The 57,671-nt window shown below is 44.8% G+C and carries 54 protein-coding genes and 3 tRNA genes (1 of these 57 running past the window's edge); 26 read left to right on the top strand and 31 right to left on the bottom strand.

The features are described 5' to 3' along the window. From B2248_RS01995 to B2248_RS01960, 8 genes are all read right to left on the bottom strand, one after another. A protein-coding gene (locus B2248_RS01995; RefSeq protein ID WP_273183006.1) for an HD domain-containing phosphohydrolase crosses the window boundary here: on the bottom strand, positions 1-176 show its 5' portion. Its footprint begins 874 nt before the window's first position; only the first 176 of its 1,050 coding nucleotides appear in the window; the start codon lies at positions 174-176; the stop codon falls past the left edge of the window. Between the two features lie 139 nt (positions 177-315). After that, the gene (gene dapB / locus B2248_RS01990; protein WP_273183004.1) at positions 316-1,122 is read right to left on the bottom strand and encodes a 4-hydroxy-tetrahydrodipicolinate reductase; all 807 of its coding nucleotides are present in this window, start codon (positions 1,120-1,122) and stop codon (positions 316-318) included. A gap of 44 nt (positions 1,123-1,166) precedes the next feature. After that, positions 1,167-2,279, bottom strand: a complete 1,113-nt coding sequence (dnaJ, locus tag B2248_RS01985) for a molecular chaperone DnaJ (RefSeq protein ID WP_007144425.1) — start codon at positions 2,277-2,279, stop codon at positions 1,167-1,169. A gap of 90 nt (positions 2,280-2,369) precedes the next feature. Beyond that, positions 2,370-4,289 carry a molecular chaperone DnaK gene (gene dnaK / locus B2248_RS01980; protein ID WP_273183001.1) on the bottom strand — a complete coding sequence of 640 codons (1,920 nt, stop codon included), beginning with the start codon at positions 4,287-4,289 and terminating at the stop codon, positions 2,370-2,372. Between the two features lie 99 nt (positions 4,290-4,388). Further along, complete coding sequence (gene grpE / locus B2248_RS01975) at positions 4,389-4,928, bottom strand: nucleotide exchange factor GrpE (RefSeq protein WP_007144423.1); 540 nt, start codon at positions 4,926-4,928, stop codon at positions 4,389-4,391. Positions 4,929-5,712: 784 nt separating this feature from the next. Further along, complete coding sequence (gene dnaQ, locus B2248_RS01970) at positions 5,713-6,456, bottom strand: DNA polymerase III subunit epsilon (RefSeq protein WP_273183000.1); 744 nt, start codon at positions 6,454-6,456, stop codon at positions 5,713-5,715. A 9-nt stretch (positions 6,457-6,465) separates the two neighbouring features. Next, the gene (gene rnhA / locus B2248_RS01965) at positions 6,466-6,909 is read right to left on the bottom strand and encodes a ribonuclease HI (RefSeq protein ID WP_273182999.1); all 444 of its coding nucleotides are present in this window, start codon (positions 6,907-6,909) and stop codon (positions 6,466-6,468) included. After that, on the bottom strand, positions 6,896-7,627 hold the full coding sequence (locus B2248_RS01960; protein WP_273182998.1) for a class I SAM-dependent methyltransferase: 732 nt from the start codon (positions 7,625-7,627) through the stop codon (positions 6,896-6,898). Before B2248_RS01960 ends, rnhA begins: the two co-directional genes overlap by 14 nt. A gap of 26 nt (positions 7,628-7,653) precedes the next feature. Between B2248_RS01960 and gloB the strand changes: the two genes are divergently transcribed. Beyond that, positions 7,654-8,424, top strand: a complete 771-nt coding sequence (gloB, locus tag B2248_RS01955; RefSeq protein WP_273182996.1) for a hydroxyacylglutathione hydrolase — start codon at positions 7,654-7,656, stop codon at positions 8,422-8,424. Here the strand turns inward: gloB and B2248_RS01950 are convergent. The 5 genes from B2248_RS01950 to B2248_RS01930 form a co-directional block, all read right to left on the bottom strand. Next, positions 8,421-9,242, bottom strand: a complete 822-nt coding sequence (locus tag B2248_RS01950) for a mechanosensitive ion channel family protein (RefSeq protein WP_273182995.1) — start codon at positions 9,240-9,242, stop codon at positions 8,421-8,423. The two genes, gloB and B2248_RS01950, sit on opposite strands and share 4 nt — an antisense overlap. A gap of 1 nt (position 9,243) precedes the next feature. After that, a complete protein-coding gene (locus B2248_RS01945) occupies positions 9,244-10,266 on the bottom strand; it encodes a quinone-dependent dihydroorotate dehydrogenase (RefSeq protein ID WP_273182994.1) in 1,023 nt (340 codons plus the stop codon). Next, entirely contained in the window at positions 10,267-11,067 is an 801-nt protein-coding gene (locus B2248_RS01940; protein ID WP_414673462.1) for a DUF2797 domain-containing protein, read from the bottom strand. A gap of 95 nt (positions 11,068-11,162) precedes the next feature. Continuing rightward, positions 11,163-12,023, bottom strand: a complete 861-nt coding sequence (locus B2248_RS01935; protein WP_273182991.1) for a mechanosensitive ion channel family protein — start codon at positions 12,021-12,023, stop codon at positions 11,163-11,165. 18 nt (positions 12,024-12,041) lie between these two features. Continuing rightward, positions 12,042-12,839 carry a hypothetical protein gene (locus B2248_RS01930; RefSeq protein ID WP_273182990.1) on the bottom strand — a complete coding sequence of 266 codons (798 nt, stop codon included), beginning with the start codon at positions 12,837-12,839 and terminating at the stop codon, positions 12,042-12,044. Positions 12,840-12,919: 80 nt separating this feature from the next. Between B2248_RS01930 and B2248_RS01925 the strand changes: the two genes are divergently transcribed. From B2248_RS01925 to B2248_RS01915, 3 genes are all read left to right on the top strand, one after another. Further along, positions 12,920-14,500, top strand: coding sequence for a lytic transglycosylase (locus tag B2248_RS01925; RefSeq protein ID WP_273182988.1), 1,581 nt, complete (start codon positions 12,920-12,922; stop codon positions 14,498-14,500). 6 nt (positions 14,501-14,506) lie between these two features. Next, the gene (gene trmL / locus B2248_RS01920) at positions 14,507-14,986 is read left to right on the top strand and encodes a tRNA (uridine(34)/cytosine(34)/5-carboxymethylaminomethyluridine(34)-2'-O)-methyltransferase TrmL (RefSeq protein ID WP_007144410.1); all 480 of its coding nucleotides are present in this window, start codon (positions 14,507-14,509) and stop codon (positions 14,984-14,986) included. A gap of 294 nt (positions 14,987-15,280) precedes the next feature. Further along, positions 15,281-19,492: an EAL domain-containing protein gene (locus B2248_RS01915; protein ID WP_273271347.1), complete on the top strand. Its 4,212-nt coding sequence runs from the start codon at positions 15,281-15,283 to the stop codon at positions 19,490-19,492. Here B2248_RS01915 and B2248_RS01910 read toward each other — a convergent pair whose 3' ends face one another. Genes B2248_RS01910 through B2248_RS01900 form a run of 3 tightly spaced genes read right to left on the bottom strand, consistent with a single transcriptional unit; the run spans position 19,493 to position 21,322 of the window. Next, on the bottom strand, positions 19,493-20,440 hold the full coding sequence (locus B2248_RS01910) for a YncE family protein (RefSeq protein ID WP_273182984.1): 948 nt from the start codon (positions 20,438-20,440) through the stop codon (positions 19,493-19,495). Next, positions 20,441-20,962, bottom strand: coding sequence for an SRPBCC family protein (locus tag B2248_RS01905; protein ID WP_273182981.1), 522 nt, complete (start codon positions 20,960-20,962; stop codon positions 20,441-20,443). A gap of 39 nt (positions 20,963-21,001) precedes the next feature. Beyond that, positions 21,002-21,322 (bottom strand): hypothetical protein, encoded by a 321-nt coding sequence (locus B2248_RS01900; protein WP_273182980.1) that lies wholly within the window; start codon positions 21,320-21,322, stop codon positions 21,002-21,004. 197 nt (positions 21,323-21,519) lie between these two features. Between B2248_RS01900 and B2248_RS01895 the strand changes: the two genes are divergently transcribed. The 12 genes from B2248_RS01895 to B2248_RS01840 all read left to right on the top strand — a co-directional run bounded on the left by B2248_RS01895 (position 21,520) and on the right by B2248_RS01840 (position 32,610). Continuing rightward, positions 21,520-22,506, top strand: coding sequence for a sensor histidine kinase (locus tag B2248_RS01895; RefSeq protein ID WP_273182978.1), 987 nt, complete (start codon positions 21,520-21,522; stop codon positions 22,504-22,506). Between the two features lie 10 nt (positions 22,507-22,516). Next, a complete protein-coding gene (locus tag B2248_RS01890) occupies positions 22,517-23,161 on the top strand; it encodes a response regulator transcription factor (RefSeq protein WP_007144404.1) in 645 nt (214 codons plus the stop codon). Positions 23,162-23,435: 274 nt separating this feature from the next. Beyond that, on the top strand, positions 23,436-25,319 hold the full coding sequence (locus tag B2248_RS01885; RefSeq protein WP_007144403.1) for a methanol/ethanol family PQQ-dependent dehydrogenase: 1,884 nt from the start codon (positions 23,436-23,438) through the stop codon (positions 25,317-25,319). 95 nt (positions 25,320-25,414) lie between these two features. Then, positions 25,415-26,260 carry a methanol oxidation system protein MoxJ gene (gene moxJ / locus B2248_RS01880; protein WP_273182971.1) on the top strand — a complete coding sequence of 282 codons (846 nt, stop codon included), beginning with the start codon at positions 25,415-25,417 and terminating at the stop codon, positions 26,258-26,260. A 46-nt stretch (positions 26,261-26,306) separates the two neighbouring features. Next, positions 26,307-26,891: a cytochrome c(L), periplasmic gene (moxG, locus tag B2248_RS01875; protein ID WP_273182969.1), complete on the top strand. Its 585-nt coding sequence runs from the start codon at positions 26,307-26,309 to the stop codon at positions 26,889-26,891. A gap of 72 nt (positions 26,892-26,963) precedes the next feature. Next, positions 26,964-27,236 (top strand): methanol dehydrogenase, encoded by a 273-nt coding sequence (locus tag B2248_RS01870; RefSeq protein WP_273182967.1) that lies wholly within the window; start codon positions 26,964-26,966, stop codon positions 27,234-27,236. 68 nt (positions 27,237-27,304) lie between these two features. Continuing rightward, positions 27,305-28,339, top strand: a complete 1,035-nt coding sequence (locus tag B2248_RS01865) for an AAA family ATPase (protein ID WP_007144399.1) — start codon at positions 27,305-27,307, stop codon at positions 28,337-28,339. Continuing rightward, the gene (locus B2248_RS01860) at positions 28,336-29,142 is read left to right on the top strand and encodes a hypothetical protein (RefSeq protein ID WP_007144398.1); all 807 of its coding nucleotides are present in this window, start codon (positions 28,336-28,338) and stop codon (positions 29,140-29,142) included. The genes B2248_RS01865 and B2248_RS01860 overlap by 4 nt, the downstream gene beginning before the upstream one ends. Before the next feature lie 8 nt (positions 29,143-29,150). Further along, a complete protein-coding gene (locus B2248_RS01855; RefSeq protein ID WP_273182965.1) occupies positions 29,151-30,092 on the top strand; it encodes a hypothetical protein in 942 nt (313 codons plus the stop codon). Next, on the top strand, positions 30,089-31,069 hold the full coding sequence (locus tag B2248_RS01850; protein WP_273182963.1) for a vWA domain-containing protein: 981 nt from the start codon (positions 30,089-30,091) through the stop codon (positions 31,067-31,069). Before B2248_RS01855 ends, B2248_RS01850 begins: the two co-directional genes overlap by 4 nt. Next, positions 31,066-31,638, top strand: coding sequence for an MxaK protein (locus B2248_RS01845; RefSeq protein ID WP_273182960.1), 573 nt, complete (start codon positions 31,066-31,068; stop codon positions 31,636-31,638). Before B2248_RS01850 ends, B2248_RS01845 begins: the two co-directional genes overlap by 4 nt. Positions 31,639-31,647: 9 nt before the next feature. Then, positions 31,648-32,610 carry a vWA domain-containing protein gene (locus tag B2248_RS01840; protein WP_273182958.1) on the top strand — a complete coding sequence of 321 codons (963 nt, stop codon included), beginning with the start codon at positions 31,648-31,650 and terminating at the stop codon, positions 32,608-32,610. A 64-nt stretch (positions 32,611-32,674) separates the two neighbouring features. Here B2248_RS01840 and B2248_RS01835 read toward each other — a convergent pair whose 3' ends face one another. Beyond that, positions 32,675-33,070 (bottom strand): winged helix-turn-helix transcriptional regulator, encoded by a 396-nt coding sequence (locus B2248_RS01835; RefSeq protein ID WP_273182956.1) that lies wholly within the window; start codon positions 33,068-33,070, stop codon positions 32,675-32,677. Positions 33,071-33,197: 127 nt separating this feature from the next. Between B2248_RS01835 and B2248_RS01830 the strand changes: the two genes are divergently transcribed. Both B2248_RS01830 and B2248_RS01825 read left to right on the top strand, forming a co-directional pair. Beyond that, the gene (locus B2248_RS01830; protein ID WP_273182954.1) at positions 33,198-33,809 is read left to right on the top strand and encodes an NAD(P)-dependent oxidoreductase; all 612 of its coding nucleotides are present in this window, start codon (positions 33,198-33,200) and stop codon (positions 33,807-33,809) included. 20 nt (positions 33,810-33,829) lie between these two features. Beyond that, entirely contained in the window at positions 33,830-34,309 is a 480-nt protein-coding gene (locus tag B2248_RS01825) for a nuclear transport factor 2 family protein (protein WP_273182953.1), read from the top strand. Positions 34,310-34,441: 132 nt separating this feature from the next. Here B2248_RS01825 and B2248_RS01820 read toward each other — a convergent pair. The 10 genes from B2248_RS01820 to B2248_RS01775 form a co-directional block, all read right to left on the bottom strand. Further along, positions 34,442-34,518 (bottom strand) — tRNA-Met (locus tag B2248_RS01820). A 58-nt stretch (positions 34,519-34,576) separates the two neighbouring features. Continuing rightward, the gene (locus B2248_RS01815; protein WP_007144390.1) at positions 34,577-35,626 is read right to left on the bottom strand and encodes a phospholipase A; all 1,050 of its coding nucleotides are present in this window, start codon (positions 35,624-35,626) and stop codon (positions 34,577-34,579) included. Between the two features lie 53 nt (positions 35,627-35,679). Further along, entirely contained in the window at positions 35,680-36,771 is a 1,092-nt protein-coding gene (gene ychF, locus B2248_RS01810) for a redox-regulated ATPase YchF (protein WP_007144389.1), read from the bottom strand. Positions 36,772-36,779: 8 nt separating this feature from the next. Further along, positions 36,780-37,352, bottom strand: coding sequence for an aminoacyl-tRNA hydrolase (gene pth / locus B2248_RS01805; RefSeq protein ID WP_007144388.1), 573 nt, complete (start codon positions 37,350-37,352; stop codon positions 36,780-36,782). A 7-nt stretch (positions 37,353-37,359) separates the two neighbouring features. After that, entirely contained in the window at positions 37,360-38,031 is a 672-nt protein-coding gene (locus tag B2248_RS01800) for a 50S ribosomal protein L25/general stress protein Ctc (RefSeq protein ID WP_040576141.1), read from the bottom strand. 108 nt (positions 38,032-38,139) lie between these two features. After that, positions 38,140-39,075, bottom strand: a complete 936-nt coding sequence (locus B2248_RS01795) for a ribose-phosphate diphosphokinase (protein WP_177207333.1) — start codon at positions 39,073-39,075, stop codon at positions 38,140-38,142. A gap of 90 nt (positions 39,076-39,165) precedes the next feature. After that, a tRNA-Gln gene (locus tag B2248_RS01790) sits at positions 39,166-39,240 on the bottom strand. Between the two features lie 41 nt (positions 39,241-39,281). Further along, positions 39,282-40,121 carry a 4-(cytidine 5'-diphospho)-2-C-methyl-D-erythritol kinase gene (ispE, locus tag B2248_RS01785; protein WP_273182951.1) on the bottom strand — a complete coding sequence of 280 codons (840 nt, stop codon included), beginning with the start codon at positions 40,119-40,121 and terminating at the stop codon, positions 39,282-39,284. Next, a complete protein-coding gene (gene lolB / locus B2248_RS01780) occupies positions 40,118-40,717 on the bottom strand; it encodes a lipoprotein insertase outer membrane protein LolB (protein ID WP_007144384.1) in 600 nt (199 codons plus the stop codon). Before lolB ends, ispE begins: the two co-directional genes overlap by 4 nt. Continuing rightward, complete coding sequence (locus B2248_RS01775; protein WP_273182949.1) at positions 40,714-42,618, bottom strand: tetratricopeptide repeat protein; 1,905 nt, start codon at positions 42,616-42,618, stop codon at positions 40,714-40,716. Before B2248_RS01775 ends, lolB begins: the two co-directional genes overlap by 4 nt. On the opposite strand from B2248_RS01775, the gene hemA reads away from it, so the two are divergent. After that, on the top strand, positions 42,613-43,872 hold the full coding sequence (gene hemA, locus B2248_RS01770; RefSeq protein ID WP_273182947.1) for a glutamyl-tRNA reductase: 1,260 nt from the start codon (positions 42,613-42,615) through the stop codon (positions 43,870-43,872). The genes B2248_RS01775 and hemA overlap by 6 nt on opposite strands. Continuing rightward, positions 43,869-44,957, top strand: a complete 1,089-nt coding sequence (gene prfA, locus B2248_RS01765; RefSeq protein WP_273182944.1) for a peptide chain release factor 1 — start codon at positions 43,869-43,871, stop codon at positions 44,955-44,957. The genes hemA and prfA overlap by 4 nt, the downstream gene beginning before the upstream one ends. Here the strand turns inward: prfA and hemF are convergent. The 3 genes from hemF to purD form a co-directional block, all read right to left on the bottom strand. Beyond that, positions 44,954-45,862, bottom strand: coding sequence for an oxygen-dependent coproporphyrinogen oxidase (hemF, locus tag B2248_RS01760; protein WP_273182942.1), 909 nt, complete (start codon positions 45,860-45,862; stop codon positions 44,954-44,956). The genes prfA and hemF overlap by 4 nt on opposite strands. Next, the gene (locus B2248_RS01755) at positions 45,859-46,410 is read right to left on the bottom strand and encodes a Sua5/YciO/YrdC/YwlC family protein (protein WP_007144379.1); all 552 of its coding nucleotides are present in this window, start codon (positions 46,408-46,410) and stop codon (positions 45,859-45,861) included. Before B2248_RS01755 ends, hemF begins: the two co-directional genes overlap by 4 nt. A 102-nt stretch (positions 46,411-46,512) precedes the next feature. Further along, positions 46,513-47,799, bottom strand: a complete 1,287-nt coding sequence (gene purD / locus B2248_RS01750; protein WP_273182941.1) for a phosphoribosylamine--glycine ligase — start codon at positions 47,797-47,799, stop codon at positions 46,513-46,515. A 223-nt stretch (positions 47,800-48,022) separates the two neighbouring features. On the opposite strand from purD, the gene hemN reads away from it, so the two are divergent. From hemN to B2248_RS01735, 3 genes are all read left to right on the top strand, one after another. Next, on the top strand, positions 48,023-49,402 hold the full coding sequence (hemN, locus tag B2248_RS01745) for an oxygen-independent coproporphyrinogen III oxidase (protein WP_273182940.1): 1,380 nt from the start codon (positions 48,023-48,025) through the stop codon (positions 49,400-49,402). Between the two features lie 5 nt (positions 49,403-49,407). After that, on the top strand, positions 49,408-51,141 hold the full coding sequence (locus B2248_RS01740) for a chloride channel protein (protein WP_273182938.1): 1,734 nt from the start codon (positions 49,408-49,410) through the stop codon (positions 51,139-51,141). A 52-nt stretch (positions 51,142-51,193) separates the two neighbouring features. Beyond that, positions 51,194-51,281, top strand: a tRNA-Leu gene (locus B2248_RS01735). Between the two features lie 93 nt (positions 51,282-51,374). On the opposite strand, the gene B2248_RS01730 is transcribed toward B2248_RS01735, so the two are convergent. Further along, positions 51,375-53,006: a methyl-accepting chemotaxis protein gene (locus tag B2248_RS01730; protein ID WP_273182937.1), complete on the bottom strand. Its 1,632-nt coding sequence runs from the start codon at positions 53,004-53,006 to the stop codon at positions 51,375-51,377. Positions 53,007-53,263: 257 nt separating this feature from the next. Here B2248_RS01730 and B2248_RS01725 point away from each other — a divergent pair, with 257 nt between their 5' ends. The 3 genes from B2248_RS01725 to B2248_RS01715 all read left to right on the top strand — a co-directional run bounded on the left by B2248_RS01725 (position 53,264) and on the right by B2248_RS01715 (position 57,180). Continuing rightward, a complete protein-coding gene (locus tag B2248_RS01725; RefSeq protein ID WP_273182935.1) occupies positions 53,264-54,682 on the top strand; it encodes a hypothetical protein in 1,419 nt (472 codons plus the stop codon). Between the two features lie 109 nt (positions 54,683-54,791). Then, positions 54,792-55,193, top strand: a complete 402-nt coding sequence (locus B2248_RS01720) for an SH3 domain-containing protein (protein ID WP_273182934.1) — start codon at positions 54,792-54,794, stop codon at positions 55,191-55,193. Between the two features lie 244 nt (positions 55,194-55,437). Continuing rightward, positions 55,438-57,180 (top strand): protein adenylyltransferase SelO, encoded by a 1,743-nt coding sequence (locus B2248_RS01715; protein WP_273182933.1) that lies wholly within the window; start codon positions 55,438-55,440, stop codon positions 57,178-57,180. The last annotated feature ends 491 nt before the right edge of the window (positions 57,181-57,671 follow it).

Genomic DNA, 57,671 nt, shown 5'->3' with positions numbered 1-57,671 from the left:
ATTATATCGAGCAGAATAAGGTCAAAATCAGCATCATCACTATTGAGAATTGATAATGCTTTTTCGCCACTATTGGCAAAAGAAAACTCATAACTGTCTTCTCTCAGCAAATTCATAGCGACCTGAATATTGTCAGGGACATCGTCAACTATGAGAATCTGAGCATGTGGTGCCATCAATCCAACCTGTTAATGCGTTGGTTCGATTATATAAGTAAGTTAAGAGAAAAGTACAATACCCTGCATGAAGCAGGGTATTGGTAAAGAAATTTAGAGATCAGAAGCAGAGCTCTAACAGAAAGTTGTCAGTCGGAATTTAAGATAAACCTAAGACATCCTGCATATCAAATAACCCATTTTGCTTCTGCATCAACCAGCTAGATGCACGCATGGCACCGAATGCAAAAGTCATACGACTAGAGGCTTTATGAGTAATCTCTACACGTTCACCTTCGGCGGCAAACATAACTGTATGGTCACCCACAATATCGCCTGCGCGAACCGTGGCAAACCCAATCGTATTTCTATCACGTTCTCCGGTACGTCCTTCACGACCATAAACAGCACACTGTTTAAGATCACGACCTAAAGCATCGGCAACCACTTCACCCATACGCAATGCGGTGCCCGATGGCGCATCAACTTTATGGCGGTGGTGTGCTTCAACAATTTCAATATCGACATCATCACCTAATACACGCGCGGCAATATCCAACAATTTTAATGACAGGTTCACCCCAACACTCATATTTGGCGCCAAAATCGTCGCTACTTGCTTTGCCGCATCTTCTATCGCTTGTTTTTGGTCTGCATCAAAGCCCGTTGTACCAATAACTGGTCGACATTGGTTAGCAACACAAGCAGGTAATAAAGCCATAGTCACTTCAGGCAGGGTGAAATCAATAATAATGTCAGAGTCTTTTGTGGCTTGTTCGATATCGGAGCTAATCGCAATACCCAGTTTACCAACGCCAGCTACTTCACCGGCATCTGCACCTATCAACGAAGAATCGGCGCGATCAATGGCTGCGCTGAGTGCTAATCCCTCAGTCTGTTCTACAGCCTGAATCAGACAACGCCCCATTCTGCCAGCAGCGCCATTAATCGCAATCTTAGTTGCCATAATTATTCCTTTTTCATTTCGCTTAATGATGTCAGCACATCATATTATTCAAAAAAACGTTTTACCGCATCCAGCCAGGAGCTATGTTTCGGGTTGTGCTTTTCACCACCCCCTTTCAGATCGCCCTCAAACTCTTGCAATAATTCTTTCTGTTTTTTTGATAACTTCACTGGTGTTTCGATAATAACCCGACATAAAAGATCGCCGGTTGCGCCACCACGAACTGACTGCACACCTTTCCCTTTAAGGCGGAATTGCTGGCCGGTTTGCGTGCCTTCTGGAATCTTCAGATTGGCTTTGCCTTCCAAGGTCGGTACTTCCACTTCACCGCCCAATGCGGCAGTGACGAAACTCAATGGCACATCGCAAAATAAATTTGTACCATCACGAGTGAAGACATCATGTCGGCTGACTGATACTTCAACATATAAATCACCAGCAGGGGCACCATGTGTACCCGCTTCACCTTCACCCGCCAGACGGATACGGTCGCCTGTATCGACACCAGCAGGGACTTTCACTTGCAGTGTTTTTTCTTCCTGAACCAGCCCCTCACCATGACAGTCTGGGCAAGGCTCTTTAATCATTTTACCTGTGCCCCGACAATGAGGACACGGCTGTTGCATGGTGAAGAATCCTTGCTGAATACGTACCTGACCATGACCACCACAGGTGGTACAGGTAACAGGCTGTGTGCCTTTCTTGGCACCACTGCCATCACAGGTGTTACATTCAACATTGACCGGAATACGTATCTTCGCCGTGGTTCCGGCAACGGCATCTTCCAATGACAAATCAAGACGGTATCTTAAATCAGCACCGCGATAAGCCTGCTGTCGGCCACCGCCACCACCGCCGAAAATATCATTAAATACATCACCAAAAATATCGCTGAAGCCGCCACTACTTCTGAATCCTCCACCCATGGATTGATCCACACCCTCATGACCAAACTGATCATAGGCAGCACGTTTTTGACTATCAGATAAAATTTCGTAGGCTTCTTTGGCTTCCTTAAACTTGGACTCAGCTTCAGCATCATCGGGATTTCTGTCCGGATGATATTTCATCGCCATGCGACGATAGGCTTTTTTGATTTCAGCTTCAGTCGCCGTGCGTGATAATTCTAAAACTTCGTAATAGTCTCTTTTGGCCATTATTCTTTTTCCCAACTACCTAAAACGACAAAACAGGCGCCGGAAATTCCTGACGCCTGTTTGCCATGCTCAACATAATCTCGTTAAAGATTATTTTTTGTTGTCGTCGTCAACTTCTTCAAACTCAGCGTCAACGACGTCATCACCTGCTTTTGCATTGTCAGCTTGACCTGCATCAGCACCGGCTTCTGCATTTTCTGCATAAGCACGTTCTGCTAACTTGCCAGCGACTTCACTTAAAGCGGTTGTTTTTGCTTCAATGTCGTCTTTGTCTTCGCCTTTAATCGCTTCTTGTAAAGCGGCGATCGCTGATTCAATTTTTGCTTTTTCATCAGCTTCAACTTTATCACCTAAATCTTTAAGTGATTTTTCTGTGCCGTGAATTAATGCATCAGCTTGGTTACGTGCAGTCACTAGCTCATGGAATTTACGATCTTCATCCGCATGCGCTTCTGCATCTTTCACCATTTTCTCAACTTCTTCATCAGATAAGCCACTAGACGCTTTAATCACGATAGATTGTTTTTTGCCTGTCGCTTTATCTGCTGCTGATACGTTAAGAATACCGTTAGCATCAATATCAAATGTCACTTCGATTTGCGGTGTACCACGTGGAGCAGGAGGAATATCTGCCAAGTCAAAACGACCCAGTGATTTATTCGCTGATGCCATTTCACGCTCACCTTGAAGCACATGAATGGTTACCGCGGGTTGATTGTCCTCTGCTGTTGAGAACACTTGATTCGCTTTTGTTGGAATCGTGGTGTTTTTCTCAACCAGTTTAGTCATCACACCACCCATGGTTTCAATACCCAGGCTCAGTGGCGTGACGTCAAGTAACAATACGTCTTTAACATCACCTGAAAGCACCGCTGCCTGGATAGCAGCACCCACTGCAACCGCTTCGTCAGGGTTCACATCACGACGAGGCTCTTTACCAAACATTTCTTTAACCGCTTCCTGCACTTTAGGCATGCGGGTTTGACCACCGACTAAAATCACATCGTTGATTTCAGATGTAGATAGGCCAGCATCTTTCAGTGCCATTTTACATGGCTCCATGCTGCGTGAAATCAGGTCTTCAACCAATGATTCCAACTTAGCACGAGTTAAACGCATTTCCATGTGTTTAGGACCTGATGCATCAGCCGTGATGTAAGGCAGGTTAATATCTGTTTGCTGGCTTGAAGACAGTTCGATCTTCGCTTTTTCAGCCGCATCTTTCAGACGTTGCAGAGCGAGTGGATCTTTTGCCAGGTCAACACCTTGATCTTTCTTGAACTCAGCCACTAAATAATCAATGATGCGTTGGTCGAAATCTTCACCACCTAAGAAGGTATCACCATTAGTCGCTAATACTTCAAATTGATGTTCGCCTTCAATATCCGCAATCTCAATGATTGATACGTCGAATGTACCACCACCTAGGTCATAAACAACAACGGTAGAATCGCCGCGTTTTTTGTCCATGCCGTATGCCAGTGCAGCAGCGGTTGGTTCGTTGATAATACGTTTAACTTCCAGACCGGCAATTTTACCCGCGTCTTTGGTTGCCTGACGTTGTGAGTCGTTGAAGTAAGCAGGTACAGTGACCACCGCTTCTGTGACAGGTTCACCCAGGAATTCTTCAGCGGTTTTCTTCATTTTCATCAGAACACGTGCTGAAATTTCAGGTGGCGCCATTTTTTTATCGTTAACAGACACCCAGGCATCGCCATTGTCTGCTTCAACGATTTTGTAGGGCACCATATCGATGTCACGCTGAACGACATCTTCTTTAAACTTACGGCCGATCAAACGTTTGATACCGTACAGTGTATTGTTTGGATTAGTGACCGCCTGACGTTTTGCAGACTGACCAACTAAGACTTCGTCATCTTTTGTAAAAGCAATGATTGATGGCGTAGTGCGATCGCCTTCGCTGTTTTCGATAACGCGTGCTTTGCCATCTTCCATCACTGCGACACAGGAATTTGTTGTTCCTAAGTCAATACCAATAATTTTTCCCATTTTTATACTCCATCAATCTTGTATCTTGCTGGCTATTTAAGCCGCCTTCGGATAAGTAATTGGGGGATAAAATTAAAATTTCAAGCCCCGAATGTATTTTTATTGAGAGACCACAACCATTGCCGGTCGAAGTAAACGGCCATTGAAGCTATAGCCTTTCTGCATCACGCTAATAACATGATTGGCTTCAATGCCATCGGCAGGTTGCATAGACACAGCTTGGTGTAATTCAGGGTCAAACGGTTGGCCCACGGGATCAACCTGTTCCAAGCCAAGCTTGCCAATATTGTCGAGTAACATTTTCATGGTCATACTCATACCATCGCGAACAGCATCTAGCGTCGCTGACTCTGATTTAGCCGCATTTAAGCCAAGTTCAAGGCTGTCACAAATGGGTAAAAGCTCATTCACAAACTTATCTAAAGCGTGTTTATGGGCATTTTCCAGGTCCCGAGCATGACGGCGACGAACATTTTCCAGATCAGCACGAGCTAATAACACCTGGTTCCAGTTTTCTTCTGCTTGTTTTTGTGCTTCTTCCAACAACTGTTCTGTTGTTTTTTCTGTTTCTGATGATGCCTCAGTTTCAGCTTGCTCACTCGCTTCTACTTCTGGCTTTTCAATTTCTTCATTGCTCATGATGATGTATTCCGCTTTGCTTCTAACAGAACGTCAATCTGGGGGTAAAAAATTTGATTTCAAGGAAAACTTTGGAATTTATTGATTTTTTTGTGATTACTTGTATTCAAAGCGTTATTTGATTATTTAAGCTTCGAAGTTTCCGGCTAAGTCCGAGTTCATTTATTTTGCTTGTCCAAAAATAAATGCACGCCTCAATGGCAACGTAAAAAAACAAACCATCATCAATACACGAAGGTTTATTTTAGATTTATAAGTCTTTAGTTTCGCCTTGCTGGCGAGTCAGGGAAATATTCGCCACTTCCCTGTGACTCATCTGCAAGCAGGTTGCTTCGCAATTCAAAATCGTTCCCGACGATGTTTGTGCTTGCCCATTTCCCTAACAACCCTAGGGCACCCCACCGTGCTGGCCTGCGGCTCCACTCGTCATAACATTGATTCAGGCGGTCGGCTAAAACTCGCTACGCTCAAACACTAGCCTCCCTAAGACCTGAATAAATGCTATTCCTCATCAGCACAAACGGGGATTAAAAAAGCTCCCAACCTTCCCGTCTATTGCCGCTAAAAATTCACTGCATTTTGTGGATTAAGTGGACACATGTTTGAGCGTAGCGACAAATTTGTCCGGAACGAATTTGGACGCCGGAAGCGCCCAAAGGGTGAGTGACATGGATGTCACGAATCCAATTAAATGAACGCCCCGCGGCAGCTTCGATACTTTAATTCAACGAGCGTGTTGTGTTTCGTTCCTCAACCCAACCTACAACCCTAAAAGTCTTAAAGACTATGATTCTCTCAACCAAACACATTCCCCACCACTGCTTTTCTGCACTTTTTCTAACATCGCCTCATGCGCAGCAAGTTCTTCCTCCGAGGCTCGGATGACTTTGAGTTTTCTGGACTTTACAGTCGCAATCACTTCTTCAGCTTCGCTTCCTGATGTGGTTGAGGTTGCCGTTTCCTCTTCGTTAGCGGCCAGCAACATACTAACCTGGCCACCGGTCATTGCTAAATAAACGTCCGCTAAAATCTCAGCATCCAGTAAGGCTCCATGTAACTCACGGTTGGAGTTATCCACGTCATAACGTTTACATAAGGCATCGAGATTGTTTTTCTGGCCCGGATGTTTGTCCCTGGCCATTTTTAAAGTATCTAATACTGTGCAAAGCGAATTAACACGGCGCTTTTCGCCGCTCAATTTTTTGAGCTCGTGATCAATAAAGCCAACATCGAACGGGGCGTTATGAATAATTAACTCGGCACCTTCAATGAATTGCAAAAAATCTTCAGCAATATCTTCAAAGCTGGGTTTATCCGCTAAAAATTCATTAGTGATACCGTGAACCTCAATCGCACCAGCATCAATCTCACGATGAGGATTGATATATTGATGAAATGTTTGTCCGGTCAGGCGGCGATTAACCATTTCCACACAGCCAATCTCAATAATACGATGATCTTCAGCGGTGCTGATACCGGTGGTTTCGGTATCCAGAATCACTTGTCGTTTAACAACATTTTCTGCCATGGTGTCCTCTTATTTCTTAGCGGCTATTTGTTCTCTGGCGGCAACAGCTAATTGATCTGCGCGTTCGTTTTCAACATGTCCCTGATGACCTCTCACCCATTCCCATTTTACCTGATGAGGCGCTACTGCTTTATCAAGGCGCTGCCAGAGTTCAACATTCTTCACTGGTTTTTTTGCTGCTGTTTTCCAGTTTTTGGCTTTCCAGCCTGTTAACCATTCGGTCATGCCTTTAATGACATACTGTGAATCCGTGGTAATGGTGACCTGACATGGGCGCTTTAATGCTTCAAGTCCGGCGATTACAGCCATCATTTCCATTTGATTATTCGTGGTATTTTTTTCGGCACCGGACAGTTCTTTTTCTTGTCCCTTTGCTCGTAATATCACTCCCCAACCACCTGGGCCGGGATTGCCACTACAGGCACCATCAGTAAATAACTCAACGTGGTCCATCTGTTCCTTCTCTTGTTATCGGCTTATTCACTAAACCGGCTGACGGAAATAAATTCGGTTGACGCCAGCGTTGTTTAAGCGGGTTGAGCGGGATAGTTCTTTTGCATGCCACTACAATCGTCACGCCACCAAAACACGGCCATAAACGTTTACCCCAGCGCTCTAAAAAACGGCACCTATTTAACCAACTCGCTCGGCTAAATGGCGGTCTGAACATGACTTTATGGTGTTCAACCACTTCAAAGTTTAATAGTGCCAACCAATCCCTGATACGGGTTTGGGTAAAAAAATGACCATGCCAAGGCGCATTGTCCTGCCATGAAAACAAGCGGCGCAACCCCCACAAACTCCAGGGATTGAAACTGCATAAAATGACTCGACCGTCGGCGCCAAGAACTCTTTCTGTTTCCCGCAATACCTGATGCGGGTCATGGGCATACTCCAACACATGCAAAAGTAATAAATTATCTATACTGTGAGACTTGAAAGGCAGCGACTCAGCGCTGGCATTTAAATCACCCGTTGGGCCTACAATACTTGTTTTAATCGCTCGATTAGAGGGTGGAAACAAAGAATAATGACCACCTAATTGAACATAAAAATACCCGACTAGAGGATGATTGAGAGATGTCAGGGTATCCTGCTCATGTTGGACGAGCATCTCTCCCAGTGGACTATGCCACCATTGATTCAGTCGTCGTTGTTTGTTCTCATTCATACTGTGAGCCCATTAAAGGAGAAATCATGCTGAGTGTGCACAGAATTCCCGCATTTGAAGACAATTATATCTGGCTTATTCAAGCGCAAGGCACGAATAAAGTCATTGCCGTTGATCCAGGTGATGCGACGCCCGTTCTGAACACCTTAAGAGCCAAATATCTGGACCTTATTGCTATATTGATTACTCACCACCATGCCGATCATACTGCGGGCATTGTTGAGTTAACAAAAGACGTCGCCATTCCCGTTTATGGTCCTGCCAATGAAAACATAAATGGGGTGACTCATCCACAAACTGGCAGAGACACCATTGCTATCGACCCCGCATTTCCTGAATTTACTGTTTTAAATACACCAGGCCATACTCCCGGTCACATTAGCTATTTGGCTGAAGGAAAACTGTTCTGCGGTGATACGCTATTTGCAGCCGGCTGCGGACGCTTATTAGGTGGAACCGCAGAGCAATTACATTCCTCACTCAGCCATCTGGCAACCTTGCCTGCCACAACAGAAATCTATTGTGCTCATGAATACACATTAGCCAATTTACGTTTTGCTAAAGCAGTTGAGCCAGATAATACCTTGCTGATACAACGCTTTGAACAAACAGAAAAAGCTCGCCAGCAGCAGCAAGCTACCGTTCCTTCATTGATGCAAGATGAGCTGGCCACCAACCCTTTCCTGCGTTGTGAGTTAGACAGTATAAAAAAGGCGGCCGAATCCTTTTCCGGTCGCCCACTGGCAGATAGTCAGGCTGTTTTTACAGCATTAAGAGCTTGGAAAGATGCGTTTTAAGCGGCCTTTTCATCTTCTTTATCAAGATTATTAAAGTGAATGTCCATTTGTGGGTACGGAATAGAAATACCGTTTTCATCAAACGCTAATTTGATGGTTTCAATCAATTCCGAACGGACTAGCCAGTAATCATCGGCAGCCACCCATGGGCGCACGTCAAAATTCACACTGCTATCCGCTAATTCAGACACACGAATAACAGGAGCAGGATCTGCCATGACTTTTTCATGACCGGTGACAATATCAGTCAGTAATTTTTTCGCTTTGAGCAAATCATCGTCATAACCGATACCAAACACCATATCGATGCGTCGGGTATCTTTTGCTGAATAGTTAGTGATGGTATCGCCATAAATCAAACCATTGGGGACGATAACTTCACGGTTATCACCCGTCTTCATAATCGTATTGAAAATAGTGATTGTCTCAATGACACCTGCGGTACCTCCAGCTTCAACAAAATCACCAATTTTGAAGGGTCTGAAAAGGATAAGCATCACGCCGGCAGCAAAGTTTTGTAGTGAGTCTTTTAAAGCCAGACCAATCGCCAAACCTGCTGCACCCAGCACAGCGATCATCGAGGTGGTATCGACACCCAGTTGGTCTAAAGCAGCAATCAGTACGAATAATAATAAAATGGCGTTGGCAATGGTGCTAAAGAAATTAATCAGAATAGGATCAAGGTTTGCTCTGACCATCAGTTTGCGTGACATTTTTACCAGCCACTTGACCACTATACGACCGACAAAAACAATGATCGCAGCATAGAGAATATTGATCAGCCAGAATACAACAATACTTCCGGTTGCAGTTTCCATGTTAGTTCCTCTTTGATATGGATTGAATCACTTCTCGAATAAGCGTGGGGCCTTGATAAATCAGGCCACTATAAATTTGTACAAGGGATGCACCCGCATCCAACTTGGCTAACGCTTGTTGAGCAGACATGATTCCACCGGCAGCGATGATAGGCAAGTCATCATCAAGTGCTTCGCGGAAAAGTCTGACAATTTCCGTTGATTTTTCAAAAACAGGTGCACCGCTCAAACCGCCCGCCTCATCAGCATTCTGCAGGCCTGCTACCGCCTCACGATCCATCGTCGTGTTGGTGGCAATCACCGCATCAATTTTATGTTTATTGAATGCCTGTGCCAGTTGCGACACTTCATCAGTTGTCAGATCTGGCGCAACCTTCACGGCCATCGGTACATATTTGTTATGTTGTTCTGCTAAATCAGCCTGTGCCTTTTTTAAGGCTGATAACAAGCTGTCCAGAGACTCGCCAAACTGAAGCGTGCGAAGGCCTGGCGTATTTGGCGAGGAAATATTAATAGTGACATAGTCAGCGTGAGGATAAACCTTATTAAGACCTATTAAATAGTCATCTACCGCTTTCTCAACAGGGGTATCAAAGTTTTTACCGATATTAATACCAATTAAGGTTTTTGTATCCGCTGCTTGTACTTGCTGAATAAGATGATCCACGCCCAGGTTGTTAAAACCCATTCGATTGATAATGCCCTGTGCTTCAGGAATACGAAATAATCGCGGTTTAGGATTACCCGGTTGTGGTCGTGGTGTGACTGTACCAATCTCAACAAAGCCAAACCCGAGTGCCGACATCGCTTCAATGTGATCACCATTTTTATCCAGCCCGGCGGCAAGCCCGACGGCATTCGGAAACGTCAGACCCATCACGCGAACTGGCGTCATTTTCATCTTGCGAGTCATCAGCCATGACGCACCGGTCATTTCCAGCCAATCAAGACCAACTAAACCAAGATGATGGGCCTTCTCGGCATCAAGACGAAACATCAGATCTCGCATAATGCGGTAAAACATTTATACCTCCACTTCGATGTGATAACCGCTAAATTTGCGGAGATTAATAACACCGTTATCTAAAATCAGATACTGGCCTTTAATGCCATCCAACCGTCCTTCAACAGTTGCCGTTTTATCAAAATTAAATGAACTGACTTTTTTCGGATAGGCATTCACCGGGTATTCAATCGTTTGCACAGGCTCAGCTGTTAATACTTGAATAGCTGACTCGCCAAACTGTTGTTGCAGTAAGCTTATTTCACTCTCACACAAGGCTAATAATCGATCTCTTTCCGCAGCCAAATCAAGCGGTTCTGCTTCGCCTTTTAACATTTTCCGCCAGTCAGTTCGGTCAGATACATGCTGTTTAAACATCACCTCAACCAAGCCCGATTGATAACGGCTTTTTACCCGAAAAATAGGCACAGCCTGAGTGGCACCCTGATCAATCCACCGTGTTGGAATCTGATTAATACGGGTGATACCGACTTTTAAACCAGAACTGTTTGCCAGATACACAATATGGTCTTGCATACATACCGCTTCACCCCACTCCGGTTCACGGCAGGTGCCCTGATCATAGTGGCAAAGCTCTGGCTTCATAAAACACAAATCACATTGTGCTAACTTCTGCGAACAGGGAAAACAAAAGCCACCACTGAAACTTTTTTTCGTTAGACGATCGCAATTCAGACAATGGATTTCACCCTGATAGTGTAAGGAAATCGGCTGACCGATCACCTCATTTAAAGCGAATACTTGCTCATCGAGCTTCATTGCATAATGTGCTTGTCTATTGTTAGTCAGGCTGACCTGCATTTTGGACAATTGTCCGCTGAGCTTTGCCACTGAGTCTCCCTTTAATCTGAGTTTTTCTGCTGATCTTATCGTAGATAGGCTGTGGCCGACAGCCGCTATTCTTTGTTGTCCATATTTGGCTTTGGTTCATTATCTGTTACCAAACGAATCGGAAAAGGTTCTGTTACAGAACCGGTATATAGGGAACGATGTGGAAAAGGAATTTCTATCGATTCAGCGTCAAACGCTTCTTTGATTTCTTCATGAATACTGTTTTTGAGTTCAATAAAACTCTCACGCTTCACCCATACCGAAAACTGCATATTCAGCGATGAGTCGCCAAAGCCCAGAAACACAAATTTTGGTTTGGGCTCATCAAGGCAAAGTGGATTGGCCTCTGCCACTTTCTCCAGGACTTTTCTGACCGCCTTGATATCTTCTTTCAGCGCAACAGCAATACTTAAATCAATTCGTCTGATAGGAAAACGCGTCAATGTTGTGACTTCTGACTTAATCAATGTTTCGTTTGGAATGCGCACAAACAAATTATCAAAGGTACGTAATTTCACCGATAACAAATCGATAGAAAGTACTTCACCGGTGGTCTCCCCCACCTTGATTAAGTCACCGACAGAAAAAGGTCGCTCAGCGACTAAAAACAAACCACTGATAATATTGGAGGCCGATGTTTGTGAAGCAAAACCAATAGCAACGGATAACACCCCGGCGGCACCAATTAAAACGCCGAGGTTGAAACCGATCGCATTTAAGCCCATCACAACAAACACCAACAAAATCAAATACGACGCCACGCGTGCCATCAAAAGCTGTTGATGGGTATCAAAACGGTTTTTACTCCATTGACGAACACCTCGACTAGCCATCTTGGCCAGAATCAGCCCGACAATAAAATAAATCAGTGCTTCCGATGCAGAGATAAACCATTCTGCATTGAGACTGTTAAACCATTCCGTCATAACTTTTCACTCAACTAATTAACCAAATAAGGCTGAAATGGCCTTGGTAATTTTGCTACGCCCAATATCTTCTCTCGCAGGACACACCAGCTCAAGCTCGCTGAGTGCTAGTCCACCACTTATCACATCGTCCAAACTCAAAATCGCATCATCCTGATTACGCCTGACCAGCGTTATACGTGGCGTCCAGAATTGTCCTTGTTTATCGGCATATAAACTTAAATTAGGTGCCGGTACACTGATTTTATCCAGCGTTAACATTTGATCAGACTGATTCTGAATCCGTACCTCAATAGCGGCTCTCGCCTTGTTATTGGCAATGGGCTTTACATCTAATTGCTCACTCACTTGCGAGGCATAACTCAACACACCTTCACGCGTGTTAGGACCGAACCAGGAGTCACAGACTTTTACCGTTGGGATATCTAATAATGTCTGATCGGATTCACCAGTCGCTATCTTCAACCATAAAGGTAGACACACAAATAAAGTGACTTCCTGAAACGGCAATAAACTCACCGAAACCACTGGCCGACACACTACAGGACGGTCGGCTAACGCTGGCTGAATCACCATTTTCTCTGGAAGTTGAGCAAAAACAAAACGTTGCTCATGTTTAGGTGATGACTCAAAGGGACTGTTTTCATTTCTTAATGAAGGCTCAAATTGGTTTATATTTTGTTGCCATTCATAACCTGCCCACCATTGATGAGGCGCAGAACGAAGCCCAAGACAGACATCTGCACATCGCATAACCCATTGTGTTTCCTGGGGAAAATGAAAAACACCCCACCAGTTATTTAGCTGTTCAACCATCAGTAATTGCAACTTTTATAAATTATTCGGAGACAGGTAGAAAATCCTTGCTTATAATAGCGCGGATGTTTACTCGAAATATGATAAGAATAGCACTCGTATCGGTATTTACGTTACTTGTCGCTTCCTGTAGCAGCACCCCCGAAAAAGTCGTGGGGGCCTCGGCATCGCCGTCTGTTACGTATTCTAAAACGAAGCAAAAGCAGAAACATACTCCCTGGGAACAAGCATATAACGAATCCCTAGAAGAAAACGAAAACCCTCTATCCTCAGAAAACCCACCAATTACACTTCCTCCCCAAGACCCAACCGATGTTTGGGAACGCATTCGAAACGGCTTTGTCATCTCTGATTATAAGACGCTTGAGCCAGATACAGAACGTCAACTTCGCTGGTTTATTGATCATCAGGATTATGTCGCCAGGGTGGTGGAAAGAGCTAGACCTTACCTGTTTTACATTGTTGAAGAAGTCAAAAAACGTAATATGCCGATGGAAGTCGCCTTATTACCTGTTGTCGAAAGTGGCTTTAAACCCATGGCTTATTCGCCCAGCCATGCGGCAGGGTTATGGCAGTTTATTCCAGGCACTGGTGAACTTTATGGCCTGGAGCAGAACTGGTGGTATGACGGCAGACGTGACGTAGTTAAGTCAACACAAGCGGCACTTGATTATCTTGAAAAACTTCATAACGACTTTGGTGACTGGCAACTCGCTTTTGCTGCTTATAATTGTGGTGAAGGCACAGTCGGACGTGCTATTAAAAAGAATCAGGAACAGGGTAAACCGACTGATTTTTGGTCGCTCGATCTTCCCAAAGAAACGTCTGCTTACGTACCTCGCTTAATGGCTGTCAGCCACATGGTGAAATACCCTGAACGTTACGAACTAGAATTAAGCCCTATCGATAACAAACCGTTCTTTGGTCAGGTTAATGTTGGTTCACAGATCGATTTAGCGATGGCCGCCAAGATGGCAGGCATCAGCGAAAAACAGCTACACCAATTAAACCCGGCATTTAATCGCTGGGCAACAGCACCACAAGGCAACCATAAATTAGTACTGCCGCTGGAAAAAATTCCTACTTTTAAAACCGCCTTAGCAAAAATGCCTACTTCACAGCGAGTGCAATGGGCACGTCATGAAATTAAACGTGGTGAATCTTTAAGTATTATTGCCAGAAACTACGACACCACAGTCGATGTTATAAAACAAGCCAATAAACTCGGCACGACTCAAATCCGTGCAGGAAGAAATCTACTGATTCCGGTCGCCTCACATGACATCAGTAAATTGGCTTTGAATAAAGCACAGAAGAGTGTGTCACCTGAGAATGTCAAAAAAACGACTTATGTTGTGAAAGCGGGTGACACTTGGTGGGATATTGCCCGAAAAAATAACACCGATGTAAAAACGCTGACTCAACAGAATAATAAATCGGCCAAAGACATCCTGCGTGCAGGCGAAAAACTTGTCATCACTAGTGCTGCTGCAGATATCAGAAAGTCGGTCAGTTACACTATCAAAGATGGTGACTCACTCTGGGCAATCTCACGTAAATTTAATGTCAGTGTTGCTGATGTGAAAGAATGGAATGGTCTCAGTGATCGCTCAACTTTACAGCCAGGTCAGAGCTTAAAACTGTATATAGACGAAACCTGATCCGCTGTGCTGCATGTTGCTCTCTATGAGCCCGAGATTCCTCCCAACACGGGCAATATAATTCGCTTATGCGCTAATGCTGGTGCAGGCCTACACTTAATTGAACCGCTAGGCTTTGCTATTGATGATAAACGCCTACGCCGCGCTGGACTGGATTATCATGAGTTCGCTGATGTCCTTGTGCATAAGAACTTCGATGAGTTCTTAGCATGGAGCGGCAGCAGACGAATTTTTGCCTGCACGACAAAAGCCAGACAACATCATCATCAAGCCAGCTATCAAGATGAAGACATTCTGTTATTTGGCCCGGAATCACGCGGCTTGCCTGAAGACGTCCTCAATCAACTGAATGATAGGCAAAAAATACGCATACCGATGCTGCCTGACAGTCGAAGCCTTAATCTATCTAATGCAACGGCCATCATCTTGTACCAAGCATGGCAACAACTGGATTTTGCCGGTGCCAAACAGTTTGATAACAACTAAATAGTGATTCGCTAACTCCGCTTGCTGTGAAATATTGGTTTTTAGAGCCAATTAAAAAATAGAAGATGCGAGTGTCACACAAAGCTTCAGGATATCGCCGCTATTCTTATTCGACTTGATTGGGTTATCATCTAAGCACCAACACATCATCTAAATCTTTGTGTGTAAACGCTAGGGAAAGCTATAAACAGAGATGTTTACCCTCTATACAATTCATTGAGCATTATTCATGGGTGTAAATCACTAGAAATGATAAGCCATCGATTTTTTTGTGTATGTCTTCTTAACCTTTTATTGAGCCTGTCGCTACCCAGCTACGCTCAACTGGAAGCTACAGATGAAGACTTACCCCTGGAAAAAGTCAGTTTACTACTGAAATGGAAATATCAATATCAGTTTGCTGGCTACATCGCTGCCGTAGAAAAAGGATTTTATAAAGAGGAAGGCCTGGATGTTGAATTACGTCCTCGTCAACCTGACATTAATGTTGTCAATGAGGTCGTCAGCGGAAAAGCGGATTACGGTATCGGTGGTATCGGGATCCTCGCTGAATACGCGAATGGTTCACCGATAAAAGCCTTAGCCGCGATATTCCAGCATGATGCTTTAGTCTTTATGTCACGCTCAGAATCCGGAATTGTCAGTCCTTATGAAATGGCTGGAAAGCGTGTCATGTTTGACGCCAGCAATGGTAATGACGCCATCTTAAGAACCCTGCTGAATGATGCAGAAATCCAGCTGAAAGATATCAATATCATCCCTCAGAAAATGGGCATTGATAGCCTTATCAATAATGAAGTTGATGTCATTTCTGGTTACATCAGCGATCAACCCTATGAGTTTTTGCAGAAAAAAATCCCTATAAACATCATCAACCCGCGTAATTATGGTTTTGATTTTTACGGCGATATTTTATTTACCAGCGATGACGAACTGAAAAAATATCCAGGCCGAGCCCAACGCATGCTGAAAGCCTCGTTAAAAGGCTGGCACTATGCGCTCGAGCATAGTGAAGAGATGATTAATATCATCAAGCAGAAATATGGTGCTGAACAAAGCCTGTCGCGACTTAGGTTTGAAGCAAGAGAGACAAAAAAACTAATATTGGCGGATCTAATACCGTTAGGCAGTATTGAGCCTGGTCGCCTGAAACGCATTGCCGATATTTATGCACAGCTGGGGGTCGCCCCTGCTCTGCCAGAAAAAACCCTTAATCACTTCATTCATCAACCCAGCACCATGTTATCTCTCACTGAAGATGAACAGGCATGGCTACAGGCTCATCCCGTTATTAAAGTCGGTGTAGACAAAGACTTCGCTCCCTATGAGTGGATCAACAAGGATGGTGAGTATGTTGGTCTGGCTGCTGAATATATCAATTTGCTGGAAGAACGATTGGGCGTGAAATTCGACATCATCTCTAATCGAAGCTGGGATGAACTGATGACTATGGCTCAAAACGATGAAATCGACATGCTGGCCTGTCTGAATGAAACCACCGAACGTAAGGAATACTTAACGTTTACCGATCCGTATATTCAAAATCCTGTGGTTATCATTAATACGGATATCAATGGCTACATTGGTTCATTAAAAAATCTGGCTGGTAAAACAGTCGCATTAGAAAAAGGTAACTTTAGTAACGCGCTGCTGAGCGATGAGTACCCTGAAATTACTTTGCTGTTCACTGACACACCTCGACAAGCATTGGAAAAAGTAGCTAGAGGCGAGGCAGATGCTTATATAGGAGATGCAGCCTATGCCAATTATCAAATAAAAAACAGCGACCTCATTAATCTTCAATTTGCCGGACAAACGCAAGCCAGAGCGGCATACCGCATGGGTATAGTCAAAAATGAACCAGAACTATTAAGCATCATAAATAAAGTGCTGAGTCAGCTATCTGAGCAAGAAAAGAAAGAAATTGAGTCTCAGTGGCTGGGTATTAAAATCGACTCCGGACCACAACTAAAAACACTGATACAGTTTGGTTCTGGCATCCTGCTGTTGTTTCTATTGTTTAGCTATTGGATTTACCGGCTGCGCCAGTCACGACGAGCCCTTCAGGAAAGTGAGGGACGTTTAAGTGATGTTTTGAACACCTCACCCGTGCCAGAAATCATTATCGATAATCACGGTAAAATTACTTACCTTAATCAAGCGTTTATTACCTCTTTCGGCTATGACCTCAGCGATATTCCAACATTAGATGATTGGTTACTCAGGACATTCCCCAAAGTAGAAACTCGTGAACGATTTATCACACAAGCTGATATCGCGTTTAACAAACAATATGTTTCTTTCAATTTTGAATCTATTGAAACCGATCTCATCTGTAAAGACGGGCAACGACGCTCTGTCATTGCCAATGCCCGTAAAGTGACCAGTGACACGATACCAGATACATTAATTATTCTTTACGATATTACTGAGCGGAAACGTGCAGAAGAAAAATTAAAACTGTCCGGCAGGGTCTTTACACAAGCACACGAGGGAATTCTCATCACCGACGCGGACGGCCTTATCGTCGATGTAAACCCGGCATTCTCTGAGATAACGGGCTACAGCAGGGAAGAAATATTACATCAGAATCCCTCAATATTACGTTCTGATAAACATGACGCCTTATATTTTGAAGAGATGTGGAATGAACTCCGCCAGCAAGGCCACTGGCAAGGCGAGATATGGAATAAACGCAAAGATGGTCAACTCTATGCTGAGTTACTCACTATTTCTACATTGGTCGATGATTATGGTGAGACCATACATTATCTCGGCATGTTCTCCGACATTACCCAAAGCAAAGAGCAACAGCATGCCCTGGAAATGATGGCGCACTATGATGTGCTGACGCAATTGCCTAACAGAACATTATTTGCCGACAGGTTCAAGCAAGCCATCGCCCATAGTAATCGCAATAAGAGTCTGCTTGCTGTGGTCTTTTTAGATTTAGATGGCTTCAAACCTGTTAATGATACCTATGGTCATGAAGCAGGGGACCAGTTACTGATTGAAGTCTCAGCCCGTATTCAATCCTGTATCAGGCAAGACGATACCGCATCCCGACTCGGTGGTGATGAATTCGCTTTATTACTCAATGATGTCAGTTCAGCTGAGCACTGTGAAACACTGATAAATCGTATCCGACATGCTATTGAACTGCCCTATCATATTGATGGTAATAGCATCAGTTGCAGTGCGAGTATTGGCATCACCCTTTACCCTCTGGACAATGCCGATGCCGACACCTTGTTACGCCATGCCGACCAGGCAATGTATCAGGCAAAAGTATCTGGCCGCCAACGTCATCATATGTTTGATACACAACAAGACGAGCAAATGTCTGAACAGCAGAATCAATTTAAGTCGATCGAAGATGCTTTGATATCGGATCAACTTGTGCTGTTCTACCAACCCAAGGTGAATATGCGCTCAGGCGACATCATTGGCGCTGAAGCATTAATCCGCTGGCAACATCCTGAACGGGGCTTGATCACACCAGCTCACTTTTTACCTGTTGTTCAAGGCAGTTATCTGGAAATAAACATAGGAAACTGGGTCATTGAGCGCGCCATCAAACAGCTAAACAACTGGATTGAACGTGGCTGGACAATGGAAATGAGCATTAATATTTCGTCACGTCATCTGCAATGGCAAGGTTTGTTTGACCATCTGGACCGTGTTCTAGCCAAGTATCCCAATGTACCTTCTTATCTCATTCAATTAGAAGTTCTGGAAAGTAGTGTTTTAACCGATATTAACAATATCTCTTCTATCATCGAAACCTGCCGCCACACGCTTGGCCTTAAGATTTCACTGGATGATTTTGGCACCGGCTATTCCTCACTGACACATTTACGTCATCTTCCTGTAGATACCGTCAAGATAGATCAAAGTTTTGTACGTGATCTGATTGACGATCCCAATGACTATACGATTATTGATGGCGTTATTGGTCTGACAGACGCTTTCCATCATCAGGTCATCGCTGAAGGTGTAGAAACAACTGAGCATGGCATGATGTTGCTGGCGATGGGCTGCGATTTAGCGCAAGGTTATGCGATCGCGTATCCAATGTCGGCTGATGACTGCAATCAATGGTTCACTGATTACCAACCAAATAAGCAATGGATCGATCTGGCTAATCGTCAGCTTAATGCGGAACAGACCTTACTGGAATTAATGACGCTGCAGATCAATTATTGGCTAAACCGTGTGATTGCCAATCTAGAGTCGAGTCCTGACACTATTACTCATTGGCCACTGATGAATCATAAGAAATGTCACTTCAGTTTATGGCTGGAGCAAGCCAAGAAACAGAATTTGTTTGATAGAGTATGGATAGAGTCGATGAAACTGGCTTATACAGAGCTTTATCATAATGCCAATAGTCTGAAATATCAGTATCAGGAAGACCAGCATCCTATTAATGATGCTGGTATTGCTGAACTGAAAGCCCACTTTAAAACCATTGAATTACTGCTGGATGCCAAAAAACAACAATAATTAGTTACCAATAAAACGGCCCAGACTTCTTGGGCCATCAGGCATAGCAATCTGCTTGATAACTTTCTGGGATTTAGTATCAATCACTGACAAGCTATTACTAAACCAATTAGTCACGTAAGCATATTGACTATCTTCGGTAAAAGACACACTTTCAGGCATTTCGCCCACATCAATTTTTGCGACTCTTTCTAAACGTTTTGTATCAAAAACCCAGACATCATTCGTGCCTTGGTTCGCCACATATAACCACTGATTGTCTGGCGTTACAGCGATACCATAGGGTGCCGTACCCGCTTTGAGTGTTTTGATCACCTTGTAATCATCACCATTGATGACCGTCACCGTATTGTCCTGAATTGCTGTGACATAGATACGTCTGCCATCAGGACTCACGGTAACAGCATAAGGTGCTTTACCGGTCTTCACTTCAGCGTACTGACGCGGTGTGTCGGCATCCAGCACGGTCAATGTGTCACTATTGCGATTAGCGACATAGATACGTCTTGCTTCACTATCGATGGCCAGGCCAGCAGGATTTTTACCCACAGATAAAATATCAACGACTAATTTTGTCTCCGGGTTAATCACAACAACGGCATTGCGTTCCCAGTCAGAGACAAAAACCTGATGTTTACCTGAGGGATCCACAGCAACAGCAAAAGGTTGCCCACCCGTTCTGATTTCACCCAGTTTTTTATTGGTTTGCGTATCAATCATGGTCACAACACCCATTTCCGGATGGGTGACGAATAATTGATGACGCTGATTGTCTAAAGAGACACCTACCGGTCCTGTTGCGACATCAACCGCAGTCATGATTTCCTGTTTTTCAATATCAACAACCGTGACCTTACTGGCTGCCTGACTACTGATGTAGGCATGTTGCGCTGCTAGTGGCATCGCCACTAGCAATAAACTCAATGAGAGACCTAAACGCAACTTCACTTATTTCATCCCTTCAAGTGATTCTTTCAGGCTGGCCATACCTGTTTTAGCAAACGCTTCCATGGCTTTGACTGCCGATTCATCATTGTATTGTTCAGGTGGGAAATTGCCGGTATCCGCACGATAAAAGCGGCCCTTCCAACTCATTTCCGTACCATCGTTCGCCTTGCTTAATTCAATACTGACCGTATAAAAGCTCACTGGAAAAGCTTCAATATTCTCTTCTAATAAACGATAACTCAGATAATGTTTCGCATCGTCTTTCTCATCCAGGCTATCAGTAATTTCACCCTTGCCTTTTAACTTGAGAACTCGCGTGCCTTCTTCGGGCGATGTCACTGACTCAACCATGGGATGCCAATCGGCTATGCCATTAAAATCTGAGACTTTTTCCCAAACCTTATTAATCGGTGCAGCAATCACCACTTTTTCATCGATTTTTTGTGGTGTCGGTCCATGAGCGAAAGCAAGGCTGGTGACGAATAATTGACTTGCCATCAAGGCGGTTGCCCATAATTTCATTAAGTGTTCCTCTTTAATTTAAGTGTCGTAAATAGGATGTTATTTAGGGTCGCGATTGGTATGTCCCAATGTCTCAACATGGCCATTAACAATGCCGAACTGGGTATAGCGATAAATTTTGTCAGAGTGTGCTTGCTGCACAAGATCACGATAAATCCAGAACTCAATCGTGCCACTGGCGTTTTCTTTCTTAGCGATGCTGTCAGGCTCACCCAACTCTGTTCTGATAAATTCGGGGGTTTTTCCGGTGAAGTGTTTGAGGAATGCCATTTCCTCATAGGTTTTGTGTGTGGTGGAATCCGCCAGGCTTATTCCGGGGAAAAAAAGTAGTACTGAAAGCAGTAGTGGCAAGAGTTTCATGTTCTTCCTCAAAGTGAATAGAAAACTTGACCATCGTACTGAGCATTGTGCCGATACCGTTAGAGACATGTCCTTGTATTTCATCAGGACCTTTTCATCTATGTCTGCGTGATTTGCTCCCCATCTCATCTTAGGCTATGGGTAAATCGCTGCCTCTGCTTCATACTTTTCTTTTTTTAATGACGTATGAATACATTATGGAAGGCCTGCAGCAGCTCAAGCATCACACTGATAACAATCAGCGTAAACACAGTATTAAACGCGACGTCGTCTGGATTACCATCTCGTCACTTATTACTTATCTTGTCGCATCGTATTTGGATCTGGCAGAACGTTATATCGATTGGACTGCTCTGGGCGAGTTCTATCAGCTTGATGAGATTATTTTTGTATTACTGGTTTTTTGTGCCGGCCTTATCTGGTTTAGCACCCGACGTATTTCAGAGTTATCACTGTCGCTCAAACACAATTTGGCGATGCAGGCAGAATTAAGCCAAAACAATAAAAAAATACGTCAGCTACTCAACGATAAACAGGCCTTAGTCCAACGAATAGCCTTGGTCAGAGAGTCTGAACGCGATCATCTCGCCTCTGAACTTCACGATATCTTTGGTCAACACCTTGCTGCAATGGATGCCAACTTGACTGTCGCCTTAAACCAAACCGACAACCCCACTCTCCAGCCTATCCTCGAATCTGTCATGGACAGTACAACCGTGCTTCGCTCAATTACCCGTAATAAATTACGTCATCTAAAGCCACCGAGCCTTGACAGTATCGGCCTTAAAGGCGCTGTTCGTGAGCTGGTTTCTGAATGGAAACAAGCCTTCCAGGGCAGAGAACATCTCTCACTGGAGATACAGGATCATGAAATACCCAAAGCAGTTGCACTGTCGATATATCGAGGCCTACAGGAAGGGCTGACGAATATTAGCCGTCACGCCAATGCCGATCAGGTTTTTATCTATTTGCATCAATTCCGTGAACCTGGCAATGCCTGTATTCAATTAAAGCTGGAAGATGACGGTCAGGGCTTCAACAGCAATATAGAAGCCCAACAAGGCCTTGGACTTATCAGTATTCGTGAACGTTGCGAGGCTTTAGACGGCGAATTTTATATTGCATCTCGTCAGCCTCAGGGAACCTGCTTAACGATTACGATTCCTTATGACCCAATTATTTGAGTAAACCATCATGTCTAAAACGACTATATTATTGATTGATGATCACGCCATTTTACGAGATGGCTACCAACATTTATTGAACTCTTCAGGGTTTGACGTCATCGGTCAGGCCAGTAATTCAGAAGAAGGTTACCGGCTCTATGTCAGTCATAAACCGGATGTTTGTATCATTGATATCAGCATGCCTGGTGCCGGTGGCCTTGAATGTATTCGCCGCATAACATCCCGTGATCCACAAGCTAAAATTCTTGTTTGCACCATGCACGATGATTCCACGCTGGCTATGCGAGCGATGGATATGGGAGCGCGCGGTTATATCACTAAATCCTGTCCATCATCCGTATTGATTGAAGCCGTTAAAACGATAGCCAGTCGTGGCCACTATCTGAGTACAGAGATTGCTCGCGCCATTGCCATGGAAAAACTGATTCATGCTGATCAGAAAGTGCACTCGTTATCACATCAGGAATTTGCCGTATTTCGCATGGTGGCAGAAGGAAAAAGTATCAATGAAATGGCTGATAACTTAGCTCTGGCGCCTAAAACAGTATCCAATTACAAAACCAATATGATGCGAAAATTAGGCACTAATAATCTGGCCGAAATTATTTTCCTGGCACAAAAAACCGGCCTGATCACTACACCGCCTAGTTAATGGTGGCTAGTGAAAAAGTTCATTATGTTTTTACACATAGCTCCCATAGAGAAAAACATAAACAACAAATAAATTATTGATATATAAAAACAAAAAACTTAAACAACATAGCTTCACCAGCGAATTAAGGATAACTTCCCTGAACCTTTCAGGTGTAGCTCTCTATCCCCTGTCACAGCAAAGATAAGAAGATGACCTTTGTGCTCAGCCGTGTTTTTTACAGCTGATACACAAAGTCAGCATTGACTGACTCTCAAAACAAATAGGAGGATATATGAGAGAAATGCATCATAGCCGGTGGTCAAAAATCGGTACTGCGCTTGCTGTCTCATCCGCACTCGGATTGATGTCAGGCATGTCAGTTGCAAATGATAAGTTAGTAGAACTGTCTAAAAGCAATGAAAACTGGGTAATGCAAGGGAAAGATTTCTCAGGCACCCACTACAGTACTGCCAAACAAATTAACAAAGACAACGTTAAAAAACTGCGTCCATCATGGTCATTCTCAACAGGTGTACTAAACGGTCATGAAGGTGCACCGCTTGTTGTGAACGGCACTATGTACATTCACACACCTTTCCCGAACAACACTTTTGCTATCGATCTGGATGAGCCAGGTGTGATCAAATGGGAACACAAACCAAAACAAGATCCAGCTGCACGTGCTGTTGCCTGTTGTGACGTTGTTAACCGTGGTCTAGCTTACTGGCCAGGGGATGACAAAGCGCCAGCCATGATCGTGAAAAGCTTACTGGATGGTCACGTTGTCGCATTAAATGCTGAAACAGGTGAAGAATACTGGAAAGTAGAAAATGGTGATATCAGCGTTGGTCAAACAGAAACAGCTGCACCATTTGTTGCTAAAGACTTGGTTATCCAAGGTTCTTCTGGTGCTGAATTAGGTGTTCGTGGTTATGTCACCGCATACGATATTCACACGGGTGAAATGGTATGGCGTTGGTATGCAACGGGTCCTGATGCAGATGTGGGTCTGGATAAAGACTTCAACAAACATAACCCTCACTATGGTCAAAAAGGTCTGGGTACATCTACCTGGGAAGACAACGCATGGAAAATCGGTGGTGGTACTAACTGGGGTTGGTATGCCTACGATCCACAATTAGACATGTTCTACTATGGTTCAGGTAACCCTGCTCCGTGGAACGAAACGATGCGTCCTGGTGATAACAAATGGACGATGACTATCTGGGGTCGTGATCTGGAAACTGGTTTAGCTAAATTCGGTTACCAAAAAACACCTCATGATGAATGGGATTACGCGGGCGTTAACGTCATGATGCTTTCTGAGCAAAAAGACAAAAACGGCAAAATGCGTAAATTGCTGACTCACCCTGACCGTAACGGCATCATCTACACACTGGATCGTGAAACAGGTGACTTAGTGTCTGCTAACAAAATGGATGACACGGCAAACTGGGTGAAAAAAGTCGATCTGGAAACAGGTTTACCAATTCGTGACCCTGAATATGGAACACGTATGGGACACCGTTCACGTGATGTATGTCCATCAGCAATGGGCTTCCATAACCAAGGTTTCGATTCTTACGATCCTAAACGTGAATTGTTCTACTTAGGTATTAACCACCTATGTATGGATTGGGAACCGTTCATGTTGCCATATCGTGCAGGTCAGTTCTTCGTTGGTGCCAACGTATGGACATACCCTGGTCCTAAAGGTGATCGTCAAAACGGAATCGGTTCAGGCCAAGTTAAAGCCTACAACGCGATTACGGGTGAGTTCGCCTGGGAAAAAATGGAGAAATTCTCTGTTTGGGGTGGAACGACTGCAACAGAAGGCGGCTTAGTGTTCTACGGAACATTAGATGGCTTCATCAAAGCACGTGACGCTGATACAGGTAAATTACTGTGGAAATTCAAACTGCCTTCAGGTGTTATCGGTCATCCAATGACTTACACACATAAAGGTACACAGTATGTTGCTATCAACTACGGTGTCGGTGGTTGGCCTGCAGTAGGTCTGGTATTTGACCTGAATGATCCATCAGCTGGTTTAGGTGCAGTAGGTGCCTTTAAAGAACTGGCTAAAAACACTCAAATGGGTGGTGGTGTCATGGTCTTCTCACTTGATGGTAAGAGCCCATATGACGACGTGAGCTTAGGTGAATACGGCATGTAAGCAGTCGCTTACAGGTCAATAACTTAAGACTTATTTCGTTAGAAACCTGGCCAGCAACCATAGGGTTGCTGGCCTCCATCAAAGAGACCAACACGATGAAACGAAACATGAAACAAGCCAAATCAGGTCGGATGTTACCTTCTTTTTTGGCACTCCTATTAGGCAGTGGCTTAGCCTTTAATGCACAAGCCAATACCAGCACGCTCAAAGTGTGTGCAGCCAGTGATGAAATGCCCTACTCAAATAAGCAGCAGGAAGGCTTTGAGAATGAACTGGCAAAAATTCTAGCGGATACCATGGATCGGGAACTAGAGTTCGTCTGGTCCGACAAAGCAGCTATTTTCCTCGTTACTGAGAAGCTGCTTAAAAATCAATGTGATGTCGTCATGGGCGTAGACAAAGGTGATCCTCGTGTCGCGACCAGTGACCCATACTATAAATCGGGTTATGCCTTTATATACCCTGCAGACAAAGGCTTGGATATTAAGAACTGGCAAAGTCCAGCACTGAAAGACATGTCTAAATTTGCCATTGTTCCAGGCAGTCCTTCAGAAGTCATGCTGCGTGAAATTGACAAATATGAAGGCAACTTCAATTACACCATGTCATTAATCGGCTTTAAGTCTCGTCGTAATCAGTATGTCCGTTACGCACCTGACTTACTGGTATCAGAAGTCGTTTCAGGTAAAGCGGATATCGCTCATATCTGGGCACCAGAAGCAGCGCGCTATGTTAAATCAGCCTCCGTTCCACTGAAAATGGTGGTCTCTGAAGAAATTGCGCCAACCCATGATGGAGAAGGTGTCAGACAACAGTTTGAACAAGCGATCGCCGTACGCAGTGATGATCAGGAACTGTTGAAAGAAATCAATACAGCGCTGCATAAAGCTGATCCTAAGATCAAAGCCGTATTGAAAGACGAAGGCATCCCACTTTTATAACTCAAATAAAAATACTCTTTGTTACTTACAGGAAATTTTTTAAATCATGACTATCAAAACATTTTTGCCAAAGAAGATTCGAGGAATCGCACTGCTTACTGTCTCGGTACTCTCCGTGGCAATGATTCCTGTCGCTCAATCTCAATTGGTTTTCAGAAATACAGTCACAGGTGATGTGCTGGACTTATCTTTTGGCAAGAAAGGTGAAAAAACAGAAGCTGTAGAGCATTTCCTTAATACCGGTGAAAACCTCTACAACACCGATGATGAAGCCATCAAGGCAGGTGAAAGCCTGTTTATGACAGCTTGCTCTGGTTGCCATGGTCATCATGCTGAAGGCAAGTTAGGACCAGCATTAGGAGATGATTATTACACCTATCCTAAAAACGCTAACGATAAAGGCCTCTTCGAAACCATTTATGGTGGTGCCCGTAGCATGATGGGGCCACAGTACAACAACCTCACTAAAGATGAAATCTTGCACATCATGGCCTGGGTAAGAAGTGTTTATTGGGGTTCAGCAGATAAAGCAGACTGGTTGACTGAAGAGCAGAAAGCTAACTTTAAACCAGCAGAAGTGCCAGAAGACTTCAAAGAAGCTATGGATAACTTTAATAAAACTCATCATTAATTAATGGGTGGCATGTTGCCATAGTGGCAGCATGCCAATTCATTATGTCGTCGCAAAAATAAGGAGAGAAATATGAAACTAAAAACAATCGCTATTGCTTGTTCAGCTCTGATGATGTTGTCAGGTGCAAGTGCAGTTATGGCTTACGATGGTACTAAATGCAAAGCCGCTGGTGATTGCTGGGAAGCCAAACCAGGTTTCCCTGACAAAATCAAAGGTTCTAAGTACGATCCAAAACACAGTGAAAAAGAACTGAACAAACAAGATGCTGCGTTAAAAGCAATGGAAAAACGCAATGCAGAACGTGTTGAACAGTTCAAAAAAACAGGTAAATGGGTTTATTAATCCATTACTGAAGCCGACCGGCCTAATTCTCAGGCCGGTCTTTTCTTTTTCTTCCATGTGAAACCGCTATGAACCAGCTATCTAAAACATCAACGATAGCGATGTCAGATTGGCATGCGCTTATTGCTAAGATGGAATCCAGCATCAACAGCACCATCCTGGGTCAAGAACACATTGTCAGATTGATGACCATTGCAACGCTCTCCAGAGGACATATCCTGCTTGAAGGTGATGTAGGTGTCGGTAAAACCACCTTGCTGAAAACCGTAGCCGAATGTCTGGGTGGTAACTTTGAACGTATTGAGGGCACCATCGATCTGATGCCGCATGACCTCGTCTATTACACCTATATTGCTGAAAATGGTAAACCAGGTGTCAGTTCAGGGCCGGTTCTGAAACATGGAGATGAACTCTCTATTTTCTTTTTCAATGAGATTAACCGGGCGCGTCCCCAGGTCCACTCTCTGTTATTGAGAATCATGGCCGAACGTAGCGTGCATGCTTTCAACCAAACACACTTTTTCCCTCATTTACAGGTGTTTGCTGATCGTAATCGTATTGAAAAGGATGAAACCTTTGAGCTGCCTGCCGCAGCACGTGATCGCTTTATGATGGAGCTGCATGTTGAGCAGCCAAAATCTGAAGTGCAATTGAAAGACCTGATGTTTAATCCACGTTACCATGATGCCGACAAACTGGTGGATTCAGCGGATAAAGCCATTGTGCCATTCCAGCAATTGAATGATGTTGCTGCCGCCATTCAGGAGCATGTCCACACCAGTGAAAAAGTGCAGGACTACGGCTATCACTTGTGTCGTGCGCTACGTGAACCTGCTGAATATGGCATTCAGATCACTGATGTCGATACAAGCAATATGTTACGTGGTGGTATGGGACCACGCGGGATCAGTTATCTTGCCCGTGGCGCCAGAGTCAATGCCTGGCTCAATGGACGTGATGCATTAGTGCCAGAAGATTTTCATATGATTATCCGGCAAATCGCCAAGCATCGACTCTTTTTAAACCCCGTTTATGACTACAACCGTGATGAGATTGTTGAATCACTCATCACTGCCGCATTGAATACCATTCAATCACCATGAACCAGACGTTTGATTACAAAACCACTGGCCTGGTCAGTGGCTTAATGCTGGGCTCACATAAAAGTCGGCAACGAGGTACAGGCGCTGACTTTTATAAAAAATCATTATTTTTGGATGAACCCGATACATCAAGGCTGGACCTGAATGCCAGCCTGACCGATCCTTTTGAGTCTCTGCATGTCAAAAGTTACAGACAACGTAGCAAAATCGATGTGTTATTACTTATCGATGGTTCATCCTCAATGCTGTATGACGAAAAATCGGCATTACTGCATGAAGTCTATGAGAGTACTAAGGCCTCAGTTGAAGCCGCTAATGACCGTTTTTCCTGCTATCTACTCAAGGAAAAACTAATAAAGCTCGATGATATCGATGCCCTAACAACCGAGTTTACGAGGCTCAGCCCCGAGTCCAATCATGCGGAAGCTACTCAACAGGTTTTCCCCGTGTTACCTGGCAAACCTGCACTCATATTTTTAGTCTCAGACTTTCACTGGCCGGAAACACAATTACAGTCATTGATGACCGTTTTATCAGCGCATTTAGTTGTACCCATAGTGTTATGGCAATCCAAAGAGTATCTCGACTTCCCGTTATGGCGATTTGTTGAGCTGACCGATCTTGAAACGGGTGTCAGCTCTCTAGTGTTTATCACCCGTGATCAGAAACAAAAAATTCAGCAACAATATGAAGATCGGAGAGCCTACCTCACACAACAATTCCGCCGCTTTAATCAACAGCCTTTTTGGTTGATTGATCACTATGACGCCAAACAAATGAGTCGATACTTTTCGATGCAGTAGGAACCTTTATGAAGCTTATTAACACCATTTCACTGCTTTTGAGCTTATTTCTGCTGTCTGCTGCCTGTTACGCGGAACCGGTTCTGCCTGCTCAGCTTATCAAAATGGACCAGGGGCGAAATTATGGCCTGATTGTGGGTGATATTATCGAACACCGCTATCTGATTGCCGTGGATGAAGGCTATTCCTTATCTCCATCCTCATTACCTGTAGAAGGTGAACTGACTTACTGGCTGGATCTGAATAGCGTGAGCATGACTTCTGAGCAACAGGGCAAAAAGACCATCTACAATCTTACCCTCCGCTATCAAACATTTTACGCACCCCTTGATGTTCGAACCTTACAGATTCCTGAGCAACAGTTAGTGTTCACAGACAGTGAAAATCAGCGTGTAGAAATCACCTTACCCGACTGGCACTTCATCATGTCACCTATCAAAGAAATTACCGCGAGTGGTGTGGGTAATAATGATGGTAGTGATGGCTTTATGAAAGCGGATATCGCACCCAGAACGCACTCACTTTCTCGCTATCAAACTCCCATTATCATCTACGCCAGTTTGTCGATTCTATGCTTACTTATCTGGGCTGCTCTCGCAGGGTTATTGCCTAAGTTTGATACCTCACCTTTTCACACCGCAAGGCGTCAAATCAAGCGTATAAATCGACATAAAAACATCACCGTTGATCAGATTCAACAAGGCTTGCAGGCCATGCACGATGCGTTTAATTCACGAGCATCGTATACCGTGTTTGCCTCACAAATTGATGATTTTATTCAGCAGCACCCACAATTTAATGAGAGCCGGACACAGATAGAAGATTTTTTTCAGCAATCCAGATGCGTGTTTTTCTTTGATGAAGCCCCCAAGCCAAACCTGCTGAACGATTGTATTCGTCTATGCGACAGACTCGCTGCCGCTGACAAAGTGGTTTCCGGTAAGTCATGAATCTCGCCTTTCATGTGCCATGGCTGCTGGTGTTATTACCACTCAGCTTATTACCTTTCTTCAGCAGCTTATTTGAGCGACATGCTACGCCCAGCAAACAGCTCATTAAACTTAATCCGCTGACTATCTGGCTAAACCGCTTAATTAAGCTCGCTGCTTCTCTGGCTATAGCCTCTGTCATTATCGGACTCGCTGGTTTGCATAGTCTTGAGCAAATTGTGACTCGCACTGGACAAGGTGCCCATATCGTTTTTGTATTGGATCGCAGTGCCAGTATGAATGAAACCTTCGGCGGCCAGACACCCGATGAAAATGAGCAATCCAAAGCACAAGCAGCCCGGCGTTTACTCTCCGAATTTGTAAATCGCCGTCCCCATGATTTATTCGGAGTAGCCGGTTTTAGTACCCAGCCTTTTTACATCAGCCCGCTGACTGAACATAAAAGTGCGATTCAGGCAGCGATTAATAGTCTGGAGACGCCAGGGTTAGCGTTTACTAACGTTGCAAAAGGTTTAGGAATGGGCTTGAGTTATTTCAAAGACCAGCCTCACACCGGATCACGTGTGATCGTTTTGGTCTCCGATGGCGCCGCTACCTTGGACCATCGTGCCCAGAAAACCCTACGTGAATGGTTTGAACGTTACCGGGTAAGTCTGTACTGGTTCTTCTTACGTACTGAAAACGGACAAGGCATCTTCAGTGAGCCCAAATCGCATCGCGATGATAACCCCAGAGTCATGCCTGAACGACATTTACATAAGTTTTTCAATACCTTATCAGTGCCATACCATGCATATGAAGTCGATACTGCAGAATCACTACAAGCCGCTTTAGGTGAGCTGGATGAACTGGAAAGCCTGCCATTAATTTATCAGGAAAAGCTGCCAAAACAGAGCCTCTCAGCATGGTGTTATGGCTTTGCTTTGTTTTTTGTTTTGTTACTTGTTGCAGTGAAATTTTTGGAGAAACGCTCATGATGTTGCGCCGTATTTATCTACAACATCTAACGCTGGCGATTAGCCTCGTTTTTCTTACCCTACTCAGCCTGCAAATAATAGAAAGGCAACATCAGCAAGACATCAACGATGCAATAATACGTTTGCTACAGTCACCACGCTTGGTGGAGGCTACTGAGATTGATCTGACAGAGCCCGAAGTTCAGTTTGCCTATGCTCATCATTTACAACAACGCGGTATGTTCGAGGATGCTGTCGATGCCTATGGCAAAGCCGAACGGATCAGCTCTCCAGCCATGTTAAAACTGGTTTACTACAATATGGGCAATCTCTATCTACATCAGGCGATTGAAACGGCTGAAAAAATGGGGATTGATCGTGCAACAGCTTTGGCTGATGTAGCAAAAGATCTCTATAAATCCGCATTAAAAAAAGATCCCGAGTTTTGGGCAGCTAAATATAATTATGAGGCAGCACAACGATTATCACGGGATCTGCCATTAGGCGATTTACAAGAATCCGGTGAAGCACAAGAAAGCTCAGAAGAACTATGGTCAGCGATGCCTGGTTTTCCATTAGGTCTGCCTTAGGTTGTGATGATGAAGCGTTTATATGCACTAATCGCCAGCGCAGTGTTATTACTGATAGCCATCGTTCTGCCTCCTTTACCCTTCACAGTAAAAAGCTATGACTTTGTGTTTGTGCTCGATATTACCCGTAGCATGAATGTGCAGGACTATTCTGATAAACACGGTGGTGCTATCAGCCGTTTGGAAAAAGCTAAAGCCGCTATGCTGAATGCTGCCAGAAGCCTGCCATGTGGTTCAAAGGTGGGATTAGGCGTGTTTACAGAACGTGTGCCGGCCTTACTGTATTCCCCAATTGAAGTCTGTAGTGATTACCCTGTTCTTGAGGCCAGTATTCATGCGCTCGACTGGCGAATGGCCTGGGTGGCTGACAGTAATATCGCTCAGGCTTTATACAATACGCGTGAGCTGATGCTGAATGATGTGCTCGCTGGCAGTAAATTAGTCTTTTTTACCGATGGTCACGAAGCACCGCCCATCAATCCACGTTATGCTCCCGATTTCAGTTATCTAGATACAGAAGATCAAAAAGAAGATTGGAAGGCAGGCATTATTATTGGTGTCGGTGAACTGGGTCTGAGTAAAATTCCCAAGTTTGACGAGGATGGTGTACAGATAGGTTTCTATACTGCTGAAGATGTGCCTCATGCTTCACGCTTTGGCCTACCGGAGGACCCCAGCAAGGTCGAGGGATACATTCCACGTAATGGCCCATGGGGCACGGCCAAAGCCGTTGGCACCGAACACCTATCCAGCCTCAAACAAGACTATTTAATGGATCTGGCACAACAAAACCATATGCTCTATCACCACTTGGAAAACAATAGGGATATGGCCAAGGCATTACAAAACACTGATTTTGCCTATGAAGCAACACAGCCCACACAGTTTAATAAAATAGCGGCGGCATTAGCGTTATTACTGCTTCTCTATTGCTATCAGCCTTTCAGACCTAAATGGCCTGCCAGAAAGTAAACACTTCTCCTGGCTACTCTAAATTACACCGATAAGATATTCCTATCTTTTGATTAATACCTATCTAGGCTTGTCCATCTTTTTTTGCTCTGTGCTGGCGTCGACTCTGACAAATCTGTGCATGATTGCTATCAGCCCAGGCAATAAGGGCTTGCATAGGTTCAAGAAATGAATGGCCAAGAGGACTGAGTTTATATTCCACTTTCGGTGGTACCTCAGCATAGATTTTACGTTCAATAAACCCGTCCTGCTCTAAGCGTTTTAAAGTGCGAGATAACATCTGTCGGGAGATATCACCAATTTCACGATGTAGTTCATTAAAGCGCAAAGTCGCCGGCGCTAATGTGGTTAGGATTAATAAACTCCACTGATCGCCGATTCTATCCAACACATCTCGTATCGGACAAGGATGGTCAAACTCAGTCTCTGTCTGCATTTCGACAGAATTAGTCGTAGTCATGGTCACCTCCAAGTAACTTAGTACGCTGAAATTGACTTCTTGTCAGCTCAAGAAAAAGTATCTACGCTTAACCCATAGGTCTACATTATAGACCTAATATTTATTAGATACTATTAGGAGATTTATTATGTCAAACATTGTCGTCATTGGTGCTTCGGGACAAGTTGGTTCAAGAATAGTCAAAGAATTATCAGCCAGACATCATCAGATTACGGCTATCTCACGTCATCCACAAAATATTCCATCATTACCCGGAGTAACTGCATTAAAAGCCGATCTGCTTAACATCGATGACATTGTTCCACATCTTAGGGGGCATGACGTCGTGGTAAGCGCCGTAAAATTTAATGATGCTGAAGCAAAGCACATTATCGATGTGGTTAAAAAATCCGGCGTGCCGCGCTATTTAGTAGTTGGTGGTGCCGGCAGTCTGGAAGTCAAACCCGGACTTCGTCTCATCGACACAGCCGAATTCCCAGAAGCCTATAAGGCCGAAGCAAGCAAAGGGGCAGACTTTCTCGATGAAATACAAAAAGAAACGGAGCTTAACTGGACCTTCTTATCCCCATCAGCCCTGTTTGGCCCAGGTGAACGTACAGGTCAGTTCAGACTAGGTAAAGACACTCTTCTCACCTCAGACAATGGCAGCCACATCTCATATGAGGATTATGCTGTGGCTCTGGTTGATGAGATTGAAACACCTAAACATCCCCGCCAACGTTTTACTGTCGGTTATTAAAAAATATCAAGGAAATAATAATGAAAACACTATCACGTAAAGTCTCACCGGCCCTGCTTAGCCTTGGTTTAGTATTATTCACCGCAAATGTGACTGCAGAAACAGCTAGCCATCGTGATCTGGCTAAAGAAGAAGCCAATCGTCAACTTGTTATCCACTTTTATAACCAGTTTTTTAACCAACATAAGGTTAAGCAAGCGGCAAAAGTTCTGGCAGAGGACTATATCCAACACAATCCTGATGTTCCTGATGGCAAAGCGCCTTTGCTTGACTACTTCGAGGGATATTTCAAGACACATCCACAATACAGAGCAGATATTGTCAGAAGTGCGACAGATAATGATCTTGTGTTTCTGCATGTGCACTCTGTTGAAGATGCAGACGATCGTGGACAAGCGGTTGTTGATATTTTCCGCGTTGAAAATGGCGTAATTGTTGAACACTGGGATGTTATTCAAGCTGTGCCAGAAACATCGGCCAACGACAATACTATGTTTTGAACCTGATGAGGTCATAGTTTGGGCTGATTTTAAGGCTCAACCTAGCCACGCCATGTATACGTTGATTTCATCACTATACAAATTCACAGGCGAAAAAAAAGCCGGAGTAGAAACTCCGGCTTTTGAATCTGTTGGTGGCTATGGGTGGATTCGAACCACCGACCCCATCATTATGAGTGATGTGCTCTAACCAACTGAGCTACATAGCCACACGAAGCGCGAAATAATACGATATAAATGCTTAAGTTTCAAGTGAAATAATCATATTTATAACCAGTCACTCAACTGGATACCAAAGCCGATACTATTGGAATGAGCATCATAGTCAATCAGGCTTTCTCCATAGCCATTAAACCATTGAACATAACCTTTCACACGGTCTGTCAGCGGGAAGCTCCAGCCTAACTGAACAGCGCCATAGTTATCATCAAAATTCAGGTTATTCCGCAGCAGAATATCGAAGCTGTGATTATCCATTTTATAGACAGCGCCGAATTCAAAGTTACCCATATATTCTTCGATATCCGGATTATCGTCATCGCTGCTGCTATCAGGGATTCGCCACCATGGTTTAAATGAGTAGTACCAATCATTGTGCTCAAACACGAAGTCCGCATAAACCCGGTTCCAGCTACGTGATAACTCACCTGCCTGACCATTTGACTGGTGGACAATACCTGTACGAATAAGTGAATTTTTTATACCAAACAATTCATAATCGTTTTTGAATGATAACCAGGCTTCCGGTTCATGATCAGACTCACGGAAAGGCGAAGAACTGTGTTTATTAAACTGCTGCCAAAATGACCGGTTGGTATAAGCTACATAGGCATCAGCCCGACCATTGAAGAGATCGTAAGCCACTGGCAGCTTCAGGCTGATTTGGAACTTGGTTTCCCACGGCTGCAAATGAATATTGTCATTCGGATAAGCTGCTTCAAATGGCGCTTCATTCGGAGCAGACATATTATTACTTAAGATAATGTAATTCGGTTTATGCGGTAATAATACAAACGGGTTTTTGGCTTCTTTCTTTTCCAGAAATAAGCGTCGGGTAATGGCCGACTTGTCTTCTGTCTCTAAACCCGTACTGGTTACTTTAACGTCAACAGGCTCAGGATTGGGGGAGGCTTCCTCAATAGTGTTCTGGGTGATTGAGGAGTCACATAATTGTTTAATATCCCCGACTGACATGGTGTCATCTGCTGTCGCCAGTTGAGTGAGCAAGCATTGATTTAACTTATCATCGGCATTGACCAGTGGTGTATAACCGATAGCTAACGATAAGAAGTAAAAGGAGAATGATGCCGTCTTCATAGCTTGCCTATGTCAGAAAGAAATAAGAACTCACGACATCATATCCCAGAATGCTAGACGTTGAAGCGGAAATGCATGACATCGCCATCTTTGATGACATATTCTTTGCCTTCCAGACGCCACTTACCGGCATCTTTCGCGCCTTGCTCACCATTGTATTGAACAAAATCATCGTAGCTGATGACTTCTGCGCGGATAAACCCTTTCTGAAAGTCAGTGTGAATAACACCAGCGCCTTCCGGTGCTGTCGCGCCTACTTTCACCGTCCATGCCCGCACTTCTTTTACACCGGCTGTAAAATAAGTATGTAAACCAAGCAATTCATAACCGGCACGGATAACACGATTCAAACCCGGCTCGTCTTGCCCGATTTCACTTAGAAATTCGACTTTTTCATCGTCTTCCAAGCCTGCGATTTCTGATTCAATCGCCGCACAAATCGCGACAACATTAGCATTTTCTTGCTCAGCGAATTGTTTAACGGCATCTAAAGCAGCGTTATTCTCAAAACCATCTTCAGAGACATTGGCAATATACATGGTGGGTTTGATCGTCAGCAGATGTAAGTCACGAATCAAAGCCAGTTGTTCTTTATCAAAGCCCATGGCACGAACAGGTTTGCCACTATCCAGTTCATCACGCATTTGCGTGAGTAGCTCTAATCTGGCTTTAGCCGTTTTGTCACCACTTTTGGCATCACGAGTCGTTTTGGTGATGGCTTTTTCAACACTTTCCAAGTCCGCAAGCGCTAACTCGGTATTAATCACTTCAATATCATCCAAAGGTGACACTTTACCGGCGACATGCACGATATTGTCATCTTCAAAACAACGTACTACGTGTGCAATCGCATCTGTCTCGCGAATATTGGCCAGAAATTTATTGCCCAGACCCTCACCTTTTGAGGCACCCGCCACCAGGCCAGCGATATCGACAAATTCCATCGTGGTAGGTAAAACGCGTTCTGGATTTACTATAGCTGCCAGTTTATCCATACGTGGATCAGGTACGGGAACGATGCCGACATTAGGCTCAATAGTACAAAAAGGATAGTTCTGCGCATCGATACCGGCTTCAGTCAATGCATTAAACAAGGTTGATTTGCCAACATTAGGTAAACCGACGATACCGCACTTAAATCCCATGAGAAATCCTATTGTGAATGTAGCCAGTTCATAGCCTTATCCATATTTCCGGATAACACCTCTGGCAAAATACGTAAAACATTATCGATGGCTTGCTCGATCTGTTGGCGATCGGTCGGTGACGGTTTACTGAGAACATAATCAGAAACCAGCTTGCTATGACCAGGATGTCCTATTCCCAAACGACAGCGCAGAAATTGCTTGCCACCCGTCTGAGCAATAATATCCCTGAGTCCATTATGCCCACCATGACCGCCATCGCGTTTCAGTTTAACGGTTCCGGGAGACAAATCTAATTCATCATGAATAACGAGAATATTCTCTAACGGAATTTTGAAAAAATTCGCTAACGGGGCAACAGACTGACCGCTTCTGTTCATAAAAGTCAGTGGTTTGAGCAAAAAAACTTTATGACCATCCAGAGAGCATTGAACCAGCTCCCCGTGATATCGGTTTTGAACAGTGAAGTTCACCCCGAGCTCACGAGCCAGCTGGTCCAAAAGCCAGAACCCGACATTATGCCGGGTTCCTTCATACTGGGAGCCGGGATTACCTAAACCGGCAATGATCCAGCTCCCCATCTAAAGATTACTCTTCAGTTGCTTCTTCATCACCCTCTGCGTCTTCAGCTTCATCATCCACTGAATGTACGCGAGGCATATGAATATTGACCACTGCTTGGTCATAAGCAGAACGTTCGCCTTCTTCAAGGTGCTCTTCCTGACCGTGTGACAGTGCAGGTAAGCTAACGCCTTTAGGCAGAACAAGTTCTGATAAGTGAATAGCGTGATCTAATTCCAGCTTGCTGATATCTACCTCAATGAACTCTGGCAGATCAGCTGGTAAACAAGCAATTTCAACCTCAGTCATCACGTGAGAAACCACACCACCGGCTTTCACACCTACGGCTTTTTCTTCGCCGATGAAGTGAAGAGGAACAGTCATTGTCATTTCATGTTTTGCATCAACACGCAGGAAGTCAGCGTGAATGATTTTGTTGTCATTGGCAGGATGACGTTGCAAGTCTTTTAATACAACTTGCTCTTTTTTCTTGCCAATGTTCAGCGTCAGAATGTGAGCATAAAATGCTTCTTCAGCTAAATGACGAATGAATTGGTTGTGATCTAAAGCGATCGAAACTGGCTCTTTTTCAGCGCCATAAACAACAGCTGGTACTTTACCCGCATGACGAAGGCGGCGGCTCGCACCTTTCCCCTCATCAGTACGCGCTTCAGCTTGTACTTCAAATAAGTTTTCCATTTTTTTCTCCAAAAACAATGGACTTTTGCCCATCAAAAATGCCGCTTTTTAAGCGGCGTAAGCCTCCCCCGCGACCAGGTTCGGCACGTAAAAGTCAGCCGTAGCTAACTAATCCATATACAAGGAGCTGACTGACTCCTCGTTGCTAATTCTGTACATCGCTTCTGCCAGCATTTCAGCAATGCTTAACACGCGAATTTTTTCACATTCCTGCGCATGCGGCTGCAATGGAATGGTATCGGTTACCACTAGTTCATCCAGTACTGAGTTGCTGATATTTTTTATAGCTGGGCCCGATAAAACCGGATGTGTTGTGTAGGCGACCACACGGGTAGCGCCATGTTCTTTTAGTGCAGCAGAGGCCGCACATAATGTACCGGCAGTATCCACCATGTCATCAATCAACACACACACGCGACCATCCACATCACCAATGATATTCATCACTTTGGCTTCATTAGCGCGGGGACGACGTTTATCGATAATGGCTAATTCAACACCGAGATGTTTCGCTAAGGCACGCGCTCTGACTACACCACCCACATCAGGCGAGACGACCACTAGGTCTTCGTATTTATGCTTCCAGATATCACCCAGTAACACCGGTGAGGCATAAACATTATCAACAGGACAATCAAAAAAGCCCTGGATTTGATCAGCATGTAAATCGACGGTTAAAACGCGGTCTGCGCCAACGCCAGTCAGCATATTCGCTACGACTTTCGCGGTAATCGCTACACGCGCTGAACGAGGACGACGATCTTGTCGTGAATAACCAAAATAAGGCACAACCAGCGTAATACGCTTTGCTGATGCACGACGGATGGCATCGGTCATCACCATCAATTCCATCAGGTGATCATTGGTTGGCATGCAGGTAGGTTGAACGATAAAGACGTCTTTACCACGTACGTTATCAAGGATTTCAACCATGATTTCGCCGTCACTGAATTTTTCCACCGTGGCTTTGCCAAGGGAAATATTGAGGAAATTGGCGATGCTTTGAGCCAGCTTACGATTGGCATTACCAGTGAATACCATCATACGGCTGTCGGCTGTTCGTTGTTGTAACTGGAGAAGTCGGTTTTGTGTCACGGTAGAGGCGCCGAGTTTTCTATCAAAAAAACAAAAGAGTGGCTGGGGTACCAGGATTCGAACCTGGGAATGCTGGGATCAAAACCCAGTGCCTTACCGCTTGGCGATACCCCAACTGACAAAACTCATTCTATCATCTTGCAGTCACATCTGGCTTATTTTTCTGCCAGTGCTCTTGCAGTGAGTGGCGACTGATTACAGCCTTTTGCCACAAAACCCTGCCAGTGTGAAGGCAGTTTATCTATTACGTCTTGTGCTTGTTGCTGACTTTGAAAATCAGCGAAAACACATGCTCCTGTACCAGTCATTCTCGGAGGCGCGTATTGTGCCAACCATTCCAGTGCATTTGCAACTGCCGGATAGTGTTTTATCACTACCGCTTCGCAGACGTTTCTGCCTTCCCCAGAAAGGAAGCGCGGTATTGTGATAGGTTCGCAGTCTCGTGTCAATTCAACCGATGAAAATATTTCTGCAGTAGACACATGACAATCAGGACAAATCACCGCAAACCAAGGTTCTATCGGGGATATTGGCGTTAAGTCTTCGCCGACGCCTTCTGCCCAGGCAGCGTGACCAGCGATAAAAATCGGCACATCTGCCCCCAAACTGAGTCCGATTTGCGCTAATTTTTGCTGTGACAAACCACATTGCCATAGCTTATTCAACGCGACTAATGTTGTAGCGGCATTTGAACTGCCGCCTCCTAAACCGCCCCCCATGGGTAAGCGTTTTGTGACGGAAATATCCACCCCATGATGTGTTTCAGTAAAGGGTTTTAATAATGTTGCCGCTTTAACAATCAGATTATCTTCGCTGGGCACACCTGCAAATTCAGTTTGTAGATCGATTTTGCCTGAGTTATTGGTATCAAAAAACAGACTATCGCCAAAATCCAGAAACTGAAATGCGGTCTGAAGGTTGTGATAGCCGTCTTCCCGCCGTCCGGTGATATGCAAAAATAAATTTAATTTTGCCGGCGCTGGCCATGCTTTCACTCAGCTCGACTCCAATCTGCAATCACTAATCTAATATTCAAATCAGGGTGTTTGATAAAAATTTTAGCGGGTACCACCAAGCCATTAAATGGCACATAGCGCAGGTATTCCACCTGCCAACCGGCTTGTTCTAAGGTTTTCAGACGCCCATTTTCATCCAGTTGATACTTATCTACTGCAGCGTCTTTATAAGGCACGCCTCTCACCCAATCACGTAATGCACTCACCGGTAAAAGCCAGCCTAAAGTTTTGGCTAAAAGTTGCTCGGGGGTCTGCGCCGAATATTGCTCACCATTATCCAGCGTTAAGGTAACTTGTTGTGCATCACCCATTAACTCAGCCCCACCTTGGGAAAAAGGGCCTGATAATTTGATATCAAAACCATCACCTTGTTGTTGCCAAGTGATTCCCGCGTTCCAGCCTTCACGACCTTGGGTGATCGCCGTACGACCTCGAAACCGCCAGTCTTTCAGTGACGCTATTTCTTGCTGCTGCTGTTGCCATTTTTGCTCTGGCGACTCAGTCGTTTTTGCTTGCCATAAAGGCGCACAGGCGGTCAGCAACAGACTCAGTGCTGCCAGCCAGACTAACCTCATAGGCCAAACCTGCGCATGGTTTCAATTAACAAGGTATTGTCAGGATCTTGCAACAGACCTTTATCCCAGATTTTTTTCGCTTCTTGTTTTTTGCCGCGCTGCCACAGCACTTCACCTAAATGGGCAATGAACTCCGAATCAGGATTGGCTTCCGTCGCTTCCCGCAGGTATTTTTCCGCTTTTTCTAAGTCACCCAGGCGATAATAAACCCAACCCAGACTGTCGAGGTAGAAAGGGTCACCTGGCTTAAGTTCTAGAGCACGTTGAATCAGCTTTAATGCTTCCTGATGACGATCAGTACGATCCGTCAATGTATAACCCAGTGCATTTAATGCCTGAGAATTATTAGGATCATTGGCCAGAATCTGTCTTAAATCCGCTTCCAGCACATCTAGCCTATCCATCGACTCAGCAATCATCGCTCTGCTATAAAGCGCATCTTCATTTTTTGGGTAATGCTTGATGGCTTTTGTTAATAAGTCAAAAGCCTCTTGTTTCATACCGTGGTCGCGTAACAAGCTGGCTTCGAATAAGTAATACTGCAGGGCTTTATTAGGTAATTGCTGTCTCAACTGTGCCAGATGTTCACGGGCTTTATCGATGTCATCGCGACCCAGCAATAAATTAATGTAATGCGTCTGCGCTAAATCAAAACGACTGCTTTGCACCGGTACTGAGGCAAACCAAACCAGCGCGGCATCGACATTGGCATTCAACTCTTCAGCAATCCCCATAAAATACGCAGCCTGATTGGTAGGATCGCCCAGTCTTAATAAATCACTGAAATACGATTTGGCTTTTTCGCCATCTTTTTCTTCCAGCGCTAACAAGCCAAGCGCGAAAAGCACATCCCGATTTTCTGGATTATCCGCTTGAATGGATTCAAAAATAGTGCGTGCTTTGTCCAGTTGGCCGTCATCACCTAATAATTTGCCATAGGTAAAACGCAGTTCATCACTGGCATCATCTTTTGCTGCAGGTTTGGCTAGCAGTTTCACACCTTCTTTGGTTTTACCCAATCGCTGTAAGGTATCGGCTTTCAAAACGAGATAACTTTCATTCTCAGGATCGGCTTTTAATAAAGGATCAATTTCAGCCAGTGTTTCTGGGTATTGCTGATAGAAGAACGCTAAGCGAGCATACGCATAATGCGCATCAGGATGGCCTTGCTTATACAGATCTAATTTCTTCAGTGTGGCGAGCGCTTCTTCCGGAGACGCCACTTCAGCCAGATTTTCTGTCGCTCTGGCTAAGTACAGTTTTTGATTTTCTGGCGCTAGAGACAGTGCTTTATTAATGGCCTGAACTGCGCCGTCATAGTCTTTCTCCATCATCAAAAATGGCGCGCGCATCATATAGACATCGGCATTATTAGGATCCACTTCTAACCAGCGATCCAGAGCATGATTAATTTTTTCTTCGTTTCGGGAAAGTGTCGCCACCTGAGCACTTCGGCCAGCCAGTTTAGGCGACTTGACCATATCCGCAGCTCGCTCGTAAAGTTCAACGGCGGCTCCGACTTCACCACGCTGACCCGCCACTTCCGCAGTAAGGATGTAGTACATCAGTTCAGGTGACATTGGCATAGTGACTTCGGGCTTTTTTTCCTCTTTCACTTCCGGTGCAGCTTTGACGACTTTTTGCGCCTCATCAACTGTGGCTTTACTTTGCTGTGCGGGGGTTGCAGCACAGGCAGTAATGAGTGAGGTAAGTCCGATCAGAGCAAAATATTTAGTATGTTGCCCTACATTCATCATGAATGATTTCGTTGAATCCATATTAAAACGACCTGAACGTTTGATTTTGATAGAATGGCGAATTGTTTTCACTAATAACAGACGATTGTAATAATGGCTGTAAAGTTTAACAGCATTTAATAACGACTTTTTCTTAATATGCATCTTGTCACCTATGGCATCAACCACAACACTGCTCCGGTTCATATCCGTGAGCTATTTGCGTTTGATGCGAGCATGCTTCCAGCAGCTTTATCCACTTTACATGAAGATGATTCCATACTTGAAGTCGTTATCTTGTCGACATGCAATCGTACTGAAATCTATTGTTGTGTTGATGCAGAGTCTGACAACCATATCCTCGCTTGGTTGCATCAGTATCATCAACAGGAAGATGGCACCATCACTCCTTATCTGTATCACTACCAGCATGCCGACGCCATTCGTCATCTGATGCGCGTGGCCTGTGGTCTGGATTCTATGGTGCTGGGCGAACCCCAGATTCTGGGTCAGCTAAAAGATGCTTATAGCCAATCACTTAATGCTAATACCCTTGGAAAATCACTAGGCCGTTTGTTTCAACACGCATTTGCAGTTGCCAAACAAGTCCGTACGGATACCGCGATTGGAAACAGTCCTGTTTCGGTAGCTTTTGCTGCCGTCAGTCTGGCGAAACAAATTTTTAGCGAGCTGGCTGACTCCACCGCCTTATTAATAGGTGCAGGCGAGACCATTGAACTGGTCGCACGCCATCTCTATGACAATGGTATTAAACGTATCATCATTGCCAACCGCACGATTGAACGGGCACATAATCTCGCCACTCAAGTAGATGGTTATGCCATTAGTCTGAGTGAACTGCCGGCACATTTGGCCGAAGCCGATATTGTGGTCAGCTCAACCGCCAGCCAACTGCCAATTCTCGGTAAAGGTGCTGTTGAAAGAGCCTTAAAAATCCGTAAACGTAAACCAATTTTCATGGTCGATATCGCCGTACCACGCGATATTGAAGCCGAAGTCGGATTATTGGATGATATATACCTTTATTGTGTTGATGATCTGAAAGAAATCATCGAAGAGAACTTACAATCTCGTCGTGATGCGGCCTTACAGGCTGAAGAAATTATCGATACACAAGTGGATCATTTTCAGGCCTGGCTCAGAACCCAAGATGCCGTCCCTGTAATTAGAGCCATACGTGACAATGCTGAAGAGATAAGTAAGCATTCACTGGAAAGAGCAATAAAACAATTTGAGCAAGGCATGCCTGCCGAACAGGCTATGACTGAGCTCGCACGTACATTGACCAACCGTTTACTGCATGAACCGAGTCGCCAGCTCCGTCAATCCGGATTTGATGAAGAAGGCCATTTACTCACCGCAGCGCGGCGTCTGTTTAATATCAAGGATCCCAAGTGAAAGATTCGATCAAACATAAATTAGAATCACTCGTTGATCGTCATGAAGAAATTAGTGGTCTGCTCGCTGATCCTGACACCATGGCCGATCAGAATAAATTCCGATCACTGTCGCAGGAATATGCTCAATTAGAGCCTGTTGTCAGCAATTTCAACGCATATCGCCGCACAATCAGCGCATTAGAAGATGCCAAGCTGATGCTGAATGAAGATGATGCTGACATGCGTGAAATGGCAAAAGAAGAAATTAATGCTGCAGAAGAAAAAATCGAAGAGCTCGAATTAACCCTGCAAAAGTTATTACTGCCTAAAGATCCTAATGATCAACGCAATATTTACCTGGAAATTCGTGCCGGAACCGGTGGTGATGAAGCAGCGATTTTCTCTGGCGATTTATTCCGTATGTACACTAAATATGCTGAGTCTCGTCGCTGGAAAGTCGAAGTGATCAATGCGCAGGAAGGTGAACATGGCGGTTATAAAGAAGTCATCTGTCGCATTGTTGGTGAAGGTGCATATTCACGTCTGAAGTTCGAATCAGGTGCTCACCGTGTTCAACGGGTTCCGGAAACGGAATCACAAGGCCGTATTCATACCTCGGCCTGTACAGTGGCTATTCTGCCGGAAGCGGATGAAATTGATGAAGTCGATATCAACCCGGCCGATTTAAAAGTCGATACCTACCGCTCTCAAGGCGCCGGTGGTCAGCACGTTAACACCACAGATTCTGCGGTGCGTATTACTCACATTCCAACCGGTATCGTCGTCGAATGTCAGGAAGAGCGTTCGCAACATAAAAATCGTGCAAAAGCGATGTCCGTTTTACAAGCGCGCATCATGGCTGCGCAGGTAGAAAAACAAGCGGCCGAAGAAGCTCAAACACGTAAATCACTGGTGGGTTCAGGTGACCGAAGCGAACGTATCCGTACCTATAACTATCCTCAGGGACGTGTTACTGATCACCGTATCAATCTGACCTTATACAAACTGGTTGAGATCATGGAAGGTGAGCTGGAACAGGTTATTGAACCCCTGATCAACGAATATCAGGCGGATCAACTCGCCGCCTTATCCGGCGAGTCTTAAATCCAGTCGCGTGGCGGCAGAAAGTCCGTGTATAAACGGGCTTCTGCTGATCCGGCTTCCGGAATCCAGTGATAACGCCATTTCACCAGTGGAGGTAGCGACATCAAAATCGATTCGGTGCGGCCTCCCGACTGTAATCCAAACAATGTGCCACGGTCATACACCAGATTAAACTCGACATAACGTCCACGACGGTATAACTGAAAGTCGCGTTCGCGTTCACCAAACTCGGTGTCCTTACGTTTCTGCACAATCGGTGCATAAGCCTTGATATAACTGTCGCCAACCGATTGCATAAAGGCAAAACAGCGATCAAAGCCCCATTCATTCAGATCATCAAAAAACAAACCACCGACGCCACGGCACTCATCACGATGTTTTAGGTAAAAATACTCATCACACCACTTTTTAAAGCGTGGATACACATCCTCACCAAAAGGATCACACGCGGCTTTAGCGGTGGTATGCCAATGAATCACATCTTCTTCATTGCCGTAATAAGGCGTTAAGTCATAGCCACCACCAAACCACCAGATAGGATCTTCACCGTCTTTTTCTGCAATAAAAAAGCGGACATTGGCGTGTGATGTTGGTACGTACGGATTATGAGGATGGATAACGAGTGACACACCCATCGCGCGAAAACTTCGACCCGCTAACTCAGGACGGCTGGCCGTTGCCGAAGCCGGTAAATCATCTCCACTGACTTCAGAAAAATTAACACCACCTTGTTCAAAGACGGCGCCATTGGTTAAAACTCGAGTACGACCACCACCGCCAGTTTCACGTTTCCAGTCATCAATTTCAAACGATGCTTTACCATCTATTAATTCAAGTTCGTTGCAAATACTTTCTTGTAGACGAAGTAGGTATTCACGAACGGCATCAATGTCCGGTGTACTCATCGTAAAATTTCTCCTGTTTGTGCATCTCTGATTTGGCTTGGTTTTTTGGCGCCGCCCAAACTACCCGCTAACACATAATCCAGCTCAGGCAATTGCCAGCGAACCTGATGCACATTCATCGCTGGTCGTAAGCCATTGAGGTTGGCACTGGTTGAGACAATCGCGCCACCAAAGGCTTCACATAAAGCACGGGTTTGTGGGTGCGCCGTCACTCGCACGGCAATGGTGTCGTGTAAGCCCGTTAACAACATCGGGACTTCTTCACGCACTGGCAGTAACCACGTTACAGGGCCGGGCCAGGTTTTATTCAGTTCGGCTAACACTTTGGCATCAACGGGTTTAATAAAATCTTGTAACTGATTAAAGTCTGATGCGATAAGGATAAGCCCTTTATGCCAGGGACGTTGTTTCAGCTCTAATAAACGCAATAATGCTTCTTCATCCCAAGGATCGCAGCCCACACCAAACACCGCCTCTGTCGGGTAGCCGATAACGCCACCGGCATTCAGGGTTTTTACCGCTTCTCGTAATCGCCAAGTATTTGTCATGTTCTCGCCTCTATTCAGACCACACTGATTGAATACCCTAATGTCACTCAATAAAAAGGGGTTAACCAGTAACCCCTTTTTTTACCTTCTTAAGCCGTCAATTTAGCCCTGCTCACGTGCCACAGCGCGGTAGGCTATATCGGTACGGAAATACGCATCTTTCCACTTAATGTGATCCAATGCCTGATAAGCCGACTTTTGCGCTTCTGCCACGGTATTACCCAGTGCGGTCACACATAAAACACGACCGCCAGCCGTAACCACATCATCACCTTGACTTGCAGTGCCAGCATGGAACACTTTGCTGCCGTTTTTCTCAGCGTCAGCAATGCCCGTAATCACGTCACCTTTACGATAACTATCGGGATAACCACCTGCGGCCATTACCACACCGATAGCTGCACGAGGATCCCATTCAGCTTCGACTTCATTCAAGCGTTTATCTAAAGCTGCTTCACATAAGGTGATAAGGTCAGATTGCAAACGCATCAAAATAGGCTGGGTTTCGGGATCACCAAAACGGCAGTTATATTCAACCACACGCGGCGCACCGGCTTGATCAATCATCAAACCGGCATACAAAAAGCCGGTGTAAGGACGACCATCAGCCGCCATGCCTTTCACAGTAGGCTCAATCACTTCGGCCATAATGCGTGTAAACACTTCATCGGTGACCACCGGAGCTGGAGAATATGCACCCATACCACCTGTGTTCGGGCCTTTATCACCATCATCACGTGCTTTATGATCTTGTGAGGTCGCGAGTGGCAGAATATGTTCGCCATCGACCATCACGATAAAGCTGGCTTCTTCGCCGGTCATAAATTCTTCAATGACCACGCGGCTACCGGCGTCGCCAAAGGCATTACCAGACAGCATATCTTCTACCGCAGCAATGGCTTCGGCTTCGGTCATCGCCACAATCACGCCTTTACCCGCAGCTAAACCATCGGCTTTCACCACAATGGGTGCGCCCTGCTCTTGAATGTAGGCTTTGGCTTCATCAACCTGAGTAAATACTTGATAAGCCGCGGTTGGAATTTGATGACGAGCCAAAAAGTCTTTGGTGAAACTCTTTGAGGCTTCTAATTGTGCCGCCGCTTTTGATGGACCAAAACAACGTAAACCCGCTGCTTCAAACGCATCGACAACGCCCATGGTTAATGGCACTTCCGGCCCGACCACGGTGAGATCAATCGCATTGTCCTGAGCAAATTTCACCAGCCCGGCGATATCTTCGACTTTGATATCCACATTGCTGATATTCGTTTCAGTGGCCGTACCGGGATTACCGGGTGCGACAAAGACTTGAGAACATTTTGGAGATTGATTCAGTTTCCAGGCAAGCGCATGTTCGCGCCCACCGCTACCGATGACTAATACTTTCATAGATGATTGCCGGAGATGCTAAAAAAGAGGCTAATAATACCGTAGATAACGGCTTTTCCAAACCACCAAAATCGATGATTTATATAGGCAAAGCGATTCTTTTTCTCCACTCATCAGTCCGTAGCCAGCGCCAGCTTTGATCCAGGTCAAGATCTGTTCGGATATTAAAACAGCACAAATCCTCGCTGGTTATACTTTGCACACATTATTTAGGAACAAAACCATGACTGATGCGATTGAATTTAATGCCGAATTAATCCGCCGTTACGACAAAGCTGGCCCGCGTTATACCTCTTACCCGACAGCGGTCGAATTTCATCATGGTTTTACTGCCGACACTTATGCTCAGCATATTGCCTTATCAAATCAGCGTGGTGGCCCACTCTCTTTATATTTCCACGTGCCGTTTTGCGATACGGTTTGTTTCTATTGTGCCTGCAATAAAATCATCACCAAAAACCGCCAGCATGCTCAGCCTTACCTGAAAAATCTCTATGAAGAAATTCGCATGCAGGCAGAATTGTTTGATACAAACCGTGTAGTAGAACAATTACACTGGGGCGGCGGCACACCGACGTTTTTAACGCATCAACAAATGCGTGAACTGATGGCGCAGACACGAAAATATTTTACCTTGGCGGATGATGACAAAGGCGAGTTTTCGATTGAAATTGATCCCCGCGAAGCGGATGACGCCACCATCAAACTGTTAAGAGAACTGGGGTTTAACCGCATCAGCCTGGGTTTGCAGGACTTCAATCCTAAAGTGCAGAAAGCCGTGAACCGGATTCAAACAGAACAACAAACATTCTCGATTTTAGACGCCGCACGTCGTGAAGGTTTTCGTAGCATCAGCCTGGACTTGATCTATGGCCTGCCGCATCAAACCGTGGAAAGCTTCAGCGACACCTTAGACAAAGTGATTGCTGCCAGCCCGGATCGTTTATCTGTGTTTAATTACGCACACATGCCAGACCTATTTAAAACACAACGCCAGATCGCCACAGCCGATATCCCGCCACCACAAGTGAAGTTACAAATTCTGCATCGCACCATCGATAAACTCACTGCGGCGGGTTATGTATATATAGGTATGGACCACTTCGCCAAACCTGGTGATGAACTCACACTGGCCCAACAAAACAAACAGCTCTATCGCAACTTCCAGGGTTACTCGACCCGCGCAGAGTGTGATCTGATTGGTTTTGGTGTGACCTCTATCGGCAAAGTCGGTGATGCCTATGTGCAAAATGTGAAAACACTGCCGGAATACGATGAAGCGATCAAAGCAGGTAAATTGCCCGTATTACGCGGTGTAGAGCTGGATGACGATGATAAATGTCGTCGCGATATCATCACCCGTCTTATCTGTGATTTTGCCCTGAACATACCCGCCATTGAAAAAGCCTATCAGATCAACTTCAACGACTATTTTGCAGATGCCATTGCCGACCTAGAACAATTTGCCCAAGACGGCCTGTTGCAGTATAAATGGGACTCTATAGAAGTCTTACCCGCTGGCCGCTTGTTAATACGTAATATCTGCATGGTGTTTGATAAATACAGTCAACAAGCAAGGCAGCGATTTTCCAAAGTTATATAGGGAATATGCTGGAAAAACTCCGACAGTACTTTATCTTTGGTCGACTGGGCGTAAAGCTTTATGTGCTTGCGGTCATCACCGGTTTACTGTCGAGTCTGGCCATCATTCTGTTACGCCTGACCATTGATTCTGGTCAGATGCTGCTATTCCCTTCTGGTGAAGTCGATAGTTATGACTCTTTGCCGTGGTACTGGTTACTTGCCATGCCGATTATCGGCGGTTTATTGATTGGTCTGTTATTTCGTGGGCTCGATGCAGAGCAACGCAATACCGGTATTTTGCATGTGATCGAACGGCTGTCTTCCTATGAAGGCCGGCTTCCCTGGCAAAATGCGGTTCGCCAATTTATCGGCACCAGTATCGCCATTATCACCGGCCATTCTGTGGGTCGCGAAGGTCCGGGGGTTCATCTGGGTGCCGCCAGCGGCAGTTTACTTGCCAGTGGTTTAGAACTGCCCAATAACAGCGTACGTATTCTGGTTGCTTCCGGCTCTGCCGCCGCCATTGCTGCCTCGTTTAATACCCCCATTGCTGGTGTGATCTTCGCGATGGAAGTCATCATGATGGAATACCATATCGCCAGCTTTATTCCAGTCATTCTGGCAGCCGTCACTGGCGCAGTGGTCTGCCGTCTGACCTTTGGTGATGATACCGTTTTCGTCAATCTCGCTACCCAAATGCAATCGTTATGGGAGCTGCCCTACATTATTTTTCTCGGCATCATTATTGGTGGTTTAGCGACTTTATCGTTAAAAAGTCTGCAATTTTTCTCTGGCACATTCAGTAAACATCCAGCCTGGATACGTCCAACCTACGCTGGCATTTTGATGGGTATTTTTGGCATGGCTGTGCCCGAAGTAATGGGTATGGGTTACGGCATTATTGGCAGTATTTCTGCTAATGAAATCGCGATTGGCAGCCTGGTGATTATTCTGATTCTTAAATTGGTGCTGTCTTCTGCCTGTGTTGGTTTTGGCATTCCCGCCGGCATGGTCGGCCCTACTATGGTCGTTGGTGCTTGTGCTGGTGCGATTCTGGGTTATATCGGTAATTTAGTCATGCCGGAATATGCCTCATCCATGACCTTTTATGCGGTTATCGGTATGTGTGCGATGATGTCGGCCACACTTAAAGCCCCACTTGCTGCTTTGATGGCCATGTTGGAATTAACCGGTAATCCGGAAATCATCCTGCCAGGGATGTTGGCGATTGTTTTCTCCAGTCTGATTATTCATGACTACTTTAAGCTCGATGCTCTATTTGTCAGCATTCTGCGTTATCGCGGACTCGATTTTCAAAACGACCCCATTTCACAAGCATTACGAAAAGTCAGTGTCGGGGCAGCTATGCAGCGTAATTTTGTCACCTTAAATCAAGTGATCAACGCTCAAATGGCGATGCAAACCTTAAAAAACAGTCCTGAATGGATCATCATCACCCGTGATCGTATTCCTGTCGTGATGATGCCCGCCAGCGATCTGGCAAGAGCGGTCAGCGTGAAAGACATGGGCGAAAACAGCGAAATCGACTTAATGCAGATTCCTGGTACCCGTCGTGATGTTCACAAAATTTCCTTACATACCAGTCTGTTCGAAGCGTATCAGGCCCTGAACGAACATCATGTAGAAGCCCTTTATGTCAGCCGTCAGAACGCCCCGATGATCGAACGAATCTACGGTATTCTGACCCGTGAAATGATCGAAGCCCACTACCAATTACCCAAATCTGTAACAAAATAGTAAAAAGGGTAGTGAACAAATCGAAAATCTTCGTTATAATGTGCGGCTTGTTGCCCAGGTGGTGAAATTGGTAGACACAAGGGACTTAAAATCCCTCGCCCTAATCCGGCGTGCCGGTTCGATTCCGGCCCTGGGTACCATAAGAATATGAAAGCCTCGATACTGCAAAGTATCGAGGCTTTTTTATTTCTACAACATATTATTTTCTTTCACTGTTTCCCGGCACGATAAACCTAAGCTAGTTTAAAGCGACTGGCTAACTGACTTAAGTGCTGACTTTCATTACCCAAAGCTAAACAAGCTTGTTCGGTTGATTTCGCACTGTCAGCAATACGATCAGAAGCTAGGTAAATAGTCGAAACACTCTCAGTTAAATTTTTAACAACGGAAGTTTGCTGTTCCGTGGCAGTGGCAATCTGACTACTCATACCGGCAATTCTGTCGGAGACCTGCAATATATTGTCGAAAGAATTGCCCATATTACGAATCTGGCTGAGGCCTGAACGCATCTGTTCCTGACTGCTTTGCATCATATCCGCCGCTTGGGCCGCATTACGCTGAATTGAAGCAATCACATCGGCAATTTCCCCCAAAGATGACTTGGTTTTCGTCGCCAATTTACGCACTTCATCAGCCACCACCGCAAAACCTCTACCCGCTTCACCGGCTCTGGCAGCTTCAATAGCTGCATTTAAAGCAAGTAAGTTTGTCTGCTCTGTAATACCGCTAATCACTTCTGAAATAACACTGATATTGTGACTGTCATGTTGTAATTTAGTCACCACTTCAGAGGTATTACTTAACGCCGTCGCCATATCTTCCGTCTGCTGTATCGACTGCTGAATCATCTCGCCACTTTCCTGCGCTTCGTGGCTGGCTTGTTCGCTCTGCTGAGAAGCATCCACGGTACGTATCGCTACCTCTTCAAATCCCACCTGCATTTGCTCAGTCGCTGTGGCGATTTGAGAAATTTCGTTACGCTGTGTCGCCAGATTTAGCGTCGTTTCCTGCACTCTATTATTTAACTGTTCACTGGTCACTTCCAATGATTGCACACTGTCGTTGATTTCCTGAGCTAACTGCGCCAGACCACGCTGCATTTGATCAAAATAATAAGCTGCCGATCCCAACTCATCCTCAGCAAACTCTGAGAGCACTAAGTTTTTGCTCAAGTCTCCCTGCTCTACCGCCTGCATTTGTTGGATCAATTTATCGAGAGGCACGGTCACTTTACGGGTGATGAAGAAGATCATCAGCAACACAAAGGCCACAGAAATAATGCCTGTCACAGCACTCTGTATGACCAATGTCTGAATGTGTGCCGCCTCATTTTGTTTGATCTCAATCGCTTCAGCCTGCAAGTCATGTTGTAAATCACTTAACAACTTAACAATCGCATTAAAAGGCGCCAGCATCGGACCCAGCATTTCTTGTCTTGCAGCATCAATTCGGCCTTGATCAATAAGCTCGATATACTTGTTCTGCATGGCAACATAGTCAGCTATTTGCTGCTGAAAACTTTCTATATTTTGGCGAATGACAGGCGTATCGGCTAAGGAAAGCATATGCTTCATAGCTTCAGACATCTTCTGATTGTTGTAATCAATCGTCACCAATATCTTCTGGTGCTCGTCTGCATCATTGGTCAACCCATAATCTAAAGCAAAGCGACGATAAGTAACCGTGTAATAACGTAAATCAGAAATCGTGGTTAATAAGCTGACATTTCGATCCACCACAGAGACAAATTTATTTTGCAGATCATGAATAGCGAATAGCGGATAAATGCCCACAGCAATGATAATCGCTATTGATGCGCCGAATGCTAACTGCAGGGCCTTAGGTATAGAAAGTTTCTTAAACATGGCAATTCCCTTATATAGGCAATATGAGCGAAGGGCCGACGCTGACTCACACATTTGCCATGCCCCTGAAATTCAGCCACAGTTTAATTTAGAAGTAATAATTTAATACAACGATTATTTCCTGTTAATTTAATCGTTAAAACAGATTAATAAATTTTGTTAACTGCTTCCAGAAAACACGCTGATTTCTGCCTTTAAGCTCAAATTTGCTGTACCATTTTTTCCGATGTGATGGACCATAAGAGAACGACGTCTGAATGACCGCTTCCCCCACTAAAATAAGCTGGCTTTTCCTAGCCCTGGCCGCCCTATTCATTTTTACAGTTCCTCAGGCCGAAGCAGGTTTGATCTCTGGTTTAGCCAAATTAGGCAAAAAAGTGGATGCGCCGGACACACATCACGCCTCATCTTTCCGCTTTGCTGATGAATTAGCTCATTACCCAGAAGGTAGTGTCGCTGAAATTAGCTTCAATCACAGCCAAAACCAGTGGATGGCAAGAACACCCGATGGCAAAAGCGTGCCGGTGCATCAATTCACTGAAAATGCAGTGGATGCCAACAAACAAGCTACTTTATTACTTTCTGAAAGCAATCTCCCCTACTCTCTGGATGCCTTTAATAAACTGCCCACAGAAGTTGCCATCAAACTCAAATCACGGCATGGCAAAACCTATTCATTAAGCACCAGCCCGGCAACGACCAATCTGATTGATAACCATATCAGTATCAACATTAGCGATATGTCTTCATTAAAAACGGCATTGTGGCAGTTACAACGGCCGGTTACCTCGGCAAATATGCGTTTAATTCAATTAGCTGATAATCCTGATCTGACGCTGCCCAAACAAAGCTACGGCTCAAAAATACCGGTGGATAAAGTCGGCACAAATCAGTTACTGAATGCACTCAAAACAATGCGGCAGCAAAGCTTTGTTATTTCAGCCAAGGTAGAGGATGGCTTTATCATTCAAGGTAAAGAAAAGATCGCTGTAACGGATTTGGAAAAAGTCGCTGCTGACAGAGATATCAGTCTGATCATTCTGGGCTCAGACAAACCGAAAAAAACCTTAGATCAACTGGCTAAAGACTGGCAAAAACGAAAAGATGCTGGCAGTTTAAATTCATATACCGCTGGTGACTTTTATAATGCCTTTGCACCCAAAAACACCTCATCGCCAGTGCCGGTAGAAATTGATTCATCAGGGAAATTACGTACCGCCCTGCATTTTGATCACAGCAGCTCTGCCACAAAAGCCATCCAACCACAAAGCAGCAACCTCGAACTCGCCTTAATGCCACTGCATGTTTTAACAAAATCCGTCATGCTATTTCAGCCTAATGAGGCTCGAGCGAAAGAACTGGATGATCGCATCCACCCAGCTATCCCGTCATGGGTTCATCTTTCATTAATCGCTTCATTAGTGATTGGCCTGGTCGCCTACAAAACATCCTGGTTCTTATACCTCAAACTCTGGACCTCACCACTCAGAGTCAATTACCGTCACTGGTTTCCATTCACCCTCCGTTATCTGCTGCATCGACTGAGCTTTGTTTTACTTTATCTGCCATTCCTAGGCATTTTTAGTCCGATCTATATATTGATAACCTGGATTTACAGAGTTATTCATTTTTTACTGATTCGTCCGGCTTATTGGATTTTTAATAAATTGGGTTAATGTGATTGGCTTGCAAACCGGACTGTTAAGAAATGTAAGAGATTTTTTACAAAATTAGTTATTATCCGAAAAATACAGAAATAATCATTCTCAATAAGGATATATAACCATGTTCAAACAGGCACTTCTTCTAGCAATTACAATGACTTTGACTTCCATTACACCCGTCGTACATGCAGACTTCATGGATGGTATTCGTGATCTGAAAAATGCGGTTTCCGATGTCAGCAGCAGTTCAAAAGAAGTCAGTTCTCTCGGCAAAACGATGGGTTTTGGTAATAATGAGTCAGAAGATACCAGCGGCGCTCTTGAAGCAGGCGATGTATTAGTTGCTAAAATCAACAAACTGAAAGTCTATAAAGATCCAAGCAAATCATCAGAGACTGTCTCGCTCGTTGATAAAACCAGCAGTCTGGTATTTATGGGTGAACAGGCAAACGGCTTTTATTTTGTCACCACAGATGACGGTGCTGAAGGCTGGGTCCAACAAGCACTAACAGCGAAACAGTAGAGTAATTGCTCTTTCAATCTCATCCTGCGTAACTGCTTCATCGACATTTTGACTATAGATAAGGGTCAGCCTAATCAAGTTGGCTGACTCTTAATTTCCCGACTGCTTCCATTTCTCCCTGATTCGTTCTGCTTAGTGCGTTTTGAGTAAATTCAGTTAAATGTTAACGTAGAACTTCGCTTGATTAAGCCAGTCATACTGGTGAAATCAAACCATCTGACACTATTAATAAGCCCTCAAAAATATGACTTCAGAAGTCTCGACACTCGACGACCTGGCAAAACTGACAAGCTATTCGCTCATGGACTCGCTTAACCGTGATCCTGATGCAACGGTAAATGGCGAAGATCACTATCCAAGACAAGTTTTCTCGGGACATTATGTTCCGGTAAAACCCACGCCAATCGAGAATCCTGTTTACGTCACACACAGCAAAACCTTTTTCGATGAAGTCGGTTTCGCTGACAGTCTGGCGACCTCGCAAGACTTCCTTCAGATGTTCTCCGGCAATCTCACTCATGTTCCTGAGCCTATCCGTCCAATCGGTTGGGCGACAGGTTACGCCCTCTCTATTTATGGTACGGAATACACTCAACAATGCCCATTCCAGACCGGTAACGGCTACGGTGATGGTCGAGCGATTTCCGTATTAGAAGCCGTTATCAAAGGCCAACGCTGGGAAATGCAGTTAAAAGGTGGCGGGCGAACGCCTTACTGCCGAGGTGCAGATGGTCGGGCTGTTTTACGATCCAGCATCAGAGAGTTTCTTGCTCAAGAGCACATGCACGCACTCGGTGTGCCCACATCACGTTCATTAAGTTTGTATGCATCAACCACCGAACGCGTCAGACGCCCCTGGTATTCGGAGGGTTCAACAGCAAGTGAACCAGATATTATTATCAATGAACCCGTTGCCATCTCAACGCGCGTTGCCCCCTCCTTTATTCGAGTGGGTCAGCTCGAGCTATTTGCTCGTCGCGTTGTGAATCATGCTCACGAAAACGCCATGGAAGAGCTGGAAAAGATCGTTTTGCACGTCATCGATCGAGAATATGCTGACGTTATCGATTGCGACCTGAATATCGAAACCAAAGTGATTTTACTTGCCAAGGCGTTTCGTGAACGCCTCACCTCACTTATCGCTAACTGGATACGTGTTGGTTATTGCCAAGGCAATTTCAACAGTGATAACTGCGCTGTTGGCGGCTTTACACTCGACTACGGTCCTTTTGGCTTCTGTGAAACATTTGAGCCTGTATACCAGCCATGGATTGGTGGCGGACGTCATTTCTCATTCTTTAACCAACCCGCCGCAGCAGCGCGTAACTTCGCTATGTTTTGTAAAGCCTTACAACCTTTGCTTAAAGACGATCAGCGTTACCTCTCAGAGCTTGAAGAGGTTCAACACGGTTTTGCTAACATCATCCAAACGCAATTAGAAAAAATGTGGGCAGCTAAACTCGGGCTTGAGGATTATAACGAAGCATTGTTCAGCGAACTTATCAGCCTGATGACTCTGACACCCGTCGATTACACCATTTTCTTTCGTGAGCTCTCAGTGTTGCCAGACGACATTGAGTCACTGAAAAAAAGCTTTTATGGTGAACTCAATTCTTCAGAAAATGGCACTAACTCCACGTCTCAAAACGCTCAGGACATTGAAAAACACTGGTCAGCGTGGTTTGATAGGTGGCAATCGCTTGTAGGCATCAGTGACAAAAACGACACCAACCCTACACGTTCCCGTGAAGCAATTTCCAGTCAAATGAAACGGGTCAATCCGAAATATATTCTGCGAGAGTGGCAGCTCGTTGCTGCTTATAAACAAGCAGCCGAAGGTGAATACACACTTCTTCGTGAGTTACAGGAAGTAATGACACAACCCTACGCTGAACAATCAAAAGACATCGAGGAAAAATATTATCGGCTTATGCCGATAGAGCTGAGTGATATCGGCGGCGTATCACATTATAGTTGCTCGTCATGAGTCGAAATTAATCAGGTCAAAGCGTGTTATTGTAATTAGGTTAGGGTTTGCTTAATAGAATCAAGTTAGCTGACGCTTGATACTCTCTAACACGCTTGACTTAGTGAGTATTAAATTTAACACAACAATAAATATCAACTTATCTAATCTATAAAGCGTTGAAATTCTCTAGGTAACAATTTAAGTAACTGGGTATCGTCCAGAATATAAAGGTCGTACGTTAATTCGAGTTGTTGGAGAAAACTTACATATCGGCTAACACATCCACCGCTTGTCCTTGATGCAGCTCCTCTCTTGAAATGCCCAGTTGAAGAATCTGTGTAGAGTTTACTAGAAAGCTTCATCACTCCTTCCATTGAAAGGATGTCCTGCCGTGCCATCAATTGCTCAATCAACTCTCCTCGTACAGGTAGTTCTTTGCATAGGAGGTATCTGACATCTTTTCCATAACGGGAGACGAGTTGCCATTGTAGTGGTTAACTGATCCCGGA

It is taken from the genome of Methylophaga sp. UBA2012 (genome assembly GCF_002335235.1).
GTDB classification, from domain to species: Bacteria; Pseudomonadota; Gammaproteobacteria; order Nitrosococcales; family Methylophagaceae; genus Methylophaga; species Methylophaga thalassica.
The sequence above is the reverse complement of the archived record's forward strand: the minus strand, read 5'-3'. Positions and strand labels throughout refer to the sequence as shown.

Excerpts from the sequence above, each read along its gene's own strand:
- dapB (WP_273183004.1), bottom strand. The coding sequence starts at position 1,122 with ATGGCAACTAAGATTGCGATTAATGGCGCTGCTGGCAGAATGGGGCGT.
- dnaJ (WP_007144425.1), bottom strand. The coding sequence starts at position 2,279 with ATGGCCAAAAGAGACTATTACGAAGTTTTAGAATTATCACGCACGGCG.
- dnaK (WP_273183001.1), bottom strand. The coding sequence starts at position 4,289 with ATGGGAAAAATTATTGGTATTGACTTAGGAACAACAAATTCCTGTGTC.
- grpE (WP_007144423.1), bottom strand. The coding sequence starts at position 4,928 with ATGAGCAATGAAGAAATTGAAAAGCCAGAAGTAGAAGCGAGTGAGCAA.
- dnaQ (WP_273183000.1), bottom strand. The coding sequence starts at position 6,456 with ATGGCAGAAAATGTTGTTAAACGACAAGTGATTCTGGATACCGAAACC.
- rnhA (WP_273182999.1), bottom strand. The coding sequence starts at position 6,909 with ATGGACCACGTTGAGTTATTTACTGATGGTGCCTGTAGTGGCAATCCC.
- B2248_RS01960 (WP_273182998.1), bottom strand. The coding sequence starts at position 7,627 with ATGAATGAGAACAAACAACGACGACTGAATCAATGGTGGCATAGTCCA.
- gloB (WP_273182996.1), top strand. The coding sequence starts at position 7,654 with ATGCTGAGTGTGCACAGAATTCCCGCATTTGAAGACAATTATATCTGG.
- B2248_RS01950 (WP_273182995.1), bottom strand. The coding sequence starts at position 9,242 with ATGGAAACTGCAACCGGAAGTATTGTTGTATTCTGGCTGATCAATATT.
- B2248_RS01945 (WP_273182994.1), bottom strand. The coding sequence starts at position 10,266 with ATGTTTTACCGCATTATGCGAGATCTGATGTTTCGTCTTGATGCCGAG.
- B2248_RS01940 (WP_414673462.1), bottom strand. The coding sequence starts at position 11,067 with ATGCAGGTCAGCCTGACTAACAATAGACAAGCACATTATGCAATGAAG.
- B2248_RS01935 (WP_273182991.1), bottom strand. The coding sequence starts at position 12,023 with ATGACGGAATGGTTTAACAGTCTCAATGCAGAATGGTTTATCTCTGCA.
- B2248_RS01930 (WP_273182990.1), bottom strand. The coding sequence starts at position 12,839 with ATGGTTGAACAGCTAAATAACTGGTGGGGTGTTTTTCATTTTCCCCAG.
- B2248_RS01925 (WP_273182988.1), top strand. The coding sequence starts at position 12,920 with ATGATAAGAATAGCACTCGTATCGGTATTTACGTTACTTGTCGCTTCC.
- B2248_RS01905 (WP_273182981.1), bottom strand. The coding sequence starts at position 20,962 with ATGAAATTATGGGCAACCGCCTTGATGGCAAGTCAATTATTCGTCACC.
- B2248_RS01900 (WP_273182980.1), bottom strand. The coding sequence starts at position 21,322 with ATGAAACTCTTGCCACTACTGCTTTCAGTACTACTTTTTTTCCCCGGA.
- B2248_RS01895 (WP_273182978.1), top strand. The coding sequence starts at position 21,520 with ATGGAAGGCCTGCAGCAGCTCAAGCATCACACTGATAACAATCAGCGT.
- B2248_RS01890 (WP_007144404.1), top strand. The coding sequence starts at position 22,517 with ATGTCTAAAACGACTATATTATTGATTGATGATCACGCCATTTTACGA.
- B2248_RS01885 (WP_007144403.1), top strand. The coding sequence starts at position 23,436 with ATGAGAGAAATGCATCATAGCCGGTGGTCAAAAATCGGTACTGCGCTT.
- moxJ (WP_273182971.1), top strand. The coding sequence starts at position 25,415 with ATGAAACGAAACATGAAACAAGCCAAATCAGGTCGGATGTTACCTTCT.
- moxG (WP_273182969.1), top strand. The coding sequence starts at position 26,307 with ATGACTATCAAAACATTTTTGCCAAAGAAGATTCGAGGAATCGCACTG.
- B2248_RS01870 (WP_273182967.1), top strand. The coding sequence starts at position 26,964 with ATGAAACTAAAAACAATCGCTATTGCTTGTTCAGCTCTGATGATGTTG.
- B2248_RS01865 (WP_007144399.1), top strand. The coding sequence starts at position 27,305 with ATGAACCAGCTATCTAAAACATCAACGATAGCGATGTCAGATTGGCAT.
- B2248_RS01860 (WP_007144398.1), top strand. The coding sequence starts at position 28,336 with ATGAACCAGACGTTTGATTACAAAACCACTGGCCTGGTCAGTGGCTTA.
- B2248_RS01855 (WP_273182965.1), top strand. The coding sequence starts at position 29,151 with ATGAAGCTTATTAACACCATTTCACTGCTTTTGAGCTTATTTCTGCTG.
- B2248_RS01850 (WP_273182963.1), top strand. The coding sequence starts at position 30,089 with ATGAATCTCGCCTTTCATGTGCCATGGCTGCTGGTGTTATTACCACTC.
- B2248_RS01845 (WP_273182960.1), top strand. The coding sequence starts at position 31,066 with ATGATGTTGCGCCGTATTTATCTACAACATCTAACGCTGGCGATTAGC.
- B2248_RS01840 (WP_273182958.1), top strand. The coding sequence starts at position 31,648 with ATGAAGCGTTTATATGCACTAATCGCCAGCGCAGTGTTATTACTGATA.
- B2248_RS01835 (WP_273182956.1), bottom strand. The coding sequence starts at position 33,070 with ATGACTACGACTAATTCTGTCGAAATGCAGACAGAGACTGAGTTTGAC.
- B2248_RS01830 (WP_273182954.1), top strand. The coding sequence starts at position 33,198 with ATGTCAAACATTGTCGTCATTGGTGCTTCGGGACAAGTTGGTTCAAGA.
- B2248_RS01825 (WP_273182953.1), top strand. The coding sequence starts at position 33,830 with ATGAAAACACTATCACGTAAAGTCTCACCGGCCCTGCTTAGCCTTGGT.
- B2248_RS01815 (WP_007144390.1), bottom strand. The coding sequence starts at position 35,626 with ATGAAGACGGCATCATTCTCCTTTTACTTCTTATCGTTAGCTATCGGT.
- ychF (WP_007144389.1), bottom strand. The coding sequence starts at position 36,771 with ATGGGATTTAAGTGCGGTATCGTCGGTTTACCTAATGTTGGCAAATCA.
- pth (WP_007144388.1), bottom strand. The coding sequence starts at position 37,352 with ATGGGGAGCTGGATCATTGCCGGTTTAGGTAATCCCGGCTCCCAGTAT.
- B2248_RS01800 (WP_040576141.1), bottom strand. The coding sequence starts at position 38,031 with ATGGAAAACTTATTTGAAGTACAAGCTGAAGCGCGTACTGATGAGGGG.
- B2248_RS01795 (WP_177207333.1), bottom strand. The coding sequence starts at position 39,075 with ATGATGGTATTCACTGGTAATGCCAATCGTAAGCTGGCTCAAAGCATC.
- lolB (WP_007144384.1), bottom strand. The coding sequence starts at position 40,717 with ATGAGGTTAGTCTGGCTGGCAGCACTGAGTCTGTTGCTGACCGCCTGT.
- hemA (WP_273182947.1), top strand. The coding sequence starts at position 42,613 with ATGCATCTTGTCACCTATGGCATCAACCACAACACTGCTCCGGTTCAT.
- B2248_RS01775 (WP_273182949.1), bottom strand. The coding sequence starts at position 42,618 with ATGCATATTAAGAAAAAGTCGTTATTAAATGCTGTTAAACTTTACAGC.
- hemF (WP_273182942.1), bottom strand. The coding sequence starts at position 45,862 with ATGAGTACACCGGACATTGATGCCGTTCGTGAATACCTACTTCGTCTA.
- B2248_RS01755 (WP_007144379.1), bottom strand. The coding sequence starts at position 46,410 with ATGACAAATACTTGGCGATTACGAGAAGCGGTAAAAACCCTGAATGCC.
- purD (WP_273182941.1), bottom strand. The coding sequence starts at position 47,799 with ATGAAAGTATTAGTCATCGGTAGCGGTGGGCGCGAACATGCGCTTGCC.
- hemN (WP_273182940.1), top strand. The coding sequence starts at position 48,023 with ATGACTGATGCGATTGAATTTAATGCCGAATTAATCCGCCGTTACGAC.
- B2248_RS01740 (WP_273182938.1), top strand. The coding sequence starts at position 49,408 with ATGCTGGAAAAACTCCGACAGTACTTTATCTTTGGTCGACTGGGCGTA.
- B2248_RS01730 (WP_273182937.1), bottom strand. The coding sequence starts at position 53,006 with ATGTTTAAGAAACTTTCTATACCTAAGGCCCTGCAGTTAGCATTCGGC.
- B2248_RS01725 (WP_273182935.1), top strand. The coding sequence starts at position 53,264 with ATGACCGCTTCCCCCACTAAAATAAGCTGGCTTTTCCTAGCCCTGGCC.
- B2248_RS01720 (WP_273182934.1), top strand. The coding sequence starts at position 54,792 with ATGTTCAAACAGGCACTTCTTCTAGCAATTACAATGACTTTGACTTCC.
- B2248_RS01715 (WP_273182933.1), top strand. The coding sequence starts at position 55,438 with ATGACTTCAGAAGTCTCGACACTCGACGACCTGGCAAAACTGACAAGC.